Consider the following 57,671-nt stretch of genomic DNA (forward strand, 5'->3'; position numbering starts at 1 on the left):
AAGTGGACGGGGTATCAACTTCTGGCGTTGATTTTTGGCACGCTGTTGAGTTCTCAAGGAACGGACGCTTCCTTTGTACTCACCCTCGCGGGCTTTCCTCCGGGCTTTCGTTCTGTTCTTGCGTTTCCGACTCTATCAGACTCTTTCGTGTCCGACTTCCTCGGCGCTTTCCAGGTTTTCGCTTTCGCGCTTTCCCTTTCCGGCGATTCCGACTCTACCAGAAGTTCTCCACCGGATTTCCCGGCTTCGGATTCCTGAATGAGGAGTCGGTTGTACCCCACTGGAATTCAATTCCTTTTGGGGGTGAGAGAGAGTTTAAACCATCGCTGCCGAACTTGTCCAGTTCGAGGCAACCGTTCGAATCTACCTCCCCGCGCGCTCCGTGTCAACGGTCTTCGCGGGACGACGAGGAGACTAGCAGCTCAACAGGCTTGTACGCACATCAGGCCGCGGTCGGGAGCGTCGCCGTCTGGTCGGCCTCCTCCACGTCGCCCACGTCGCCGGCGCGCGCGGCCCTGCCGCCCAGGATGAAGACGTAGAGCAGGAAGGCGACCTCGGCTGCGACGCCGATCGTGATGCGGGCCCAGGTGGGGAGGCCCGACGGGGTCACGAAGCCCTCGATCAGGCCCGAGATGAAGAGGACCACCGCGAGGCCGATGGCCATGCCGAGGGCGGTGCGGCCCTGTTCCGCCAGGGCCGCGCGGCGGGTGCGGGGGCCCGGGTCGATGACCGTCCAGCCCAGGCGCAGCCCCATGCCCGCAGCCACGAAGACCGCCGTCAGTTCGAGCAGGCCGTGCGGAAGGATCAGGCCCAGGAAGACGTCGAGGCGGCCGGCGGAGGCCATCAGGCCGAGGCCGACGCCGAGGTTGGCCATGTTCAGGAAGAGGATCCAGAGCACCGGTAGCCCCAGGAACGCGCCCAGGACCAGGCAGATCGCCGCCGCCTGGGCGTTGTTCGTCCAGACCTGGGCGGCGAAGGAGCCCGCGGGGTGGCTGGAGTAGTACGTCTCGTACTGGCCGCCCGGCTGCGTGAGCGCCTTCAGGTCATCGGGGGCCGCGATGGCGCTCTGGACCTCCGGGTGCGTGGCTATCCACCAGCCGATGAGTACGCCGAGCGCCGTGGAGAGCAGGGCCGTCGGTATCCACCAGCGGCGGCTGCGGTAGACCGCGGCGGGGAAGCCCGCCGTGAAGAAGAGGGCGGCGTCGCGCCAGCCGGCCCGGCGGGTGCCCGTCACCGTGGCGCGGGCGCGGGCGACCAGCTGGGTCAGCCGGCCGGTGAGCATCGGGTCCGGGGCGCTGGACTGGATCTGGGAGAGGTGGGTGGAGGTGCGCTGGTAGAGCGCGACGAGTTCGTCGGCCTCGTCGCCGGTGAGCTTGCGGCCGCGGCCCAGGAGCTGCTCCAGGCGTTCCCACTCGGCACGGTGTGCGGTCACGAAGACGTCGAGATCCATCCGGTTTGCCGCTCCCCTGTCCCAGGTCCCCTGGCCACTGCCTATTCCTAGTGTGGTCAGCTTGGCAGACTGGAGGCCGTAGGGGCGGGGGCAGGTCACATGAGAGGTGCTGTGGTGAGCGATCTGGTGACGGGGGACGCGGTCGTCCTGGGGCTCAGGCCCGCGCGGCTGCCGAGCCGCGGGCTGGCGATCCTCCTGGACCTGGCCGTGTACGTCACCGGATACGTGCTCATCTCGGTCGGGCTGACCATGGCCACCGCCTCGCTGGACGACGCCGCCCAGGCGGCCGTCGCGGTGGCGAGCTTCCTGCTGTTCCTGGTGGGCGTCCCGATCGCGGTGGAGACCCTGTCCCACGGGCGTTCGCTCGGCAAGCTCGCCTGCGGGCTGCGGGTCGTACGGGACGACGGCGGGCCGATCCGGTTCCGGCACGCTCTGGTGCGCGGGGCCCTGGGGGTCGTGGAGCTGATCCTGACCTTCGGGTCGATCGCGTGCATCGCCTCACTGGCGTCGGCGCGGGGGCGGCGGCTCGGGGACGTGTTCGCGGGGACCCTGGTGGTCCGGGAGCGGGTGCCGGGGACCCGGGTGATGCCGGTGCCTCCGCCGCCTCCGTGGCTGGCGGGGCGGTTCACCGGGCTGGACCTGTCGGCGGTGCCGGACGGGCTGTGGCTGGCGATACGCCAGTACCTGACGCGGATGAACCAGCTGGATCCGCAGGTGGGCGCCGCGATGGCCGTGCGGCTCGCGGACGATCTGGTGGCGCGTACGGGGGCGCCGCCGCCGGCCGGGGTGCCGGCCGCCGCGTTCCTGATGGCCGTGGTGCACGAGCGGCAGTCGCGGGACGCCGCCCGGGCGTTCCGGCCGTCCGCCGTCGGTCCTGGCTCCGGGTTCGCACCCGCGCCGGTACCGGAGCCGGTTCCGGTCGTGGCACCGGTCCCCTACGTGGCTCCCGCACCCGTGGCACCCGTGGCGCCCGCGGCGCCCGCGGAGGCTCCGCGCGCCGGCGGGTTCGCGCCGCCCGCCTGAAGGATCACTGCTCCTCGAAGACCGAGGGCGGTGTCTCCAGGTGTTCGAGTTCGATGCCGGGGGCCGAGAGCACCACGTCCCCGGCGATGTGGATCGTGTGCACCTCGCCCGTGTCCAGGGCGCTTACCTGGTACTCGTCCACCAGCAGCGGGCCGCTGTCCGTGGGGTGTTCCCGGCGGGCGACGAGGGCCCAGGCCTGGTCGACCGTACGGGGTGCCAGGACCGGATCGGTGAGGGCCAGGAGCCGGACGCGGGTGGCGGGGGCGCCGGGGGTCAGGCGGAGCAGGCGGGTCGTGGCGACGAGGAAGGCCGGGGAGGTGCCGGTGAAGCCGGGGGCGGCGATGTTGCCCTCGGTGGCCTCGGTTCCGGTGGGATCGGTGCGGACCCAGGTGACGCCGTCGATGGCGGCGCCGCGCACCTGCCAGCTCGCGGCGTTGAGCTCCATGCGGATGGGGCGGCCGAGCTCGTCGATCGCCAGGTCCACGGAGCCGCGGTGGTCGCCGTCCGGGCCGGTGAGCTGGGAGACGTAGCGCCAGCCGGAGGGCCCGGGGGCGCAGTGGAAGTGCTCCTCGCCGAGCGGGGTGTGGTCGTGCGGGTCGTGGAGCGAGTAGCGGCCGCGGGGCATGGTGCGCACTCTTCTCGGGGTCGAGGGACAAGGGGCAGGCCCCCGGCACGGGTGCCGGGGGCCTGCTTCAGGTACGTCCGCGGTCGATCAGTTGGTGATCAGTAGCGGTAGTGGTCCGGCTTGTACGGGCCCTCGACCTGGACGCCGATGTACGCGGCCTGCTCCGGGCGCAGGGTGGTGAGGCGGACACCGAGGGCGTCGAGGTGGAGGCGGGCGACCTTCTCGTCGAGGTGCTTCGGGAGCACGTAGACCTCGGTCGGGTACTCCTCCGGCTTGGTGAAGAGCTCGATCTGGGCCAGGGTCTGGTCCGCGAAGGAGTTCGACATCACGAAGGACGGGTGGCCGGTCGCGTTGCCGAGGTTCAGCAGGCGGCCCTCGGAGAGGACGATCAGGACCTTGCCGTCGGGGAACGTCCAGGTGTGGACCTGGGGCTTGACCTCGTCCTTGACGATGCCGTCGACCTTCGCGAGGCCGGCCATGTCGATCTCGTTGTCGAAGTGGCCGATGTTGCCCACGATGGCCTGGTGCTTCATCTTGGCCATGTCGGAGGCCATGATGATGTCCTTGTTGCCCGTGGTCGTGATGAAGATGTCGGCCGTCTCGACGACGTCGTCGAGGGTGGCGACCTGGTATCCGTCCATCGCCGCCTGCAGCGCGCAGATCGGGTCGATCTCGGTGACGATGACGCGGGCGCCCTGGCCGCGGAGGGACTCGGCGCAGCCCTTGCCGACGTCGCCGTAGCCGAAGACGACCGCGACCTTGCCGCCGATGAGGACGTCGGTGGCGCGGTTGATGCCGTCGATCAGGGAGTGGCGGCAGCCGTACTTGTTGTCGAACTTCGACTTGGTGACGGCGTCGTTCACGTTGATCGCCGGGAACAGCAGGGTGCCCTCGGACATCATCTCGTAGAGGCGGTGGACACCGGTGGTGGTCTCCTCCGTCACGCCGCGGATCTCGGAGGCGAGCTGGGTCCACTTCTGGGGGGACTCGCCGAGGGTGCGGTTGAGCAGGGTGAGGATGTGGGCGTACTCCTCGGAGTCCGCCGTCGACGGGTCCGGGGCCGATCCGGCCTTCTCGAACTCGACGCCCTTGTGGACGAGGAGGGTGGCGTCACCACCGTCGTCGAGGATCATGTTCGGGCCGCCGGTGGGGGTGTTCGGCCAGGTCAGCGCCTGCTCCGTGCACCACCAGTACTCCTCCAGCGTCTCGCCCTTCCAGGCGAAGACGGGGACGCCCTGCGGGTTCTCCGGGGTGCCGTTCGGGCCGACCGCGATGGCGGCGGCCGCGTGGTCCTGGGTGGAGAAGATGTTGCAGGAGGCCCAGCGGACGTCGGCGCCGAGGGCGACGAGGGTCTCGATGAGTACGGCGGTCTGCACGGTCATGTGCAGCGAGCCGGTGATGCGGGCGCCGGCCAGGGGCTGCGCCTCCGCGTACTCGGCGCGGATCGACATCAGACCCGGCATCTCGTGCTCGGCCAGGGTGATCTCCTTGCGGCCGAACGCGGCAAGGGAGAGGTCTGCGACCTTGAAGTCCATGGGTGCTGCTCCTCATGGTTCGAGAGGGTGGGTACGGCTGGGCCGTGCGCCGTCCTGGGGACGGGACACCGAGCACAGTCCGTCGGGGGTCCTCTCTCCCCTCGGCCGGTCGCAGGGACCGCCCGACCCGCCATCAGCAGCGACGCCTGACACTGGGCACGAATCTACACCGGTCGGCGCAGCGAGCCCCAGTCGGACGAGGAAGAAGCCGGGCGGGGATTCACGGGCACCGGCTTCGGCGAACGGTCGGGGGCCGCTCCTGACGGGGCGTCGACCTGGGGGTACCGGGGAAGATCCGGTGAGCGGGACCCAGCAGTGGCGCGGTTTCGGCCAGACCGTAGTCTTCCGGCCGTTCGCACTGGTGGGAGGGGTTTCGGAGTCATGAAGAACAGACCTGGGCGCAAACGGGGCATATGGGCGATCACCCTTCTGATCCTGGGCGTCGCGCTGAACGGCATCGCGCTCGCGCTCATGGTGAGTCAGTTCAAGGTGCACAGCTATGAAGGCGCCGCCATGCTGCCCACGCTGCCCCACGGGGACCTGGTCATGGTGAAGAGGCATCCGTCCGAGGTGCACCGCGGCGACGTCGTCACCTACGACCCCGTCGGGTGGGAGGGGCCGGGGCCGAACCTCGGGCGCGTGGTGGCGGTGGGGGGCGACCACATCGCCTACGCGAAGGGGGACCGCACCCTGACCCTGAACGGGCGGCCGCTCGAAGAGCCCTACGTACTGGACGACGCTCCCGGGGCTCCGGATCTTGCCTTCGCCGTCTCGGTGCCACAGGGCCGGGTCTTCATCCTGGGTGACAACCGCGGCAACTCCGCGGACTCCCGCTACTACTCGGAGCTCCAGCAGGGCACGCTGCCGGTGTCGGCCGTGACCGGGCTCCGGATCGCCGAGGAGGACAGCGTGCTCATGGGGGTCCTCGGCCTGGTGTCGAGCGTCGGAACGCTGGCCCTGCCCGTGGGGATCGGGCTGGGCATCGCCGCACTGGTGGCGCGGAGGAAGAAGCAGCCGGTACCGGCGGGGCCCGTCTGGGGCGCCGTGCACGTCGACGAGCCGTAGGCGACGACAACTCGAAGGCCCCCGCGGGCTGCTGCTCGCGGGGGCCTTCGGGCGTTCATGGCTCTTGGCCGCTCGTCTACTTGGCGGCTTCGGGGCGGTAGATGTCGGGTTCCAGGTAGATCACCCGGGCGATCGGGACCGCCGCGCGGATGCGGGCCTCGGCGGCGTTGATCGCGTCGGCCACCTCGGTCGCGGTGTCGTTGCCCTCGACCGCGATCTTGGCGGCGACCAGCAGCTCCTCCGGGCCCAGGTGCAGGGTGCGCATGTGGATCACGCGGGTGACGACGTCCCCGTCGACCACCGCGGCCTTGATCTTCTCGACTTCCTCGACGCCGGCGGCCTCGCCGAGCAGCAGGGACTTGGTCTCCGCGGCCAGGACGATCGCGATGACGATGAGCAGGATGCCGATGCACAGGGTGCCGATGCCGTCCCAGACCCCGTTGCCGGTCAGCAGGGCGAGGCCGACACCGCCGAGGGCCAGCACCAGGCCGACGAGCGCGCCGAAGTCCTCCAGCAGGACGACGGGGAGCTCGGGGGCCTTGGCCCGCCTGATGAACTGGGTCCAGGTCTGCTCGCCCCGGATCTCGTTCGACTCCTTGATCGCGGTGCGGAAGGAGAAGGACTCCGCGATGATCGCGAAGAGGAGGACACCGACGGGCCAGTACCAGTGCGTGATCTCGTGCGGGTCGTGGATCTTCTCGTAGCCCTCGTAGATGGCGAACATGCCACCGACGGTGAAGAGCACGATGGAGACCAGGAAGGCGTAGATGTAGCGCTCGCGCCCGTACCCGAAGGGGTGTTGCGGCGTCGCCTCGCGCTGTGCCTTCTTGCCGCCGAGGAGCAGCAGTCCCTGGTTCCCGGAGTCGGCCAGTGAGTGGACGCTTTCCGCGAGCATCGACGAGGAGCCGCTGAAGAGGAATGCCACGAATTTGGCTACAGCGATGGCGAGGTTGGCGGCGAGTGCCGCCACGATCGCCTTGGTACCGCCCGACGCGCTCATGGGTGCAGGGTGTCCTTCCTAGCCACTGACTACCGGCCGCACATTGTTGCAGCCGGTGGGAGGGACGCGACGTCAGACCACCACGGTGGCACGGAAGATCGTCCCGCTTCCGGACAGTTCGACCTTTTCGCCCGCCGGTACGAAGACCGACTCGCCGGGGGCCAGGGCCAGTTCGCCGGCCCGCGGGGAGCCGGCCGTGCAGAGCAGGATCTGCGGGGTGTCGTGCGGGAGTACGCGGGGGGCGCCGCCGGGCGCGAGGAGGAAGCGGGAGAGCCGGAACTCGTCGATGGGGGTCTCGTAGACCTCCTCGGCGTCGCCCTCGGGGCGCAGCAGGTTCGGGTCGCCGGGCTCGAACTTCGCGATCTTCAGCAGCTCGGGCACGTCCACGTGCTTGGGGGTGAGCCCGGCACGCAGCACGTTGTCCGAGTTGGCCAGCAACTCGACGCCGAGGCCGTCGATGTAGGCGTGCGGGACGCCGGCGCCGAGGAACATCGCCTCGCCGGGCTGGAGTCGGACGTGGTTGAGCAGCATCGCCGCGATGACGCCCGGGTCGCCGGGGAAGTGGTGGACGAGCGTGGCGTACGGGGTGTAGCGGCCGCCGATGCGCGTGACGGCGACGGCCACCTCGTGCACGGTGTGGGCCATCTCGACGCGGTCCGCGGTCAGTACGGCCGTCAGCATCTCGCGCAGGGCGGCCTCTTCGGGGTGCGCGCGCAGCAGGTCGACGTACGGCTTGAGGCTGTCCACGTCCAGGCCGGCGAGGAGGTCCGCGGCCTCCTGCGGCGGACGGAAGCCGCACAGCCCGTCGAACGCGGTGAGCGCGCAGATCATTTCGGGCTTGTGGTTGGGGTCCTTGTAGTTGCGGTGGTCCGCGTCGATCGGGACCCCGCGGCGCTCCTCGTCCTCGAAGCCCGCCCGGGCCTGGTGCAGGTCGGGGTGGACCTGGAGGGAGAGCGGGGCGCCGGCGGCGAGGATCTTGAACATGAAGGGCAGCCGGGGGCCGAACCTGGCGACGGTGGCGGCGCCCAGCTCGCCTTCGGGATCGGCGGCGATGACGTCCGAGAGCAGCCGCTCGCCCGCTCCCCGGTCGATGCGGGAGGGGGCGCCCGGGTGGGCTCCCATCCACATCTCGGCCTGGGGCTCACCGGTGGGTTCGACACCGAGGAGCGTGGGAAGGGCCGTGGTGGATCCCCAGGCGTAGGGGCGGATCGTGTTCGTCAGGCGGTCCATCGTCGTCTTCCTGGATAGAGCTGGGTACTTCAGTGCCTCAGCTGTGTCCGCCGGAAGCCAACGCCAGGTAGGCGGTGGCGAAATCCGTGACGGCGAGGAGTTCGGCGAGCTGCTCCAGTTCGGCGCCCTCCTCCGGTTCGAGCTCGCTGATCGCCGTGTCGTGGCTGAGGGCGAGCTCGCGTGCGGCGGGGGCGGCGGTGAGGCCACCGGCCGGCCGGTCGCGCAGCAGGACGACGCGGGCGCGAAGGGCCTGGGGCTCTTCGACCCGGTCACGGAAGAAGTCGTCGGGGTCGGCACCGGCGGCGAAGGATCCGGCGAGCAGGACGCCGTGGGCGGGCAGTGCCTCGGGAAGCACGGCGGCCAGGGCGGGGCGGCCGGCGAGCTCGGCGAGGGTGGCGGCGAACCGGCGGCCCGCGGGGGCGGCGCCGGTGCCCTCGCTCCAGATGAGCGGGAGGGAGTCGGCCAGCTCGGCGGCGAGGGTCTTGGCCGGGTTGGAGTAGGTGGCGATGGCGGGCCCGCAGCGTTCGGCCGTACGGTCGAGCCGGTCGGCGACGAGCTGCAGGGTGTCGGGGGCGGCGGTGATCAGGCCGACCTTGTCGAGGAGCAGCAGCAGCGGCGTCAGCAGGGCCCACAGGGCGCCGGGTCCGGCCGCGGCGGACTCGTCGTACTCCTGGTACGGGGCCTTGGCCATCGGTACGAGGAGCCCGTGCGCGCCGTCCACCGCCTCGCTCAGCGGTGAGCGCTCGGGGGCGACACCGACGACGGTGCAGCCGCGCCGGTACGCCTGCTCGGCGAGGACGGCGAGCCCGGGCTCGGTGCCGTCGGTGGTGGCGAGGAGCAGCAGGTCGACGGGTCCGGCCCAGCCGGGCAGGGACCAGCGCAGCGCGCCGGCCGCGTGGGCGACGCCGGTGGGATCCAGCCGGATGACGGGCGCGGAGGCTCCGGCGAGGGCGCCGAGCAGGTCGGCGACGCCGGTGGCGGCGGTGCCGGGCCCGGCGATCAGGACGGAGCGCGGACGGCCGTCGGGGCGCAGCTCGGCGAGACCGGCCTCGGTCGCGTGCCGGGCGGCGGTACGGACTCTGGCTCCGGCCTCGGCCGCGCCGCGGAGCAGGCCCCTGCGGTCGACGCGGGCGAGATCGTCCGGTGCGTCGAGGAGCGACTCGTCGAGCATGGCGGCCTCCGGCGGTGTTGACGGATCCAGGGTGGCGGAATCGGTCTCAGCGTCTGCGTGTGCCCTTGTTGCGGGGCGCGCGGCAGGGGGTCAGGCGGGGCGGCGGGCCTCGTCCACGAGGAGCACGGGGATGCCGTCACGGACCGGGTACGCGAGGCCGCAGTCCTGGCCGGTGCAGATCAGCTCGGGGGCCGTCTCGTCGGCCGACTTGTCCTCGAGGGGCGAGTGGCAGGCGGGGCAGGCGAGGATCTGCAGGAGGCCGGCTTCGAGCGGCATGGGGCGTTTCCCTTCGGGCATGTGGGTGGGGCGAGGTCAGCGTACCGCCGAGTTCGCGGCGGTGCGGTGTTGTGGGGGCGGGTTGGGCCCCGGGGGCTGCGCCCCCGGGGAACCCGGCTCCGCCGGGCACCGGGCTCCGCCCGGCCCTGCGCCTCGAACGCCGGCGGGGCTGGATCGGCGGAGCCCGGTTCTTGAGTGCCGCAGTGCCTCAGGCGCGGATGAGGGCCAGGGCCTCGTCGCGGATCCTGGCCAGGGTGGCCTCGTCACGGGCCTCCACGTTCAACCGCAGCAACGGTTCGGTGTTCGAGGCCCGGACGTTGAACCACCAGTCCTCACCCGTCACCGTCAGCCCGTCCAGCTCGTCCAGCGTGACCCCCTCACGGGCGCCGAAGGACTCCTTCACCGCCGCCAGACGGGCCGCCTGGTCACCGACCGTCGAGTTGATCTCCCCCGAACCCGCATAACGGTCGTACGAAGCCACCAGCCCCGACAACGGCCCGTCCTGACCACCCAGCGCCGCCAGCACGTGCAACGCCGCCAGCATGCCCGTGTCCGCGTTCCAGAAATCCTTGAAGTAGTAGTGCGCCGAGTGCTCACCACCGAAGATCGCACCCGTCTTCGCCATCTCCTCCTTGATGAAGGAATGACCCACCCGGGTCCGGACCGGCGTGCCACCGTTCTCCCGCACGACCTCCGGAACCGACCACGAGGTGATCAGATTGTGGATCACCGTGCCGGTGCCTCCATTGCGCGCCAGCTCACGCGCCGCGACCAGCGCCGTCACCGCCGACGGGGACACACCCATACCGCGCTCGTCCACGATGAAACAGCGGTCCGCGTCACCGTCGAACGCGATCCCCAGATCCGCACCCTCCGCCAGCACCCGCGCCTGCAGATCCACGATGTTCTTCGGATCCAGCGGATTCGCCTCGTGGTTCGGGAACGTCCCGTCCAGCTCGAAATACATCGGAACCAGGTCCAACGGCAGGCCCTCGAACACCGTCGGAACCGTGTGACCGCCCATCCCGTTGCCCGCGTCCACCACCACCTTCAGCGGACGGATCGACGCCAGGTCCACCAGACCCAACAGATGCGCCGCATAACCGGGAAGACTGTCCAGCTCCGTGACCGTCCCGGGAACCGTGCCCTCCGCGACCGGCGGCGCACCCTCGTCCGACCACTTCTCCACCAGAGCCCGGATCTGCGACAGACCCGTGTCCTGACCCACCGGAGCCGCACCCGCACGACACAACTTGATCCCGTTGTACCGCGCCGGATTGTGCGACGCCGTGAACATCGCACCCGGCAGACCCAGCGAACCCGACGCGTAATACAGCTGATCCGTCGAACACAGACCGATCAACGTCACATCCACACCCCGCGCCGCCGCACCCCGCGCGAACGCCCCCGACAGACCCGGCGACGACGGACGCATGTCATGACCGATCACGATCGCCGCAGCGCCCACGACCTCCACGAAAGCGGCACCGAACAGCCCGGCCAAGGACTCGTCCCACTCGTCCGGCACGACACCACGCACGTCATACGCCTTGACGATGTTCGAAAGATCTGCGGCCACTGCCTGCCCTCCTGAAGGTCCTGTGCGGTTCAGCAAAACCTACCCTGAACCAGGAGCAGCTCTTCAGACCGCCGGAGCGTCAGGAATCGGGCGATCTCAGGACGCGCAGGTGTCCACGACGGGTCTCGCCGGTGGACGGGCCGCCCTGGCCGTGGCCGCCGGCCTCGGCCGTGCGTCCCGGCGGGCGGGCGGCTTCGCGGACGGCGTTGGCGAGTGCTTCGAGGTCGTCGCCGCTGGGGCGGGACGGCCCGGAGCTGTCGGACAGGCGCACGACGTCCCAGCCCCGTGGGGCGGTCAGGCGCTCCGAGTGCTCGGCGCACAGGTCGTAGCAGTGGGGTTCGGCGTAGGTGGCGAGCGGGCCGAGAACTGCGGTCGAATCGGCGTAGACGTACGTCAGTGTCGCGACGGCAGGGCGGCCGCACGCGGTGCGCGAACAGCGACGTACAAGGCTCACGACGTTGGACGGTACCGCACTCTTGACCGGGCCGCGACGACTCCACCTCCGCTCACTCCCCCGTGTCGTGCTCGGAGCTACCCTGCGGGGGTGACCGACACCCCTCTTCCGCCCTGTCCCGCCGAGCCTCCCGCGGGGGCCCGGACCGAGCCCCGCCCGCGGCGGCGGGACCGGCACGGGCGCGGGATGCGCGGTCCGCTGGCGCCTCCTCAGGTGCCGTTGTCGGCAAGCCGGTCGGAGCTGTTCGGGGACCTCGTACGGGATTCCGTGGAGCGGCTGGAGCGGCGCTGGCCGCAGCTGGCCGAGGTGGAGTTCCTGATCGGTGACGTGCCCGGGCCGCCGGGCGGTCCGGACGGCGGCTGGAACGACGAGGCGGTGCCGCTGGGCGCGGTGTCGGAGTCGCGCGAGGGCCGGCCCGCCCGGATCGTGGTCTTCCGGCGGCCGGTGGAGATCCGGACCAAGACGCGGGACGAGAAGGCGATGCTGGTCCACGAGATCGTGGTGGAGCAGGTGGCGGAGCTGCTGGGGCTCTCGCCGGAGACGGTGGACCCCCGGTACGGCCAGGACTGAGAGCCGTCCTGCTGCCGCGTACCGGGGGTGCCCCGTCATCCGGTGGTCGATCCGGTCATCCGGTCATCCGGTCAGGACGGAGAGGTCCTGGGCGGCCTTGGGGACCGAGACCGTGGAGCGGTCGTCCGAGAGTCCCTGGACGGTGAACATCGCGATGCCCTCGTGCGGGAGGGACAGGGTGCGGGCCGCGTGGACCGGGCCGCCCGAGACGGTCTCGACGGTGAGGGCGTAGGAGCCCTTGCCGCCCGCCGGGGCGAGGGTGAGCGTCTGCGTGGTGCCCGCCTTGACGTCGACCTCCTTGGAGGCCGCCTCGCCGCCGCCGGTGCCCGGCGAGGCGGTGACCTTGACCTTCGCGTCGGCTCCCGGGGCGGTCAGGGCCAGCAGGGTGGCGTTCTCCTCGGGCCGGTTGTCGGCCACGGTGGCCCGTGCTCCGACCGGCCCGGTGGCGGGGATGAAGCCGATCTCCTGCTTGGCGCCGCTGCCGCGGACCACCCGTAGCGCCGCGACGACCGGGGCGGACTTCTTGGGGTCGGACGGGGTCAGCAGCAGCGAACCGGCCTCGCCGCGGGTCAGGTCCTTGAGGTCCGCGGCCGCCGTCATACCGGCCTTGACGTGCAGCTGCTCGTTGCCGGCCGGGCTGATCGAGCCGCCGGGTGCGGCCAGGCGCACCTTCAGGTCCGCGTCTTCCTCGCCCGGTACGAAGACGACCAGCTTCACGGAGGCGGCGTCCGCCGGGATGCCCGGCAGTACGAGCGAGCCCGCGGGGTCGGCGGAGGCCGGCAGCCAGTCGGCGCCCACCCCCTCCTCGCCGACCTGCACCGATGCGCCGACCCGGCCCGCGCGGGTGGTCACGTGGGCGGTGGCGTCGGCGAGCTGCGCGCCCGGGACCAGGGTGGACAGCAGGACGGTCTTGGTGGACTTGGGGTCGACCCGGATGCTCTCGCTGGTGCCGGCGTCGGGCTTGGCCGGTCCGTCCGGGCCGAAGACCTTGATGTCGACGATGGCCGCGGCGTCGTCGGGGTTGGTGAGGTGGACGTAGTCCTCGCGGCCCTTGGCCGTGCTCACCGCGGGGAACCAGAAGTCGGTGCCGGGTGCGGTGCAGCCGACGCCGAGCACGCCGCGGCTCCGGCCGACCGAGACCTTGGTGGTCAGCTGCGCGGTCCAGCCGGGGGCGAGGACCCCGTCGGCGCTGCCGGTGAGGGCGGGGGCGTCGGCGCCGCTCGCGGTGGCCCCGAGGGGCTTGCCGGGCTCCTTGGGTTCCAGCACCGGTTTGGCGTCCTTGGTCGCGCCGAGCAGCCGGGCCGAGCCCTTGCCCTCGCCGGCGGGCGCGCCGGGGGTGAAGGACGTGTACGTGGTCTCGGCGATGTCCGAGGAGCTGGGCCCCGGGCACACCAGCAGGGACCGTTCCACCGGCATCCGGGCGGCGGCCGCCTTGCCGTCGGCGGCCTTCCCGTCGGCGGCGGGTGCGGTGAGGGCGGCGACGCCGGTGAGGGCGGCCAGGGCCGCGGTCACCGCCGCCAGCGTCAGGGGTGCGCGCTGCTTCACTGCTGGGGGCTCCCGTCCGGACGCGGGTCGTGCGGTGCGTGGGGGTGGTGGGGGTCGTACGGCTGGTACGGCTCGTACGGGTAGGTGTACTGCTGCTGGTCCGGGTCCTGGACCGGCTGGTTCGGGGGCTGCTGCGGGTAGGGGTCCGCGTAGGCCTGACCGCCGTGCCCGCCCTGGCCGGCCTGACCGCCCTGCTGGTCGTACTGCGGGTACTGGTCGTAGGGGGTCTGCTGCTGCTCGTAGGCGTAGCCGCCCTGGTCGCCGTGCGCCTGGTACGCGTAGCCGTCGTCGCCGTACGCCGGCTGCGCCGGGATCTGCGCGTACGGGTCGGCGACCGCCGCGGTCTCCGCCGGTACGGGGGCCGATTCGGCCTCGGCGCGCAGCCGGCGGGCGCGGCGGCCCTCGCCGGCCTCGCCCGGGCCGGGCCGGTCGGGGAGCGCGGCCTCCTCCTCCGGCAGGTCGTCGTCGAGCTCCGCACGGCGGCCGGGCAGGGCCATCACCACCAGGACCAGGGCGAGGAGGCCCTGGACCCAGTACCAGGCGGTCCGCAGCAGGGAGTCCTCGTGGACGAGGTCGAGGCGGCCGCCGTCGGCGGGCAGTTCGAAGCCCTGCGCCCAGCCGTCGAGGGTCTTGGGCTTGAGGGGCTTGCCGTCGAGGGTGGCCTGCCAGCCTTCGTCGGCCCGGTCGGCGATGCGCAGGACGCGGCCGGCGTCACCGGCGGGGATCTTGCTGTGGACCTCGACGGGTCCGGCGGCGACCGGGATCGGGGCTTCGCCCTGCTTGCCGGAGACGACGACCGCGCGCGGCAGCCAGGGTTCGACGCCCCACAGGGCGGTGCCGTCCTGCTGGTGGCGCCGGCTGAGGCCCGGGGTGGCGTCGAGGACGCGACGGATCTCCTCGGGGCCGCCGGGGCGGAACATCACGAAGCGGATGGCGTAGGCGCTGAGCTGGCTGGACTGGTCGGCGCCGGAGCCGGCGACGAGGTTGGAGACGACCTTGTCGAGGCGGGTGTCGGCGCCGGTGCGCGCGGTGACCTCCGCGTCGCCGATGCGGCCGCCGGAGCCGCGGACGAGGCTGTAGGAGACGGTGGCGGGCGGGGCCAGGTCGAGGATCAGGGTGCGGGTCTGGTTGTCGTCGCCGCCCGCGTCCGCGACGAAGGCCGGGACCTGGACGGGGTCGCGGCGCTGCAGCGGGCCGTCGGCGCCGGCGAACATCCAGGTCGCGGCGGCGACCAGCGGGCCCACTGCGGCGGCCAGGGCGATGAGGGCCGCCAGCGGCTGGCGCCAGCCGAAGCTGCGGGCGGCGACGCGTTCCCTGGCTCCGTCGGCTCCGAGCGCGGCGGCGGCGAGCAGGGCGAGCCCGTAGACGAGGGTGGCGGGGCCGGCCCAGGCGGTGCGGTTGAGGACGACGGCGAGGAGCAGTCCGGCCAAGGCGGCGGCCCAGGCGGTGCGGACGGCGAAGGCGCGGTCGGCGCGCAGCAGGGCGGCCAGGGCGGCGAGGACGATGCCGACGAGCACCGGTCCGGCGCCGGTGCCGGGGCCGCCGGGGCTGATGGCGAGCAGGCCCAGGGCGTCGGCGGAGCCGGCTCCGAAGGGCAGTCCGGCCTCCTGCAGGAGGCGGCCGGGGTGGGTGAACAGGCCCAGTGACCAGGGGGCGAGCACGACGAGCGGGACGGCGAGGGTGGCGAGCAGCCGCAGGCCGTACGCCTTCCAGTGGGCGCGGCGCAGGACCAGGGCGGCGGTCCCGAGGACGGCGGCCAGCGGCCATACGACGGGGGTGAAGGCGGTGGTGAAGGTGAGCAGCAGCGTGTACGTCCACACCGCGCGCCGGCCGCCCCGCCGGTCGGTGGCTTCCGCACCGTCGGCGAGGTCGAAGGCGGCGACGCCGGCGCGGGCGAGGAGGGGGAGCGCCACGGCGAGGACGGCGGTGCCGAGGCGGCCGCCGGCGAGGGCTCCGGTCACGGCCGGCAGGAAGGCGTAGGCGATGGCCGCCCAGGCGCGCAGCAGCCGGGATTCGACGAGCGGCCGGGAGGCGAAGTAGGCGGTGAGGCCGGCGAGCGGGACGGATCCGGCGAGCAGCAGGGTCAGGGCGGCCTGGGTGGAGCCGAACAGCAGGGTGGCGAGGGTGCCGAGGACGGCCAGGTAGGGCGGCGCGGACGCGGTGGAGCCGGTGCCGACGGCGTGCCAGCCGTCGGTGTAGGCGCCCCAGAGTTCGGAGCCGCTGCCGGGGGCGGGCAGCAGGGCGCCGCCCATGAGGGAGTCGCCGCCGATCAGGGCGCGGCAGGCGGCGAGGGAGACGACGGCCAGGAGGCCGAGGAGCAGGGGGGCGGGGTTGCGGGCGAGCCGCTTGAGGCGGGCGAAGCGCTCGGTCTCCACCAGGTAGTCGCCGTCCTCGCGGGGGGCGTCGAGGACGCTGCCCCCGCCGTGGCGGCCCGCGGGGGCGGCGGCGGCGTCGCGGTCGCTGCCGAAGTAGCCGGCGAGCTGTTCCGCGTTGGCCCGCAGGGAGGCTCCCGGCGGGGGGAAGAGCGGGCGCAGTTCGGCGGCGGGGACGGCGGGGCGGCGGCGGGCCTTGCGGGCGGCGAGGAGCCGGCCGGGGCGGAGCAGGGTGGCGAGCAGGCCGGTGAGTTCGTCGACGGCCTGGCCGGGGGCCTTGCCGATGAGGTAGGCGAGGGTGCGCAGCACGGTGCCGAGCAGGACGCGCAGCAGGACGTACGGGAGGGCGCGGCCGGAGCTGTTGGCGAGGATCGTGTAGACGGCGCCGGCCTTGTCGACGCGGTGCGGGCCGGCCGTGGTGCGTCCGGCGCAGTCGACGGTGCGGCGTTCGCGGGCGGCGGCCTCGGCGTGCCGCAGGACGGCGTCGGGGGCGACGAGGACGGTGTGGCCGGCGCTCTGGGCGCGCCAGCACAGGTCGACGTCGTCGCGCATCAGGGGCAGGCGCCGGTCGAAGCCGCCGAGCTCGTCGTAGACGTCGCGGCGGACCAGCATGCCGGCGGTGGAGACGGACAGGACGGGGCGGACCTGGTCGTGCTGGCCCTGGTCCTGTTCGCGGCGGTCGAGGCCGGTCCAGCGGCGGCCGCTGCGGGCGATGGTGACGCCGGCTTCGAGGAGCTGCTTCTTGTCGTACCAGCCGCGCAGCTTGGGGCCGATGACGGCGGCGTCGGGGTTGTCCTCGGCGACGCGGAGCAGTTCGGTCAGGGCGTCGGGTTCGGGTGCGCTGTCGTCGTGCAGGAGCCAGAGCCACTGGACGGGTTCGCCGTGGGGGAGGTCGGGCAGGTCGTACGTGTCGTCGCGCCAGGTGCGGCTGACGGGGTCCCAGCCGCTGGGGCGCTTGAGGTACGGGAGGTCCTCGGGGGTCGGGGTGCCCGCGGAGCGTGCGGATTCGTCGACCGCGGTGCCGAAGCCGGTGCGGCGGGCGAGGTGCAGGACGCGGTCGTCGCCGAGGGCTTCGGTGAGCAGGCGCGCGGAGTCGTCGGAGCTGCCGGTGTCGGCGGCGATGTGGTTCTGCGCGGGGCGTTCCTGGCCGAGGAGGCCGGCGAGTGTCCGGGGCAGCCAGCGGGCGCCGTCATGGGCGACGAGGACCGCGGTGACGACGTGCCGGGGGAACTCGGGTGTGGCTGGGGCCTGGTAGGAGGCCGTCGACTGGCTGTGCAGGGACATCGCGGTACGGGCCCTCCGGCCGGGGGTCCGGGGGTGGTGTGCCCTCGGAGGCTGCTGGACAGCGCCCCACCCTAACGGCTGTCACGACAGCGGTCCGCCTCCTGCGGGGAAGGTGCAGGAGGCGGACCGTGTGCCGTGCTGTGTGTCGCGCTCGTCGTCCCGTTCGGCGCGCTGTCCGCCATGCGTCGAAGTGCGCTCTGTGGTGCGTGCTGCGGTGCGGGTCGTGGTGCGTGTCGTGGTGCGTTCGCTATGTCGTGCGTGGTGCGGTGGGTGCCTGACCGGTGGTGCGTCGGCCGTTTCAGACCGCTGCCTTTTTCAGGCGGCGGCGTTCCCGCTCGGACAGACCGCCCCAGATGCCGAATCGCTCGTCGTTGGCGAGGGCGTACTCAAGGCATTCGGAGCGGACCTCGCAGGCGAGGCAGACCTTCTTGGCCTCGCGGGTGGAGCCGCCCTTCTCGGGAAAGAAGGACTCGGGGTCGGTCTGGGCGCACAGAGCGCGCTCCTGCCACCCGAGCTCTTCGTCCGCCTCCTCGACCAGCAGTTCCTGAAACAGCTCGGTCATGTGCGCCCCTCGCTCTGTCTGTGCGTCCCCGTGACGATGTCGTCACTGATTGCTACGTAACGACACGAGTGAAATTACAAGTGCGTGGCTCCGGGGCAGTCAAGCCGAGATCTGCTATTGGGCCCCTTATTCACTCTGCGGAACCAAGCCTATGCAGAAAGTGTTCATATCGCCAAAAATCGTGACACATGCCACCGGCACCACAGGATGCCCGCCTTTACCCGTATTCCACGTGCCACCTCCGGGCGGGGTTGCGGTCCGGCCGGAGAAGCGGCGCAGATCACATTCAGGTCACGGAAGTCGGGATCGTGTTTGAGCGCCGACACAGCGCCACATCCCCTGTCGCACACTGCACAAACCTTTCTCCGGGCACGGTAACCGGATGAGGTGAAACTTTTACCCCAAAGCGGACATTGGGTTGACAGTCAGACCCCCGAGCCGTTCTCCTTGTTTGCATGTCAGCGCCCGCAGCCACCACCCGGACCCCCATTCGTGGGTTCCTGTGCGCTGCCCAGGTTCGCTGTTGCTGTTGCAGCTGTTGATGCCCGCGGAGCCCCGGCTCCCCAGAGCTCCGGCCCGTCCCCGCAGCAACCGCCAGCACCACTGACATACGTCGAGGTACCCCCCACGATGAACAGCACGAACAGCGCCACCCCCACCTCCCCCGTCGCCTCCGCCACGGTCGAGAGCGACCTCCAGATCGCCGGCGACATCCTCGCCGTCCAGCACCTCCTCCAGCCCGCCCGTGAACACCCGGCCACCGTCGCCGAGTTCGCCGGGCTCGCCCGCTCCATCGCCGAGGACCGCGCCTCCTGGGAGCACCTCGTCGAGTACGACGCCACCACCCGCTGGTACCACCGGCTGCGCACCGGCCCCGGCTACGAGGTCTGGCTGCTCAGCTGGGTCCCCGGCCAGGGCAGCGGCCTCCACGACCACGGCGCCTCCTCCGGCGTCATGACCGTCCTGGAGGGCGAGCTCACCGAGCACACCCCCCGCGGCCGCAGCACCCACCGCCCGGGCACCCAGCGCGTCCTCGCCCCCGGCTACGCCCACGAGGTCGTCAACGACACCCTCGACGGCGCGGTCAGCCTGCACGTCTACTTCCCCGGCCTGACCGAGATGCCGATGCACAGCTGCACCCCGGCCGAATCCGCGTCCGTACCGGCCTGACCTCCACCCCCCGACGGCAGTGCGGCTGACAGACTGTCTGCATGCGCATTGTTGTTCTGGCCGGCGGTATAGGCGGCGCCCGGTTCCTGTCCGGACTCAAGTCGGCGGTGCCCGACGCGGACATCACGGTCATCGGCAACACCGGTGACGACATTCACCTCTTCGGCCTCAAGGTCTGCCCCGACCTGGACACGGTGATGTACACCCTCGGCGGTGGCATCAACGAGGACCAGGGCTGGGGCCGCACCGACGAGTCCTTCACCGTCAAGGAGGAACTCGCGGCGTACGGGGTCGGCCCCACCTGGTTCGGCCTCGGCGACCGCGACTTCGCCACCCACATCGTGCGTACGCAGATGCTCGGCGCGGGCTACCCGCTGAGCGCCGTCACCGAGGCCCTCTGCGACCGCTGGCAGCCCGGCGTACGGCTGCTGCCCATGTCCGACGACCGGGTCGAGACCCACGTCGCGATCACCGAGGCCGGCACCGGGGAACGCCGCGTCATCCACTTCCAGGAGTACTGGGTCCGGCTGCGCGCCTCGGTGGCCGCGGAGGCCGTCGTACCCGTGGGGGCCGAACAGGCCAAGCCCGCGCCCGGTGTGCTGGAGGCCATCGCCGCCGCCGACGTGATCATCTTCCCGCCGTCGAACCCCGTGGTCTCGGTCGGCACGATCCTCGCCGTCCCCGGCATCCGGGAGGCCGTGGCCTCCGCCGCGGCGCCCGTCGTGGGCCTCTCCCCCATCGTCGGCGGCGCGCCCGTGCGCGGGATGGCCGACAAGGTGCTCGCCGCGGTGGGCGTCGAGTCCACCGCCGCCGCGGTCGCCCTGCACTACGGGACCGGGCTGCTGGACGGCTGGCTCGTGGACACCTCGGACGCGGACGCCGTCGCCGAGGTCGAAGCCGCCGGGATCACCTGCCGCGCGGTGCCGCTGATGATGACCGACGTGGAGGCCACCGCGGAGATGGCCCGCGCCGCGCTGGAGCTGGCGGAGGCCTCCCGGTGACGCCGGCGCCCGCGTACGAGGTGCGGGCCGTCGACGGGATCCCGGAGGTCAGGCCGGGCGACGACCTGGCGAAACTGATCACGACGGCCGCCCCCGACCTGCGGGACGGGGACGTCCTGCTGGTCACCTCGAAGATCGTCTCCAAGGCCGAGGGCCGGATCGTGGAGGCCGACTCGCGCGAGGCGGCGATCGACGCCGAGACCGTACGGGTGGTCGCGCGCCGGGGTCCGCTGCGGATCGTCGAGAACCGGCAGGGCCTGGTGATGGCCGCGGCGGGTGTGGACGCCTCCAACACCGCCCCCGGCACGGTGCTGCTGCTGCCCGAGGACCCGGACGGCTCGGCCGCCGCGATCCGCGCCGGCGTGCGCGACGTCCTGTCCGTGGACGTGGGCGTGGTCGTGACGGACACCTTCGGGCGGCCGTGGCGCACCGGACTGACGGACGTGGCGATCGGCTCGGCCGGTGTGCGGGTCCTGGACGACCTGCGCGGCGGCACGGACGCGCACGGCAATCCGCTGAGCTCGACGGTGGTGGCGACCGCGGACGAGCTGGCCGCCGCCGGTGACCTGGTGAAGGGCAAGGCGGCCGGGCTGCCGGTGGCCGTCGTACGCGGGCTGGGCCACGTACTGGGCGAGGGTTCCTCGGCCCGGGACCTGGTGCGCTCGCCGGCCGACGACATGTTCCGGTTGGGGACGTCGGAAGCGGTACGGGAAGCCGTGACGCAGCGCCGCACCGTACGGGCCTTCACGGCGGAGCCGGTGGACCCGGGCGCGGTGCGGCGGGCGGTGGCGGCGGCCGTGACGGCCCCGGCCCCGCACCACACGACGCCGTGGCGGTTCGTGCTGCTGGAGTCCGAGGCCTCCCGGGTGCGGCTGCTGGACGCGATGCGGGACGCGTGGATCGCGGACCTGCGGGCGGACGGCAAGTCCGAGGAGTCCGTGGCGAAGCGGGTGCGGCGCGGGGACGTGCTGCGGGCCGCCCCGTACCTCGTGGTGCCGTGTCTGGTGACGGACGGCGCGCACCACTACGGGCACGCCCGGCGGGACACGGCGGAGCGGGAGATGTTCGTGGTCGCCATGGGCGCGGGCGTGCAGAACCTGCTGGTCGCGCTGGCCGGGGAGCGGCTGGGGTCGGCGTGGGTTTCCTCGACGATGTTCTGCCGGGACGTGGTGCGGGAGGTGCTGGAGCTGCCGCAGGACTGGGATCCGATGGGAACGGTGGCGGTGGGGCACCCGGCGGCGGTCCCGGCGGAGCGGCCGGGGCGGTCCGCGGCGGACTTCATCCAGGTGCGGTGACGCCTGCGGCGTGCCCGGCGGATCGGCGGGCCGCCCGCGCCCTGCCGGGCGCCCGGGTCCGGCGGGGCGGGGGCGCCTGACGGCAGGGCCGAGGGGAAGCGTCGCAAGGCGGACGGGGGAGTCCGTGCGGAGCATCGACGACCGAGGACGACGCGGCGAAGCGCGGTGCCAGGGCCCGCGGGCCCTGGTGACCGGCGGGCCGCCTAGAAGCGGCCGATGTCGCCGCGCGGCATGCGGGGCGTGCGGCGGGGCGGCGTGTGGCCCGCGAGGAGGACGAGGCGGGCCGCGCGGTGGCGCTGGCCCGCGTACGGGGCGAGGAGCTCCAGCATGGCGGCGTCGTCGGTGTCGCGGTCGCCCGCGAGGGCGTATCCGATGATGCCGGGCAGGTGGAGGTCGCCGGTGGTGATCGCGTCGGGGTGGCCGTTGCTGCGCTGGAGGGTCTCGGCGGAGGTCCACGGGCCGATGCCGGGAACGGCCTCCAGCCTTCGCACGGCCTCGGGCAGGTCCATCGCGGCCGCCTCCTCCAGGCGGTTCGCCAAGCGGGCCGCCCGCACGATCGTGGCGGAGCGCTTGGCGTCGACCCCGGCCTTGTGCCAGTCCCAGGACGGGATCATGGCCCAGGTGCGCGGCGCGGGCACGACGTACAGGTCCGGGCCGGCCGGGCCCGGGGCGGGCTCGCCGTACTGCCGGACCAGGCGGCGCCAGGCGCGGTAGGCCTCGTCGGCGGTGACCTTCTGCTCCAGGACCGTCGGGATCAGGGATTCGAGGACCAGGCCGGTACGGGTGAGGCGCAGGCCGGGACGGCGGCGGTGGCTGGCGTGCACGAGGCGGTGGCGGGGCACGAAGGCGGCGGGGTCGTCGGCCGCGCCGAGGAGCGCGGGCAGCTGTTCGAGGAACCAGTCGGCGCCGGGGCCCCAGGCCTCGGCGTGCACCAGCTCGCCCGCACGGGACACGCGGAGGGTGGCCGGGCCCTGCGGGGTGCGGCCGGTGCGCCAGACCGAGCCGTCGGGGGTGGTGCGGAAGGTGGGGTCGGCGGGGCCGCGTCTGAGGGGGCCGAGGGTGAGGCCGAGGTCGACGGGCCCGGCGGGGGTCCAGCTGCGCTCCCGGGCCCCCGAGCCGGCGGCGGCGCCCCGGCCGGCGGGTACGTCGGTGCGGCCGCCGCGGACCGCGGCGCGGGTGAGGGGATCGAAGCGGCCGGCCATGCCACCGAGCGTAGCGCTGCCCGGCCGCGTCCCCCTGGGGCTCCGCCCCGGACCCCGCGCCGAGCGCCGTAGGGGGTGGGGGCGGGGCCCGGCGACGGCGCCGCACCCGCGAACCCGGCGGACGGCCTACGGCCGGCCCTGGAGTTTCGCCGAGGCCGTGCGGGTGGCGCCCAGTTTGGCGTAGAGCTTCGCGCCCGGGCACTGGGTGGCGAAGCCGTCCCGGTGGCCGGAGATGACGTTCATCTTCACGCTCTTGCCCTTGGGGTAGCGGTTGCCTCCGCCCGACGTCAGGGTGGTCTTCGCGCGCGGGTCCCGGCCGAAGAGGCCGAGCTTCCAGGCCGTGAGGCGGGCGACCGAGTCGACCACCACCGCGGGCGGGGCCGAGGAGGTGAAGGTGCCCAGCACTGCGACGCCCATGCTGTTGGTGTTGAAGCCCATGGTGTGCGCGCCGAGGACCGCCTTGGAGACGCCGCCCGCGCGGCCCTCGTAGACCGTGCCGCACTTGTCGACGGCGAAGTTGTAGCCGAGGTCCCGCCAGCCGTTGCTGATCACGTGGTAGCGGTACAGGCTGCGCAGGACGGCGGGGGCGTCCTTGCAGGCGTAGTTGTTGCCGGAGGCGGTGTGGTGGACGAAGGCCGCCTTGACCGTGCTCGTGTAGACGAAGCCCGACTCGCGCAGGCCCTCGTCCGCGCCCCAGCCCTTGCGGGTGACGATCCGCGGGCGCGGGCCGATGTACGGGGCGGCCGCCGCGGTCAGTTCGCCGTCGCTCGCGAAGATCGCGTCGGCGGTGGAGTCGGCCTTGTCGAGTGCGGTGATCTCGTTCGCGCCGAGCGAGGCGTGCGGGACGTTCGCGGCGGAGGACTCCGCCGTCTCCATCGTCATGGCGGGCACCGCCACCTCGCCCTTGCCGTCGCCGTCGGGGCCGGTGTTCTTGCCGTCGGAGCCCGTGGCGGGGGGTTCCGCGCCCGGGTCGACGAGCTCGATCCGCATGCCCGTGGGCAGCCGGGAGGGCGCGCGGGTGGCCGGGGCCCCGGATTCGGCCTGGACGCGGACCTCCACGGCGTCGGACTCGCCCACCCACAGCGGGGCGGTGGCGCCGCGGATCGGGCGGGAGCCGCGTTCCGCGGCGTCGGGGTCGGCGGCGTGCTCGCTGTTGTGGGTCTCGACGTCCTGCCAGTCCGACCAGGTGGCGGTCCGGGTGGAGCGGGTGCGCACCTGGACCCGGCCGTGCAGTTCGGTGGCCGCGTCGTCCCAGACCACGCCGACCAGCGAGAACGTCTTGACCTCGCGTGCGGTCAGGCCCTGCGTCTCGGGGCGGCCCGGGGAGGCGCTCATTCCGGGGACTCCGGGCGCCCGCGTCGCCGAGGGTCCCAGCGGGACGAGCGGCAGCGATTGGGTGGACCCGGCGGGGGTTACGGGGGCGGTCTCGGCCAGGGCGGGGGTGGCGAGCGCGAGGGGCAGGGCCAGTGCGGCGGCCGTCGCGACGCCGATCGAGGAAGCAAGGAATCCACGCATGAAAAGGATGGTGAGCACGTGGATCGCCGGGCGCCATCCGAGATCTGACGCTCCGTCCGACACGCCGCGCGTACCCCTCCCCCGTACGGAGGAGCCGACGGCCCCCGTACGGGGGACGGGCCCGCGTACGCTGTGCCGGGTGAACGCCACTGACCGCACCCCTGCCGACCTGCTGCGATCCGCGCTCGCCGCCGATCCGGGCCGCCCGCTCGTCACCTTCTACGACGATGCCACCGGCGAGCGCGTCGAATTGTCCGTCGCGACCTTCGCCAATTGGGTGGCCAAGACCGCCAATCTGCTCCAGGGCGACCTGGGCGCCGAGCCCGGGGACCGGCTCGCGCTGCTGCTCCCCGCCCACTGGCAGAGCGCGGTGTGGCTGCTCGCCTGTGCCTCCGTCGGGGTCGTCGCCGAGGTCGGCGGGGATCCGGCCGGTGCGGATCTCGTCGTCAGCGGGCCGGACACCCTGGAGCGGGCCCTGGCGTGCGGCGGTGAGCGGGTGGCGCTCGCGCTGCGGCCGCTGGGCGGACGGTTCCCGCAGCCGCCGGCCGGGTTCGCCGACTACGCCGTGGAGGTGCCGGGGCAGGGCGACCGCTTCGCGCCCTTCGTGCCGGTGGATCCCGAGGGCCCGGCGCTGGTCGTCGGCGGCGAGGAGCTCACGCACACGGCGCTGGTGGCCCGCGCCCGCGAGGACGCGGCGAAGCTCGGCCTCGGAGAGGGCTCGCGGGTGCTGACCGGGCTCGGCTACGACACCTGGGAGGGGCTCTCGGCCGGGCTGTACGCCGCGCTGGCCGCGGGCGGGTCCGTGGTGCTGTGCCGGAACCTGGACCGGCTCCCGGCGGACGGGCTGGCGCAGCGCAGCGAGAGCGAGCGCGTCACCCACACCGTCTGATCGCCGCCCGGAGGCCTGTCGCTCACACTGGTGAAAGGCAGGTACGGGCGATTTGTCACCCGGACGGCCCTAGACAGGCCCCCGCCCCCGGGCCGCTCCGGCGCCCCGGGGGCAGCATCGGCAGTGGCCGTGCTCACCCGTACGGCCGACGGCCCGCAGTCGTAGCGGCGAGGGGACGGACGCCAGTGACGGACAGCGCAGGCATACCGGGCGGCACCGATGCGGCCGGGGGCACGGGGCGGCCCCCGCGCAGCCCCGGGCGCCGGCGCCGGCTGCTGCGCTGGATCGGCCTCGGGGCGGTCTTCCTGGTCCTGGCGGGTACGGCCACCGGCTGGTGGCTCTACAACAAGCTCGACGGGAACATCACCGAGGACACCTCGGCCGCGGCCGAGCTGCGGCGCTACGAGCGCGACCGCCCGGCGCACCGGTCCACCGGGTCCCAGAACATCCTGCTGATCGGCTCGGACTCGCGCTCCGGCAGGAACAACGCCGGGTACGGGCGGGACAAGGGCTCCGAGCGCTCGGACACCACGATCCTGCTGCACCTGCCGCAGGACCGCAGGAGCGCGACCGCGGTGTCGATACCCCGGGACCTGATGGCGGACATCCCCTCCTGCCTGCAGGTGGACGGGAGCCGCACCGCCGCGCGGTTCGCCCAGTTCAACTGGGCGTTCCAGTGGGGCGGGGCCGCCTGCACGATCCGTACGGTGGAGAAGCTGACCGGGATCCGCGTCGACCACCACATGGTGATCGACTTCGGCGGGTTCAAGAAGATGGTCGACGCCATCGGCGGGGTGGAGGTCTGCCTCAAGGAGCCGGTGAACGACTCCGAGGCCAAGCTGCGGCTGAAGGCCGGGCGCCAGACCCTGCGGGGCGAGCAGGCGCTGGGATACGTCCGCGCCCGCCACAGCCTGGGCAACGGCAGTGACACCGAACGGATGGACCGGCAGCAGCAGTTCCTCGGTTCGCTCGTCAAGAAGGTGCAGAGCAACGGGGTGCTGCTGAATCCGGCGCGGCTGTACCCGCTGCTGGACGCGGCGACCTCCTCGGTGACCACGGACCCGGGACTGGCCTCGCTGCGCGGCCTGTACGAACTCGTGCGGAGCATGCGGGACATACCGACCGATCAGGTCAAGTTCCTGACGGTGCCGCGCAGGCCGTACGCGCCCGACCCGAACCGGGACGAGCTGGTCGAGCCCGACGCGGCGCGGCTGTTCGAGCAGCTGCGGATGGACAAGCCGGTCACGGTGGCCCCGCCGGAGCCCACCCCGACCGCGCGTCCGACCGAGGCCGCGGGGTCGGGCACGGAGGCCGGTTCGGACACGGACTCCTCCGACGAGGGAACCGTCACACCTCAGGTACCCGTCCCTACTTTTACGGGAACCACTGCAGGTAACGCCGACTGCCGGTAAAGCAATCCAAAAAGCCGGTGACCGAACCGAGCAGGATGGGCGATTCACCCCGTTATAAGGGGAGTGGAATTTGTCACCAGCATGGTTTGCCGCCGAACAGGGCGGATAGGGTGAGCGATCCGGTGCCCGGCCGGATCAGAGACGGGCACCAGCAGCCGGATCGTTGACCGTGCGCCTGGGGGAGGCGCGTCGCGAGGCACCGACGGAGGATTCGAGCAACCGTGGATGCGCAAAGCCGTGGGCGGGCGGACGAGATCGACCCCGCAGACCAGTGGGTACTCAATCCCCGCACCGGCAACTACGAACTGCGACTGGCCGACTCCGCCGCGCAAGCGCGGCCGAAGGTCACCGCACCCCGCAGATCACCGTCTGCTCCTTCAGCCCCCACCGCTCCCTCCCCCGGTGTGCCGAAGCCGCGCCGTGGCGACCCGCCTCCCGGCGGTCGGCGCGGCGGCCGCTCCCGCAAGGGCGCGGGCGGCGGCGGTGGACGCCGCAAGAAGGCGCTGGCCGTCACCGGCGGGGTCGTGGCGTTCCTGCTGGTCGGCGGCGCCGTGGCGGGGTACCTCTACTACGACCACCTGAACGGCAACCTCAGCGTCACCGACGTGGCGGGCGCGGGCACGGGCGGTTTCAAGAAGGACCAGGCCATCAACATCCTGGTCATCGGAACCGACAAGCGCACCGGCGCGGGCAACGAGAACTACGGGGACAAGGACAGCGTCGGCCACGCCGACACCACGATCCTGTTCCACGTCTCGAAGGACCGGACCAACGCGACCGCGCTGTCCATCCCCCGCGACCTGATCACCAACATCCCGGCCTGCCCGACGAAACAGCCGGACGGATCGACGAAGACGATCGCCCCCTCCAAGGGCACCCGCTTCAACACCAGCCTGGGCCAGGAGGGTCGCGACGCGGGCTGCACGATGCGAACGGTCAAGGAACTCACCGGCATCGAGGTCGACCACTTCATGATGGCCGACTTCAACGCCGTCAAGACGCTGAGCACGGCGGTCGGCGGCGTGCCGGTGTGCCTGGACAAGGCCGTCAACGACGAAGAGGGCTCCCACCTCAAGCTGGACGCCGGCGAACACCGGCTGGAGGGCGAACAGGCCCTCGCCTTCGTCCGCACCCGGCACGGCTTCGGCAACAACAGCGACCTCGACCGGATCAGGATCCAGCAGCAGTTCCTGGGTTCGATGATGCGTGAGATGAAGTCGAAGGAGACGCTGACCAGTCCCAAGAAGTTCCTCTCCCTCGCGGAGGCCGCCACCAAGTCGCTGGGCGTGGACTCGGGTATCGGGTCCATCGGCAAACTCACCGATCTGGCGGGCGAGTTGAAGGGCATCGACACGAAGAACATCACCTTCACCACCCTCCCGGTGCTCGACAACCCGGCTGAACCGGAAGGCAAGAAGGCGACCGTCGTCGTCGATCACGCCCTGGCCGATCCGCTGCTGCAGATGATCCGGGGGGACGTCTCGCTCACGGAGGTCGAGAAGAAGGAACAGGCCGCCAAGGAGGCGGCCGACGCGGACGCGAAGGCCAAGCAGGACGCGCTGCTCCAGGGCACCCGCGCGGCCGCGGCGGACGTACGGGTGAGCATCTACAACGGCGGCGGCCCGAAGGGCTCCGCCTCCACCACGCTGAACTGGCTGCAGAACAGCAAGGGCGTGCAGAGGTCCAGCAACGTCGGCAACGCACCCGCGAAGGTCGGCGCCACCCAGCTGGAGTACGCACCCAACCAGGCCGACCAGGCCCGGGCACTGGCGGACATCATGGGCCTGCCCGCGACCGCGCTGAAGGTGGGGACGGCGGACGCTCCGGCGAAGACCCCGATGAAGCTGACGCTGGGTCCGGACTTCCAGCAGCCGGGCGCCCCGCTGGCGGCCCCGGTGCCCCAGCAGCTGCCCGAAGACGTGCAGCGGGCGCAGGCCGACAAGGCGATCTGCGCCAAGTAACAGGACTCGGCCGGTGACACCGGCACTCTGTTGACCAAGAAGGATCTTGAGGGGGACGTGTGAGGCACAGCAGCGTGCGAGGAGAGGGGGCGAACGCCCAGGCCACCGGGGAGATATCCGGCGGCGGGGCGGACGCGTCCGGCACGGTGCCCCCACAGCGGGGCGGCTCCAGGGCGGGTCGCCAGGCGGTCGGCGCCGTCCCCGCCCGCAGGCAGGGCCGGCGGCGCGTGCTGCGCTGGACGGCCTCCGTACTGTCCCTGCTGATACTCGGTACGGCGGGCGCCGGATACCTGTACTACCGCCATCTGAACGGCAGCATCCATACGGACCAGCTGAACCTCGGTGAGACCAAGCTGGGCGGTTCCAAGCCCAACGCCTTCGGGCAGACCCCGCTGAACATCCTGCTGATCGGCTCCGACGCGCGCGACGACGAGGCCAACCAGTCCCTCGGCGGGGCCACGGACACCTTCGGCGGCCCGCCGCTGGCGGACGTGCAGATGCTGCTGCACCTGTCCGCGGACCGCAGCAACATGTCGGTGGTCTCGATGCCGCGCGACACGATCCTGATGATGCCCAAGTGCACCGAACCGGGCGGCAAGGTGCACCCCGCCAGCAAGGGCCTCGTGCAGACCAACGAGTCCCTGCAGCGCGGCGGTCCGGGCTGCACGGTGGCCACCTGGCAGGAGCTGACCAAGATCCCCATCGATCACTTCATGATGATCGACTTCAAGGGTGTGGTCTCGATGGCGGACGCCATCGGCGGTGTCCCGGTCTGCGTCGAGGAGAACGTCCACTCCCGCACCCGTGACGGCAAGGGCTCCGGTCTGAAGCTGCCCAAGGGCACGAGCGTCATCCAGGGCGAGCAGGCCCTGCAGTGGATGCGCACCCGCTACGGCTTCGAGGACGGCACGGACATCGGCCGCACCCACGCCCAGCACCAGTACATGACATCGATGGCCCGCGAGTTCCGCAAGAACGCCAAGCTCACCAACCCGGTGAAGCTCAACAGCCTGGCGCAGGCGGCGATCGACGCCATGGTCGTGGACACCGGCCTGAACAAGATCGACAAGCTGTACGACCTGAGCATGGAGCTCAAGAAGGTGCCCCCGGGCCGGATCACCATGACCACCATGCCGTGGGTGTACAGCACCAAGCCCGGCATGGACGGCCGGGTCGAGCCCATGGCCGACGAGGCCGAGGCCGTGTTCCGGATGATCCGCGAGGACATCGCCCTCGACGGCAAGGGCTCCGGTACCCCGGCGGAGGGTGCCTCGCCGTCCCCGGGCGCCTCCGCGTCCGCGGGCACGCCGACGCCGGCCGCCCCGACCACGGCAGCGAGCACGGCCCCGGCCGCGGCTCCCGCCAAGATCGCGGTCAGCGTCCGCAACGCCACGAGCGGCAAGGCGGGCGCCGAGGCCCGGGTCAAGAACCGGGCGACCGAGGTGGCCTCGCTGCTGACCGGCAAGGGCTTCACCAAGGCCGCCTCCGACACCCAGACCGGCGCCGAGGACACCACCGTCGTCCGCTACGCCACGGACGCCCAGGCGGCCGACGCGGGCGTCGTGGCCACCGCCCTGGGCCTGCCCGCCTCCTCGGTGCAGAAGTCCGAGGAGGTCTCCGGGATCACCCTGTTCGTCGGGAAGGACTGGCGGACCGGCAACGCGCCGACCCCGCCGCCGCCCGCCCCGACCGTGGCCCCGACCTCGGCCCACGCGCTCAACGGCGACAACGAGGGCGCCTGCATGGCGGTCCAGCCCGGCTTCACCTGGTAGCGCGCACACGAAAAGGGGCCCGGCCCGGCGGCTGCGACGGTTCGCAGCCTCCGGGCCGGGCCCTTCGTACGTCTCAGACCTGCGAGGGGTCCCGCTGCACGGCCGGACGGCGGCTGGCGATGACCTTGTCCGCCAGGGCCCGCGGGCTGGTCAGGAAGCCGAAGCCCCAGGACAGGTGCATGGTCGCCAGGGCGACGGGGATCTGCGCCCTGGCCTTGATCCCGAGCCCCTTGCCCGCCGGTACGGAACCGGCGGTGATCGCCGCGAGATAGCCGGCCGGAAGGACGAAGCCCAGAGGGGTGACGGTCGCGCCCACGACCACGCTCGCGGCGAGCGCGCAGACGAGGGTCGGCGGGGCCAGGTAGCGCAGGTTGATCGAGCCCGAGTGGTAGCGGGCCACCACGTGCCGCCAGCGCCCGTAGTCCTTGTACTGCTTGGCCAGGGCCCGTACGGAGCGCCGTGGACGGTACTGGACCATCAGCTCCGGCGAGAACCAGATCAGGCCGCCGGCTTCGCGGATGCGGAAGTTCAGCTCCCAGTCCTGGGCGCGGATGAACTCCTCGTTGTAGCCGCCCTGCTGCTCCAGCGCCTCACGGCGGAAGACTCCGAGGTAGACGGTCTCGGCCGGTCCCGCCTGGCCGCCGGTGTGGAACGGCGCGTTGCCGACACCGATCTTCGAGGTCATCGCCGCGGCGACCGCCTCTTCCCAGGCGTTCTCGCCCTCGGCGTGCATGATGCCGCCGACGTTCTGGGCGCCGGTCTCCTCCAGGAGGCGGACGGCGGTGGCGATGTAGTTCGGCGAGAGCATGCCGTGGCCGTCGACGCGCACCACGATCGGATGGCGCGAGGCCTTGATGGCGGCGTTGAGCGCCGCCGGGGTCCGACCGGTGGGGTTCGGGACGGTGTGGACCCGGGGATCCTCGGCGACCAGTTCGGCGGCGATCTCGTCGGTGCGGTCCGTGGACGGCCCGAGTGCGATCACCACCTCCATCTCGCCCGCGTACTCCTGTTCCAGGATGTGGCGGACGGAATCGCGGAGGTAGTGCTCCTCGTTGAGCACCGGCATGATCACCGAGACTGCGGGCTGCTGGGCGGGCATGTGGTCCTTCAAGGTCGGGTATCGGTGTCACGTTACCGCGTACGGGGGAACCGGGTGCGCGCCGAGCGATCGGTAAGGACAGCTGCTGATCGTATGGGCCTACTGTTCTGCCGAATCGGCCGATCCGGTCAGTGCCCCGGCCGGTCTCCCTGCTGCCCCCGCGGAGGTGTCCACCGTGCCCCAGCCGCACCGTCCCGCCCGTCCTGACGGGCCGCCCCGGCCGCAGCGCGCCCGGCGCGGCGAAGGCGGTCGCGCCCGGCACCGGGAAGGACGGCCCCGGTGGGGCGTACGGCTCGCGGCCGGGGTGTCGGTGGCGGTGCTCGGCTCCGGGGCGATCGGGCACGCCGTGATGACCGGTCTGGACACCGGGATCGAGCGGGTGGACCCGTTCAAGGACATGAAGAACCGGCCGCAGGCCGGACACGGCCTCAATTTCCTGCTGGTGGGCACCGACGGGCGGGAGAAGGTCTCCCCGGAGGAGAAGCGCGAGTACCGCCTGGGCGGCGCGCCGTGCCACTGCACGGACACGATCATGCTGGTGCACCTGTCGGCCGACAAGGAGCGGGCCAGTGTGATCAGCCTGCCCCGCGACAGTTACGCCGAGGTGCCCGCGCACCGGGACCTCGTCACCGGCAAGGCGCACAAGGCCCACCCGGTACGGCTGAACGCGGCGTACGCGGAGGGCGGGCCCAACCTGACCGTGCGGACCGTGGAGAACATGACCCGGGTGAAGATCGACCACTACCTGGAGGTCGACTTCACCAGCTTCATGAAGACGGTCGACGCGATGGGCGGCGTGGAGATCTGCACGGCCAAGACCATGCGGGACCGCAACACCGGGCTCGACCTGCTGCCGGGCAGCCACCGCCTCAGCGGCGGGCAGGCCCTGCAGTACGTGCGCTCGCGCCATGTCGACGGGGCCTCCGACCTCGGCCGGATGCAGCGCCAGCAGCGGTTCGTCGCCGCCCTGATCAAGCAGGCGACCGGGGGCGGGGTGCTGCTGAACCCGGTGAAGTTCAAGGAGGTCAGCTCCACGCTCCTCGGCTCCGTCCGGGCCGACAAGGACTTCGGCTCGGAGCAGATGCTGGCCCTCGGGCAGGCGATGCGGGACTTCGCCCCGTCCTCCTCGGAATTCGCCTCGGTGCCCATCGGCAGCCCCTCGTTCCCCGTCAAGGGCATCGGGTCCACCGTGAAGTGGGACGAGCCGAAGGCGGCCAAGCTGTTCGAGGCGCTGCGCGAGGACCGGCCGCTGTCCCCGGCCCGGCCGGGGAGGACCGGCGGCGGCCCGCAGGCGGCCGTGCCGGTGGACGTGCCCCCGCGCGAGGTCCGCGTCCAGGTGGAGAACGGCACCCGGATCGACGGAATGGGCGGCCGGGTGGACGCCGCGCTGCGCGCCACCGGATTCGACACCACCGGGGCCCCGGGCAACGGGGCCGGCCGCGAGGTCAAGCGCACGGTGATCACGTACGACCCGCGCTGGGACCGCTCCGCCCGCTCGGTGGCGACCGCGCTGCCGGGCAGCGAGCTGCGGGCCGTGGCGGGCCAGGGCCGCACGGTGGTGGTGATCGCGGGCGCGGACTACCGCAAGGTGGTGCCGGTGCGGGCCGAGGACCCCTACCAGGGCGCCTTCGGGGTGGTCACCGGCGACCAGGTGGTGTGCGGGGACGCACCCTAGGTCCTGTCGTCAAAGCGGCGTCGGTAAGGCCCGCGGCGTCCGGTGCCATGGGGCCTCCCCAGGCCCGCCAGGGCCGAGGGGAAGCATCGCAAGGCGGAGGGGCGCCCGTGTACTGGACGTACTCGGGCGCCCCGACAACGCGGCGAGGTGCGGTGCCGGGCGTCGCGGGCCAGGCGCCACTTTGACGACAGGACCAAGGCCGGAAGGCGGGGCGTCAGTCGTCGAAGCCCTGGGCCGCCCGCTCCTCGCGCAGCGCCATGATCGCCTGGCGGCGGGCGAGCCGGTGGGTGCGGCGGATCTGGGCTTCCTGGTAGCGCCGCTCGTCCTGTTCCGTCTCCGGGAGGACGGGCGGGACCTCGCGGGGCTTGCCGTCGGCGTCGACCGCGGCGAAGACGAGGTAGGCGGTGCCGACCTGGGTGGCGGGGGTGGACTCGTTCCACCGCTCCGCGAGGACGCGTACGCCGATCTCCATGGAGGAGCGGCCGGTCCAGTTGCACTGGGCCTTCACGTGGACGAGGTCGCCCACGCGCACGGGCGCGAGGAAGGCCATCTCGTCCATGGAGGCGGTGACCGCCGGGCCGCCGGAGTGGCGGCCGGCCACGGCGCCCGCCGCGTCGTCCACCAGCTTCATGATCACGCCGCCGTGCACCGTGCCGAGGAGGTTGGTGTCGTTGGCGGTCATGATGTGGCTGAGAGTCGTCCGGGAGGCTGCGGTGGGCTTCCCGGGCAGCTCGCCCGGTATCTGTGTCATACGGACACCTTAGGGGGTGTCGTGCCGGTCGGGCCGGACACCGCGAGCCCGGCCCGACCGGCACGACACCCCCGAGATGGCTCATGGAGGCATCAGCTCTGCAACAGCAGCGGAACGGAATGCGGACCGGGCTGTCGGAGCACGCACCCGGGCGGGCATTCTTGGGCGCATGAATGACTGGCCAGAAGGTCGTGACGACGCGTACGGGCGCGGCAGCGCGCAGCCGCAGCCCGAGGGTGTGCAGCGGATGCGGCACATCCAGCGGCAGCCGCAGGCGCAGCAGCCGCCTCGGCCCGCGCAGCCCCCGCGCCCGCAGCGACCGGCGGGCCCGCCGCCCGCGTACGGCGTACCCCCGCAGCAGGCGGGCGGCCACGACACCTACGGCGGTTACGACAGCGGCTACAACACCGGCCAGGTCTACGGGGCTCCGCAGGGCGGCGCTCCGGGCGGGCCGGGAGGCCCCGGCGGGCCGTCCGGGCCCGGCCGTCCCGGGCGGGCGCCCGGTCCCGCGCCGGACTGGCGCAAGCGGATCAAGGTCGGCTCGATCGTGCTGGTCTCCGCGCTGCTGGTGACCTCGGTCGCCACGTATTTCTGGGCCGACTCCAAGGTGCGCCGCGAGGTGGACCTCTCCAAGGTCATCGAGCGTCCGAAGGAGGGCGACTGCACGACGTACCTGATCGTGGGCTCCGACAGCCGCGAGGGGATGTCCGCCGAGGAGAAGAAGAAGCTGCACACCGGCTCGGCCGAGGGCAAGCGGACCGACTCGATGATGATCCTGGCGAAGTGCTCCAGCGGGAACACCATGATCTCGCTGCCCCGCGACTCGGACGTGGAGATCCCGTCCTTCGTGGGCTCGCAGTCGGGGAAGACGTTCCCCGCGCAGGGGCGCCGGGTCAAGCTCAACGCCGCGTACGCGGAGGACGGCCCCGAGCTGCTGGTGCGGACGGTGGAGCACAACACGGGCCTGCGCATCGACCACTACGCGGAGATCGGCTTCGCCGGCTTCGCGAACATCGTGGACGCGCTGGGCGGTGTGGAGCTGAACATCGAGGAGGGCTTCAAGGACGAGAAGTCGGGCGCCGACTTCAAGGCCGGAAAGCAGACCCTCAACGGCGAGCAGTCCCTGGCCTTCGTACGGACCCGGTACGCGTTCGCCGAGTCCGACCTGCAGCGGACGAAGAACCAGCAGAAGTTCCTGTCGGCGCTGGCCAGTCAGGCCGCGACGCCGTCGACGATCCTCAACCCGTTCTCGCTCTACCCGATGCTGGGCGCGGGCCTGGACACCCTCATCGTGGACAAGGACATGGGCCTGTACGACATGGGCCAGATGTTCTTCGCGATGAAGGGCGTCAACGGCGGTGACGGGGTGTCGATGAACATGCCGATCTCCGGCCAGCGCGGCGGCAACCTCGTCTGGGACAAGGCGAAGGTGCAGCAGCTGGTGAAGCAGATCCAGAACGACGAGAAGGTCACCGTCCGCGGCAACTGACGGCGGTGACGGGGTGCGGCCGGACCGGCCGCACCCCCTCCCGGAACGGGATCGGGCGAACGGGCGTCAGGCGTCCGGGGAGAAGCGGATGGCGGCGTCGGGCAACCGCGCCTCGCACCAGACGCGGGCGCCGGCGCGCAGTTCGTTGTCGGCTCCCACCTCGGCGCCGTCGCCGACGACCGTGCCGTCGAGGACGGTCCGCGCGCCGACCGCGGCGCGGGCGCCGATCAGGCTGGCGTTCACCTGGGCGTCGGGGCCGATGACGGCGTCGTCGAGGACGATGGAGCCCTGGACTACCGCTCCGGCCCCGATCCGGGCGCCCGCACCCACGACGGTGCCCCCGGACAGCTTGGCCCCGGCCGCCACTTCGGCGCCGGGCAGGACCAGGGACTCGCCGCGGCGTCCGGGGACGGCCGGGGAGGAGACCACGCCGCGTACGAGGTCGGCGGAGGCCTGGATGATCGACTCTGGCTTGCCGAGGTCCATCCAGTACGTGTTCTCGGTGACTCCGTGCAGCTTGGCCCCGGCGGCGAGCAGGCCGGGGAAGGTCTCGCGCTCGACGGAGACCGGGCGGCCGGCCGGGATGGAGTCGATCACGCTGCGGCGGAAGACGTAGCAGCCGGCGTTGATCTGGTCGGTGATGATCTCCTCGGGGGTCTGCGGCTTCTCGGTGAAGGCCAGCACCCGCCCGTCGGAGTCGGTGGGGACCAGACCGAAGGCGCGCGGGTCCTCGACCCGGACCAGGTGCAGGGAGACGTCGGCGTCGGCCGCCTCGTGCGACTCGACCAGCCCGGCGATGTCCAGGCCGGTGAGGATGTCGCCGTTGAAGACGAGGACGGAGGAGTCCGGGCCGCCGGTCAGGCGCGCTCCGGCGTTGCGGATGGCGCCGCCGGTGCCCAGCGGCTCGTCCTCGACCACGTATTCGAGGCTGATGCCGAAGTCGGATCCGTCGCCGAAGTAGGGCTCGAAGACCTCGGCGAGGTAGCAGGTGGCCATCACGATGTGGGTGACACCGGCGGCGGCTGCCCTGGCTATCTGGTGGGCGAGGAACGGGACACCGGCCGTGGGGACCATCGGCTTGGGCGTGTTCACCGTCACGGGGCGCAAGCGCGTCCCTTGTCCGCCGACCAGCAGGATCGCTTCCGTCATTGCGTTCTCCCCAACCGATTCCGGCGTACGAAGGTCCAAATTTAGCCCATGCGGGTGCCCCCCATGGGCGCGCGGCTCGATGTGCGCGTCCGCCTGCGCCGCAGGCCAGGGCCTCAGGCGGCGAACGGGTTCGCGTGGCCGGGCAACTGCTGCCCGGGGCGCAGGAACCGCTGCCTGCCCCGCTCGTCGCGCACCGCGATGAGCCCGGCTTCCGTCAGGCGCCGGGCCAGCTTCTCCCGGTGGATCCGCCCCGCCTTCAGCGCCACGGCCAGGATCAGCACGAGGCTCACGCCGGAGGCCACCGCCTCGACCAGCGGACCGGTGGCGAGCAGCAAACCGGTCACGAGCACGCAGGCGAGGTAGCACCACACCTTCTGGCCCCGGCTGGTTACGTAGCGGGCCGAGAGGTCGAAGGCGATGAGGTCCTTCAGCACGGCCACGGCACCGGCCGCCTCGGGGACGGGCTTCAGCGACCCCGGCGCCAGCCCCGGCACCGTCCCGCCGATCCCCGCCCTCGGATGGGCGGTGAGGGTGGCCGCCTCGCGGGAGCGCGCCTCGGGGCTCGGGTCCCGGTACATCCGCAGGAGGATTTGCGAGTCCTTGTACCCGGTCGCGTGCGCCTCGCCGTACACGTAGCCGTACTGCTCCGCCGCGTACACGAGGGCGGCCGCCTTCGGGCGGGAGCCCTGGGGGCCGATCTCGATGACGTCCTGCTGACGGGCGATCTGCCGGAGCATCCCCGATATCTGACGTTCCGCTGACAACACGTTGCGTTCCCCCCTGAGCCCCGCGCCCGGGGGCCGACCGGCGCACAGCCTAGGGTGCGCCGCCGGCCGCGGCGCACGTGGCCCCCGGCCGCACGCCGGGAGCCACGTGTTCCGCCGGGGTCGGGCCCCTGGGTCGTGTCCGCAAAGTAGCGCCGGCCGCCCGGAGGGCGGGCCCCGCGGCGTCTGGTGCCGTGCATCGCAAGGCGGAGGGCCGCTCGTGTACTGGACGTACTCGGGCGGCCCGACAACGCGGCGAGGTGCGGTGCCAGGCGTCGCGGGGCAGGCGGGACTTTGCGGACACGGCCTACGGGAGGTTGCGGGCCATGACGATCCGCTGGACCTGGTTGGTGCCCTCGTAGATCTGCGTGATCTTGGCGTCGCGCATCATGCGCTCCACCGGGTAGTCACGGGTGTAGCCGTAGCCGCCGAGGAGCTGGACGGCGTCCGTGGTGACCTCCATGGCCACGTCGGAGGCGAAGCACTTGGCCGCGGCACCGAAGAAGGTCAGGTCCTCCTTCTCACCTCCGGCGGCGACGCGCTCGGACTTCGCGGCGGCCGAGTAGGTCAGCTGGCGGGCGGCCTCGATCTTCATGGCCATGTCCGCGAGCATGAACTGCACGCCCTGGAAGTCGCCGATCGGCTTGCCGAACTGCTTGCGCTCCTGGACGTAGCCCTTGGCGTAGTCCAGGGCGCCCTGGGCGATGCCGAGCGCCTGGGCCGCGATGGTGATGCGGGTGTGGTCCAGGGTCTTCATCGCGGTGGCGAAGCCGGTGCCCTCGGCGCCGATCATGCGGTCGGCCGGGATCCGGACGTTGTCGAGGTAGACCTCGCGCGTCGGGGAGCCCTTGATGCCGAGCTTCTTCTCCGGGGCGCCGAAGGACACGCCCTCGTCGCCCTTCTCCACGACGAAGGCGCTGATGCCCTTGGAGCGCTTCTCCGGGTCGGTGACGGCCATGACCGTGTAGTACTCGGAGACGCCCGCGTTGGTGATCCAGCGCTTGACGCCGTTGAGCACCCAGAAGTCCCCGTCGCGCACGGCGCGGGTCTTCATGCCGGCGGCGTCGGAGCCCGCGTCCGGCTCGGAGAGCGCGTACGAGAACATCGCGTCGCCCTTGGCCAGCGGGCCGAGGTACTTGGCCTTGAGCTCCTCGGAACCGGAGAGGATCACCGGGAGCGAGCCGAGCTTGTTCACGGCCGGGATGAGGGAGGAGGAGGCGCAGACACGGGCCACCTCCTCGATCACGATCACGGTCGCAAGGGCGTCGGCGCCCGCGCCGCCGTAGGTCTCGGGCACGTGGACGGCGTGCAGGTCGCTGGAGACCAGTGCGTCCAGGGCCTCCTGCGGGAAGCGGGATTCCTCGTCGACCGCGGCGGCGAACGGCAGGATCTTCGCCTCGGCGAGCGAGCGGACCGACTCGCGGAGCATGTCGTGCTCCTCGGCCGGGCGGTACAGGTCGAAGTCGGCAGAACCCGCCAAGATCTCTCACTCCCCAGGGTGATGCGTGATGCTAACTACCGTTAAGTAACCCAAGCCTAGTGGTCCGGTCACGGATGGCGATATGGACGGACCACGTGAGATGGGTGACAGCGGAGGTCTCCTGGGGAACGTCCCCGCTGGTGGACCCGACTATGCTCAGTGGCCGCAAACGGCCCCGCACCTCTGGAGCACCCATGGCCCCCCTCAGGATCACTGTGATCGGCACCGGATACCTCGGTGCGACCCACGCCGCCGCGATGGCGGAGCTGGGATTCGAGGTGCTGGGGCTGGACGTGGTGCCCGAGAAGATCGAGATGCTGGCCTCGGGCCGGGTCCCGATGTACGAGCCCGGGCTGGAGGAACTGCTGGCCAAGCACGTGGCCGGGCTGCCGGGCTCGACCGGCCGGCTGCGCTTCACGACCTCCTACGAGGAGGTCGGCGCCTTCGGCGACGTCCACTTCGTCTGCGTGAACACCCCGCAGAAGCACGGCGAGTACGCCTGCGACATGTCCTACGTGGACTCCGCGATGGCCTCGCTGGCCCCGCACCTGACGCGGCCGGTCCTGGTGGTCGGCAAGTCCACGGTGCCGGTGGGCTCGGCGGAGCGGCTCGCGGTGAAGCTCGCGGAGCTGGCCCCGGCGGGCGCGGACGTGGAGCTGGCCTGGAACCCGGAGTTCCTGCGGGAGGGCTTCGCGGTGGAGGACACCCTGCACCCCGACCGGATCGTGATCGGCGTCCAGGGCGAGCGCGCCGAGAAGCTGCTGCGGGAGGTGTACGAGACGCCGATGTCGGAGGGCACCCCGCTGGTGATCACCGACTTCCCGACCGCGGAGCTGGTGAAGACCGCCGCGAACTCCTTCCTCGCGACGAAGATCTCCTTCATCAACGCGATGGCGGAGGTGTGCGAGGCCGGCGGCGGCGACGTGGTCAAGCTGGCCGAGGCCATCGGCTACGACGAGCGGATCGGCGCGAAGTACCTGCGCGCCGGGATCGGCTTCGGCGGCGGCTGCCTGCCCAAGGACATCCGGGCCTTCATGGCGCGCGCCGGCGAGCTGGGCGCCGACCAGGCGCTGACCTTCCTGCGCGAGGTCGACTCCATCAACATGCGGCGCCGCGGGCACATGGTCGAGCTGGCCCGGGACGCCGTGGGCGGTTCGTTCCTCGGCAAGCGGGTCGCCGTGCTCGGAGCCACCTTCAAGCCGGACTCCGACGACGTACGGGACTCCCCCGCGCTGAACGTGGCCGGGCAGATCCACCTCCAGGGCGGCCAGGTCACCGTCTACGACCCCAAGGGCATGGACAACGCCCGCCGCGTCTTCCCGACCCTCGGCTACGCGGACTCCGCGCTGGCGGCGGCCCGGGGCGCGGAGGTCGTCCTGCACCTCACCGAGTGGCGCGAGTTCCGTGACCTCGACCCGGCGGAGCTGGCCGGTGTGGTGACCGACCGGCTCGTCCTGGACGGCCGCAACGCGCTGGACCCGGTGCGGTGGCGGGCCGCGGGCTGGACCTACCGGGCGATGGGCCGCCCGCGCGCGTAGCCCTCGGGCCGGAGTGGGGTGCGGATCCGGGGTGCCGGCGCGGTGCCGTTGCCGGAGCGCTGCCCCGGACCCCGCGCCTCGAACTCCCCCAGCTACCGCTGGGAGGTACCCCCGAGACGGCCTAGCGGCGGTGGTGGGCCGCGCGGGCGGTGAACTCCGCGTCGCGCAGGACACGCTGGGCGTTGCCCCAGGTCAGCAGGGCCACCTCGGACTCCGGCCAGCCGCGCTCCAGGAGTTCCGCGATCAGCCGCGGATAGCCCGAGGGGTCGGTCAGGCCCGTCGGACGGGGGTGGCCCGGTCCGGTGCCGAAGGTGGCGCCGAGTCCGACGCCGTGCGGGCCCGCGATGGCCCGTACGTGGTCCAGGTGGTCCGCCACCGCGTGCAGGGAGTCCCCGGTGCGCGCGGTGTCGAAGGTGACCATCGCCAGGCCGTTCGCCTCCCGCAGCGCGGCCAGGACCTCGTCGGTCACGTTCCCCGGGTGCGGGTTCAGCGAGGCCGCCCCCGTGTTCGAGACGATCACCGGTGCCTTGGAGGCCCCGGCGAGCCGGCAGGCGACCGCCTGCGTGCAGCCCGTGAGGTCCAGCAGGATCGCCAGCCGGTTCGCCTCGCGGACCACCTCGTGGCCGAAGGCCGTCAGCTCGTCCCGCGCCCAGGGCGCTCCCGCGGGCGCGAGGATCCGTACGCCCAGCGCGTGGAAGGCGCGCAGCGCGCCCAGGGAGCCGGTCAGGGTGCGGCCGGGCACCGGTCCCAGGAACGAGGCGATGCGGCCCCGGTTGCGGGCGTCCGCCAGGTCGCCGGCGCCGAGGGCCAGGCAGAGGCTGTCGGGGTAGCTGCGCATCAGGGTCAGCGCCGTGTCGATCTGGTCCAGCGTGTCGGAGAGGACCTGGTCGCCGGGGGTGTCCTCGCCCGCCCGCGCCGACGGCCCCAGCAGGGACCAGAACTGGGCCCCCACTCCCCCGGCGCGCAGTCTCGGGATGTCGGTGTCCACGCCCGTGTCCGAGGTTTCGATGTCGTGGTACGGGCTCTGGTGCAGGGTCCGGACCAGGGTGTTGCACCCGTCGGCCACGGGATGGACGGCCAGCAGCGCGACGGCCCGGTCGAGGGCGCCCGCCGCCACCGCTACCGCGGGTGCGGGGAGGTCTTCGGCTCCGATGCCCACGGAGTGGGGTTCATCCTGCAGGTCGGCCATGGCGTTCGCTCCGGTCTCGGCGGCAGCAGGGAAGAGGTGCTGCCACCGTGACACGCGGGACGGCAGAGCCGCCCGGCGGACGCAGCGTTCGAGTGAACCCGCAGGTCACACCTCGTCACCACGCCCGCCGGGCACCGCGTCCGCTACCGGATCACCGCGTTCGACGGGCCCCGGGAGGCCGACAGGTCGCGGGCCACGGACTCCGCGTCGCGCAGCACCCGTACCGCGTTGGTCCAGGTCAGCTTCGCCAGGTCGGCCTTGGACCAGCCGCGCGTGAGCAGCTCGGCGACGAGGTTCGGGTAGCCCGCCACGTCGTCCAGGCCGGAGGGGGTGAAGGCCGTGCCGTCGTAGTCCCCGCCGATGCCGATGTGGTCGATGCCGGCCACCTCGCGCATGTGGTCCAGGTGGTCGGCCACCGTCGCGGCCGTGGCCACCGGGCGCGGGCGCGCCTCCTCGAAGGCCCGGTGCAGGGCCATCGCCTCGGGGGTGGTGTCCAGGTGGTGGAGACCGTGCACCCGCAGGTTCTCGTCCGCGGCCAGGGTCCACTCGACGGCCGCCGGGAGGATGAACTTCGGTACGAAGGTGGCCATCGCCACCCCGCCGTTGCCCGGCAGCGTCGCCAGTACGTCGTCGGGGATGTTGCGCGGGTGGTCGCAGACGGCCCGCGCCGAGGAGTGCGAGAACACCACCGGTGCGGCCGAGACCGCGATCGCGTCCCGCATCGTCGTCGCCGCGACGTGCGAGAGGTCCACCAGCATGCCGACACGGTTCATCTCGCGGACGACCTCGCGGCCGAAGTCGGTCAGACCGCCGTGCCGGGGCTCGTCGGTCGCCGAGTCCGCCCAGTCGATCGTGTCGTTGTGCGTGAGCGTCATGTACCGCACGCCCAGCTGGTGCAGGGCGCGCAGGGTGGCCAGCGAGTTGTTGATGGAGTGGCCGCCCTCGGCACCCATCAGCGAGGCGATCCGGCCGTCGGCGCGGGCGGCCTCCATGTCGTCCGCCGTCAGCGCCCGCACCAGGTCGCCGGGATAACGGTCGATCAGCTGGGCGACGACGTCGATCTGCTCCAGGGTGGCGCTGACCGCCTCGTCACCGGCGTAGTCGGAACGCACGTAGACGGACCAGAACTGCGCGCCGACCCCGCCGGCGCGCAGCCGGGGGATGTCGGTGTGCAGGTGGGCGGACTGGTCGCCCGCGATGTCCCGTCGCGCCAGGTCGTACCGCACCTGCTCGCGCAGCGCCCAGGGCAGGTCGTTGTGGCCGTCCACGACGGGATGTTCGGCCAGCAGCTCGCGCGCCTCGTCCAGACGCTGCGCCGCGCTCACTTCCCGAACCCGAAGGACTCCGCGTTCGCGACCTTCGTGCGCAGCCGCTTGCCCTTCTCGGTGGCCTGGTCGTTGAGCTCCTGCTGGAAGTCGCGCATCCGGGCCAGCAGCTCCGTGTCGTGGGCGGCCAGCATCCGTACGGCCAGCAGGCCCGCGTTGCGCGCCCCGGCGACCGAGACGGTGGCGACGGGAACCCCGGCCGGCATCTGGACGATCGACAGCAGCGAGTCCATGCCGTCGAGGTACTTCAGCGGCACCGGCACACCGATGACCGGCAGCGGGGTGACCGAGGCGAGCATGCCGGGCAGGTGGGCGGCGCCGCCCGCGCCCGCGATGATCGCCTTCAGCCCGCGGTCGGCGGCCCGCTCCCCGTACTCGACCATCTCGCGCGGCATCCGGTGGGCGGACACGACGTCGACCTCGTAGGGGATCTCGAACTCGTCGAGGGCCTGGGCGGCCGCCTCCATGACGGGCCAGTCCGAGTCGGATCCCATGACGATGCCGATGACGGGGGCTGCGGTGGTGCTCATGCGGTGACCGTTCCTCTGAGGTAGTCGGCAGCGTGGCGTGCGCGCTCCAGCACATCGTCCAGATCGTCGCCGTAGGTGTTGACGTGGCCGACCTTGCGACCGTGTTTCACGTCCTTGCCGTACATGTGGATCTTGAGCTGGGGGTCGTGGGCCATACAGTGCAGATAGGCCGCGTACATGTCGGGGTAGTCCCCGCCCAGCACGTTCGCCATGACCGTCCACGTGGCGCGGGGACGCGGGTCGCCCAGCGGCAGGTCCAGGACCGCGCGCACGTGGTTGGCGAACTGGGAGGTCACGGCCCCGTCCTGGGTCCAGTGACCGCTGTTGTGCGGGCGCATCGCCAGTTCGTTGACCAGGATCCGGCCGTCGGTGGTCTCGAACAGCTCCACGGCCAGGTGGCCGGTCACGCCGAGTTCCTTGGCGATGCGCAGGGCCAGGGCCTGGGCCTCTCCCGCCAGGGCCTCCGAGAGGTCCGGGGCCGGGGCGATCACCGTGTCGCAGACCCCGTCCACCTGGCGGGACTCGACGACGGGGTAGGCCACTGCCTGGCCGTGCGGGGAGCGGACGATGTTCGCCGCGAGCTCGCGGACGAAATCGACCTTCTCCTCCGCGAGGACCGGGACGCCCGCCTTGAAGGGGGCCGCCGCGTCCTCGGGGGTGCGGACGAACCACACGCCCTTGCCGTCGTACCCGCCCCGCACGGTCTTGAGGATGACGGGGAACCCGCCCACCTCTTCGGCGAAGGCGGCCACGTCGTCCGGATCGCTCACGATCCGGTGGCGGGGGCTGGGCGCGCCGATCTCGTCGAGCTTGGCGCGCATCACCCCCTTGTCCTGGGCATGCACCAAAGCGTCGGGCCCCGGGCGGACGGGGATGCCGTCCGCTTCCAGGGCCCGGAGGTGCTCCGTGGGTACATGCTCGTGGTCGAAGGTGATCACGTCACAGCCGCGCGCGAAGGCACGCAACGTCTCCAGGTCGCGATAGTCGCCGATGACGACATCGCTCACGACCTGGGCCGCCGAGTCCTGCGGAGTGTCACTGAGGAGCTTGAATCTGATGCCGAGGGGGATGCCCGCCTCGTGGGTCATGCGGGCGAGCTGGCCGCCGCCGACCATACCGACTACCGGGAACGTCACTCCTCCAGGGTATCCGCCGGTATTCGGCCATCAGGACCCGCATGGATACGGCCCCGGCCCGATCCGCCCGTGTGCCGTGTGTCGCAGGGTGCCGGAAGGCACAGACGCAACACAGGGGGGAGACTTAGCATGGGTGGGTTGACGGAGAACACCGGACGCCCCGTAAGCGGGCGGTGACCGACAGGACTGACCTACTGATGAGCACGCCTGGCGGATCTGTCGTCGAACGTGTACGCGGCCTCGTACGAGAGGTGGCCAAGTTCGGGGCGGTCGGCGGTCTGGGTGTCCTGGTCAACCTGGGTGTCTTCAACCTGATCCGCAACACCACCGATCTGCAGGTGGTGCGCGCGAGCGTGATAGCCACCGTCGTGGCCATCGCCACGAACTACATCGGCTTCCGCTACTTCGCCTACCGGGACCGCGCCAAGAGCGGCCGCACCCGCGAGCTGGTCCTGTTCGCCGCGTTCAGCGGCATCGGCCTGGTCATCGAGAGCGGTGTGCTCTACGCCGCCACCTACGGGTTCGGCTGGGACGGCCCGCTCGCCAGCAACGTGTTCAAGTTCATCGGCATCGGGACCGCCACCGTGTTCCGCTTCTGGTCGTACCGGACCTGGGTCTTCAAGGCCCTGCCCGTGCCGGCGGAGCCGGCCGAGCCGATGCCGGAGCCGGCGCCCCTGCCGAAGCCGGACCGCAGGCCGGAGCCGATCCCCGAGCCGGCGCCCGCGAACAACTAGTACGGACGTCCTAGCGGACCGTGGCCGGCGGTTCGGCCCGTTCCGGGGCCGTCCGGCTGAGGAACAGGGCGAACACCGGCGGCTGCGTCTGGAGCAGCTCCAGGCGTCCGCCGTCCGCCTCCGCGAGGTCCCGGGCCACCGCGAGGCCGATCCCGGTGGAGTTGCGGCCGCTGATGGCCCGCTCGAAGATCCGGTTGCCGAGGTCCGGCGGGACGCCCGGTCCCTCGTCCGTGACCTCCAGCACCGCCTGGTTGCCGATCACCCGGGTGCGCAGCGCGACCGTGCCGCCGCCGTGCATCAGGGCGTTCTCCACCAGGGTGGCCAGCACCTGCGAGACCGCGCCCGGGGTGCCGACGGCCCGCACGCCCTGCCGTCCGGAGCGCACGATGGCCCGGCCCGCGCTGCGGTAGGCCGGCCGCCACTCCTCGACCTGCTGCTTGACGACCTCGTCCAGGTCGAAGGGGACCGCCGAGCCCGTCCGCGGGTCCCGCGAGTTCGTGAGCAGCCGCTGCACCACGTCCGTGAGCCGCTCCACCTGGGTCAGGGCGATCGTCGCCTCCTCCCGGACGGTCGCCAGGTCGTCGGTGACCGTGATCTCCTCCAGCCGCATGGAGAGCGCGGTGAGCGGGGTGCGCAGCTGGTGGGAGGCGTCCGCGGCCAGGCGCCGCTCGGCCGTCAGCATCCGGCCGATCCGCTCGGCGCTGGAGTCCAGCACGTCCGCGACCCGGTCCAGCTCGGGGACCCCGTAGCGTTTGTGCCGGGGCCGCGGGTCGCCCGATCCGAGCCGCTCCGCCGTCTCGGCCAGGTCGGTGAGCGGGGAGGCCAGCCGGTTGGCCTGCCGTACGGCGAGCAGGACGGCCGCCACGACGGCCAGCAGGGCCACCGCGCCGACCACGGCCAGGGTCCGCCCGACCTCGCGGGTCACGGTGGAGCGGGACTCCTCGACGACCACGACCTCGCCCTGCTCCCCGCGGGCGGTGCCGCGGATCACGCTGTCGGGGATCGGGGCGCCCACGTCCACGGCCGGCTGGCCGGGGACGGTGATCCGCGCGTGGTGGCCGACGTCCAGCTGTTCGCCGAGGGCCACGGGGTCGATCGGCTTCTTCTCCAGGACGTTCGCCTCGACGATGCCCACGAGCCGCAGCGCCTCGGACTCGATGCGGTCCTGGGCGCTGCTGGTGATGGTCCGGGTCTCCACGATGACGAGGGAGACCCCGAAGACGGCGATCACGACGAGCACCACGGCGAGCGTGGAGTTGATGAGGCGGCGGCGCATGCCCTAGAGCATGCCCCAGGTGGAGCCGCAGGAGGCGGTCAGCTCTTCTCGAAGCGGAAACCGACGCCGCGCACGGTGGCGATGTAGCGGGGGTTGGCGGCGTCGTCGCCCAGCTTCTTGCGCAGCCAGGAGATGTGCATGTCGAGGGTCTTGGTGGAGGACCACCACGTGGTGTCCCAGACCTCGCGCATGAGCTGGTCGCGGGTGACGACCCGGCCCGCGTCGCGGACCAGGACCCGCAGCAGGTCGAACTCCTTGGCCGTGAGCTGGAGCTCCTCCTCCCCCATCCAGGCCCGGTGCGATTCGACGTCGATCCGCACGCCGTGGGTGGCGGGGGGCTGGAGGGCCTCGGTGGCGCCGCGCCGGAGCAGGGCCCGGACCCGGGCGAGCAGTTCGGCCAGCCGGAAGGGTTTGGTCACGTAGTCGTCGGCGCCGGCGTCCAGGCCGACGACCGTGTCGACCTCGTCGGCCCGGGCGGTGAGGACCAGGATCGGGAAGCCGTGCCCCTCGGCGCGCAGCCGGCGGGCGACCTCCAGGCCGTCCATGCCCGGCAGTCCCAGGTCGAGGACGACGAGGTCGACGCCGCCCTGCAGTCCCGCGTCCAGGGCGGTGGGGCCGTCCTCCCGGACCTCGACCTCGTACCCCTCCCGGCGCAGGGCACGGGCCAGGGGTTCCGAGATGGATGCGTCGTCCTCGGCGAGCAGTACACGCGTCATGTGGGTGATGGTAGTCCGCGGCGGCTGAAACCAGAGGCCTGCGGGAAGACCCCTCTCTATCTGGGCTTATGAACTACTAAGCGCCTTCGAATATGGTCGAACGGTTCCCGGCGCGCCTTGTGATCCATCTCTCAAGTCCTTTCATATGCCGCAGTGTCGTGTCGTATGGTGGCGAGACGCCTGATGCAATACCTCAAGGACCTTTGTGCCGAAAAGCAGCGCGAAGGTCTCTATTTCTGTCCTGAACCGGACGGACGGTCCTCTCAAGGGCCGGCCCGGCCCGTCTTGACGACAGTGAATGACCTGTTGGCCGGGCCCCTCGCGTGATGACTGCGCGGGAGGGCGTGGATCCCGGTTACGGATGTCCTTCCGCCCCCATCCCCGTGGGGCGGCCCCCCGAGGCGTGGGGTGGGAGGTCCGTCCGCCGGTGCCGGCCACCCCCCACCGGGCGCGGATGAGCTCACGAAGCCGATGCGTCCCGAGCAAGCAAGGATCGACCATGGCTTCCAGCCTGACGAGGGACTCGGCGGACCAGTCCACCGAGAAGACCTTCTTCGGACACCCCCGTGGCCTGGCCACTCTGTTCATGACCGAGATGTGGGAGCGTTTCTCCTACTACGGCATGCGTGCACTCCTGGTGTACTACCTGGTCTCGGGCGGCGCCGACGCCGCCACGGGCAGCCAGGGTGGCGGTCTGGCCATGACCGCGGCCACCACCACGGCCATCTACTCCGTGTACGTCTCCATGGTCTACCTGATGGCCATGCCGGGCGGCTGGTTCGGTGACCGTGTCTGGGGCGCCCGCAAGACGGTCGCCATCGCCGGCTTCGTGATCATGGCCGGTCACCTCTCCCTGGCCGCACCCGGCCAGGCGATGTTCTTCGTCGGCCTGATCCTCGTCGCGGCGGGCTCCGGTCTGCTGAAGGCCAACATCTCCACGATGGTCGGTCACCTGTACAACGGCCCGGAAGACCCGCGCCGTGACGGTGGCTTCACGCTCTTCTACATCGGCATCAACCTCGGTGCCTTCGTCGCCCCGCTCGTCGTCGGCACGGTCGGCAAGGAGCACAACTGGCACCTGGGCTTCGCCCTCGCCGCCGCCGGCATGGGCCTGGGTCTGGCCCAGTTCCTGCTCGGCACCAAGCACCTGAGCCCGAAGAGCAGCATCGTTCCGAACCCGCTCTCGGCGGAGGAGCGCAAGGCCGTCCTGACCAAGGTCGTCCTCGCGGTCGTGGGCATCGCCGCCTTCTACGGCGCGGTCGTCGCCCTCGGCGCGTACACGCTGAACTGGGCCCTGGTCCCGCTGACCCTCGCCGGTCTGTTCATCCCGATCGCCGTCCTGACCCGCATCAAGCGCGACAAGGACCTCTCGGGCGCCGAGCAGTCGAAGATGACCGCGTACATCTGGTTCTTCATCGCCGCGGCCGTCTTCTGGATGATCTACGACCAGGGTGGCTCCACGCTGTCCCTGTTCGCGGACGACAAGACCGCCGACACCGTCTTCGGCCTCGGCTTCTCGGCCACCTGGTACCAGTCGCTGAACCCGCTGTTCGTGATGGCGCTGGCCCCGGTCTTCGCCTGGCTGTGGGTGTGGCTGGCGCGCAAGAACCAGGAGCCGAACACCATCGTGAAGTTCGCGATGGGCCTGGTCCTGATCGGTGCCTCGTTCTTCGTCTTCATCGTCCCGATGAACATGGCGGGCGGCGACGTCAAGGTCTCCCCGATGTGGCTGGTCTCGATCTACATGATCCAGACCATCGGCGAGCTGTGCGTCTCCCCGGTCGGCCTCTCCGTCACCACGAAGATGGCCCCGCAGAAGTATGCCTCCCAGATGATGGGTGTCTGGTTCCTCGCGGTCACCGCCGGTGACTGCATCACCAGCCTCCTCTCCATCGGCGGTGTGGACCTGAACGGTCTCGGCGTGATCGCCCTGCAGGCGGCAGCCGCCGTCGTGGCCGGCTTCGCGATCTACGCATACCGCAAGAAGGTCCAGGCGCTCATGGGCGACGTGCACTGACGCACCCCCTCTGACGCACGCGGCGGCCCGGCACACCGGAAGGTGTGCCGGGCCGCTTCGCGTGTCAGCGGGTGCCGCGCAGGCGGCGCCACGGGGTGAAGGTGAACACCGCGCCGCCGAGCAGGATCACCGTGCCGGCGACCAGGGCCAGGGCCGTGATGCCGCCCTCGCCCTCCGCGCCGGTCTCGGCGAGGCCGCCCGAGGTGCCGCTGCCGGAGGCCGTGGCGGAACCGGAGCCGCCCGGCTGCGCGGCGGTGTCCAGCTCCAGCGAGACCCCGCTGCTCGTCGCCTTGCAGGGGACGTTGATCGGGGTGGCGCCGGGGGCCATCGTGACGTCGATCGTCAGCTGGTCCGGGCTGAGCGTCACCTTGCCGCTCTTGCCGGGCTTGTAGGTGCCGGTCATGTCGCTGAGGCTGACCGGGGCCTTGTCCGGGATGGGCTCCGCGTTGGCCGGGCCGGAGACCTTGACCGTGCCGCTGTCCGCCCCGCCGAGCTTCACGTCCATCGAGGGCTTGAGCGCTCCCGCGGGCAGGGCCATGGGCGCCGCCATCGCACCCTTGGCGGTCTTGACCGTCAGGTCGTAGCTGCCGCCGTTCTTCTTCGCGTTGATCGTGACCGGGGTCTTGATGCCGCCCGGGACGACCGGCCCGCAGTCGAAGGCCACCTCGACCGCCTTGCCCGGGAAGTCGGTCTGGCCTCCCCCGCCGCCGGAGGCGGAGCCGCCCGAGGCCGATCCGCCCGAGGTGGTCGTGGAACCGCCGGTGGTCGTGGAGCCGCCCGTTGTCGTGGAGCCGCCCGTGGTGGCGCCACCGGTGGTGGTGCCACCGGTCGTCGTACCGCCGCTGGAGCCGGCCGCCACGTCGATGGTGGCCCCGACGCCCACGGCGCCGGTCGGCGCGCACTTGGTGACGAAGGTGCCGAAGGAGAAGGTGACGGCCACGTCGTACTTGCCGGGGGTCAGCGTGATCTTCCCGGCCTTGGTGAGCTTCAGCTTGCCCTTCATCACGGACATCACCATGGGCGCCTTCTTCGGGATCGGCGGGTTCTTCTTCTCCCCGACGACCTTCAGCTCACCGCCACCGCCGCCCACGGTGATCCAGCCGGTGGGCTGGACCGCGTCCTGCGGGATGTCCATCAGGTCCGTGTTGTTCGAGGCCGGCTTCACCGTCTCCCAGGACACGTCGACCTCGTCGCCGACCTTCGCCGAGGCGGGAGCGGTGACCTTGGCGGTGGTCTCCCCCTCCACCGGGCTGCCGCCCCCGGCCGGGGGCACGCACTTGACGTTGAACTTGGTCTCCGCGGCCTGGGCGGGAGTGGCTCCGATGGCGATACCGGCGCCGCCGAGCAGCAGCGCGATCACGGCCGCGCTCACCCTCCGTTGGGTTTTCACGAATGTCCCTTCGTCGTCGAACGGTTCTCAGACGGTGCGGACGCCTGTGGTGCTGTGCCCGGCGCGCTGTCCGGGGTGAACCACGGCAGGACCGCCGTGGTGGTCTGGGGGGACTGCTCCGGGCGGTCGGGGCCCGGGGCCGGCTCAGGGGGCCGCCGGGCCGGGATCCTCGGCAGCCGGGCCGTCACGGCGGAGGCCGCGGCCGCGGGACCCGTACCGCGGTGGCGGCCGGGTGCGGGCGCGGCGCGCGGCCGCACCCGGTCGACGACCGCCATGCCGATGCGGAAGACCGCGGCCGGGATCACCAGCAGGAGCAGGCCCCAGAAGAGCAGCACCCCGTACGGGCGGTCCACGCCCCAGGGCTGCGTGGCCACCACGGTCTCCCCGTACTTGAGGGAGATCGTGTAGTCGCCGTGGGCGCCGGCGGCGAGGCCCACGTCGAGCGCGATCTCCGCCTTGCCGCCGGGCGGGATGGTGCCCTTCCAGCGGGCCTCCTCCCACAGCGGGGCGAACACCCCGTGCGCGGTGCCGAGCTGGAAGACCGGGTCCTTGACCGGGACGGCGCCGAGATTGCCGACGGTGACCTTGAACTTCCGGGTGGGCGGGGCGCCGAACCAGGTCAGCACCCCGTCCTCGCCCTCCAGCCGGACCCCGGTGAGCATCGCGAGGCGGGCCGTGCCGGATTCGGCGGGCAGCTCGGCGACCGGGTGGTCGGTGATCTTCAGCGGGGTCGCGACGGTGGACTGGTCGCCGTTGACGGAGGTGACGTTGACGATGCAGGGGCACGGCTTGGGCGGTGCCACCACGGGCAGCTGGGCGGTGAACCGGCCGTCGTCGGCGACCGAGACGGCGGCGCCGTCGGCGTTGGCGCAGCTGTTGGTGCCGCCGATCATGTTCTGGCCGCAGACCAGCAGCATCACCAGGGTCTTGGCCGGCCAGCCGGTACCGGTGACGGTGATCTTGGTGCCCTTGGCGGCCTCCTGGAGCGAGAGCGTCACGGCCGGCTTGCCCTCGGCGGCCGCGGCCGGGCCCGTGGGGAACAGGGCGAGGGCGCACACCGCCAGCAGCGCTCCGACTCTTCTCACCTGGCGGCTCCCGTCAGTTCGTGGTGCGGTGCTGGGGTCGTCGGTCCGGCCGCGGGCGGCGCGTCCGGCGCCGGGCCCGGTCCCGGCAGGGGCCGCCGGCGGCGTACGAGGTACAGCGCGGCGGCGGTGGCCGCGCCGAGGCCGAGCAGGCCGGCCCCGGTCCGGCCGGCCGGGCCGCCGGGGACGAGCCAGCGCGAGCCGGTGGCCACCGCGCGGGCGCCGCCGGGGGCGGTCACGGTGAGGGTGACGCGGACCCGGTCGAGGGCCGGGGCGCCGGGCCAGGGCTCGGTGAGCTCCACCCGCTGGCCGGGGAGCAGTTCCACCGGCAGGGTGCGGCCGCGGGGCGGGTCGGACGCCTCGCCGAGGAGGGCCTCGGCGCGGATCCGCAGCTCCGGGGCGAGGGCCACGTTCCCGCGGTTGACGAGGGTGTAGGCGATGACGGCGGCCCGGCCCCGGCCGCGTACGGCGACGTCCTCGACCGTGAGGGCGGCCAGGGTCGGGCCGCCGACCCGCAGGTGGACCCGTACCCCGACCTCGTGGCCGCCCTCGGTGGCGATCACGGCGGCGGGGTGGTCGCCGGGCGGGGACGCGGGCGGCACGGTGAGGGTGAAGGGGACCACGGCGCGGGTGCGGGGCGGGACCTTCACCGTGGTGGCGGCCCCGAAGCTGATCCAGGAACCGGCTCCGGTGGCCCCGGTGCCGGGCGCCGCCGGACGGACCGCGAAGGCTCCGTCGGCCGTGTTGTAGGCGTCGGCCCCGCGCAGTGTGACGGTGCGCTCCCGGTCGGTGGTGTTGGCCAGGGCGAGGCGGTCCTCCAGCACGGTGCCGGCGGCACCGGCCAGGTAGAAGTACGGGCGGACGGCGGCCGCCGCTCCGGGGGCGGGCTCGGCGGTCCAGCCCGGCTCGTCGGCGGCCGCGGCGCGCGCGGGAGCCGCGTACAGCGTGACGGCGGCGAGCAGGAGGACGGCGGCGGCGCGCCTCAGGGTGTGGAGCACGTGCATGACCGGGGTGCTCCGTTCAGGACCGGGCCCGCCGGCCGCGCCGGGTCAGCCAGAGCACGCCGACGGCGCCGGAGAGCAGCACGGTGCCGCCGAGGGTGCCGAGGGCCAGGGCGGAGTCGGCGGGCCCGGTCTGCGGGAGGGTGTCGCCGGTGGTGTCGGCGCCGGACTGCGCGGTCCCACCGGTCCCACCTCCGGGTGCCGTGACGTCCAGTTCCAGCGAGGGCTTGGGGCTGTTGCCGGGGGTGCAGGTCGTCGTCGTGCCCATCGCCATGATGGTGAGCACCCCGGCGGTGAAGGTGACCTTGCCGCTCTTCTTGGGCGTGTAGGTGCCCGAGAGGTCGGTGATCTTGATGGGTGTGTCCGGGGGCACGGCCTCGGGGTTGGACGGACCCGAGACCGGTACGGACGCCTTCTCCGCGCCGTCGACGAGGATGACGGCGCTGGGGCTCATCGCCCCCTTGCCCAGTTCGATCGGGCTGGACGAGACCCCCTTCTGGAAGGTCATCGTCAGCTTGTACCCGTCGCCCTGCTTGACGGCCTTGATGTCGATGGGCGACACCGCCGACTTGTCCCCGATCGGGGTCTTGCAGTCGTAGGCGACGTCGACGACGGCGGCATGGGCCGCGGGGGCGGTGAACAGCACCGCCGATCCGGCCAGCGCGGAGGCCAGCGCGAGCGCGGTGGAGCGTTTGCGGTCGGACACCTTCGTCTTCCCCTCGGGCCACAGAAAACTGACGACACATCAGATCGGTGGCTCAAGGTAAGCCCGGGGGCTTACGGAGGGAAGACAAAGGACAACCCGGGATTGACCGTTCGTCAGTGCACGCGGCGGCCCCGCTGCCAGACGCCGGAAACGAGCGGTACGCCGGGCCGGTAGGCGAGGTGGACATGGCTCGGGGCGTCCAGCAGGGCCAGGTCGGCGCGGGCCCCCGGCGTCACGCGGCCGATGTCCTCGCGGCGCAGGGCGCGGGCGCCGCCGGCGGTGGCCGACCAGAGGGCCTCGTCGGGGGTCATCCGCATGTCGCGGACGGCGAGCGCGATGCAGAACGGCATCGAGCTCGTGTAGGAGGAGCCGGGGTTGCAGTCCGTGGACAGGGCGACGGTGGCGCCCGCGTCGATCAGGCGCCGGGCGTCGGGCCACTGGGCGCGCGTGGAGAACTCGGCGCCGGGCAGCAGGGTGGCGACGGTGGTGCCGGCCGCCTGCGCGAGGGCGTCCACGTCGGCGTCGGTGAGGTGGGTGCAGTGGTCGGCGGAGGCCGCTTCGAGCTCGACGGCGAGCTGGACGCCGGGCCCGTAGGAGAGCTGGTTGGCGTGCACGCGGGGGATCAGCCCGGCGGCGGCACCGGCGGTGAGGATCGCGCGGGCCTGGTCGCCGTCGAAGGCGCCCTTCTCACAGAAGACGTCCACCCAGCGGGCGTACGGGGCGCAGGCCGCCAGCATCTCACCGGTGACGAGGTCGACGTAGGCCGCCGGGTCCTCGGCGTAGTCGGGGGAGACGATGTGCGCGCCGAGGTAGGTGACCTCCTCGGTGTGCGCGGCGGCGATGCGCAGCGCGCGGGCCTCGTCGGCGACGGTGAGGCCGTAGCCCGACTTGGTCTCGAAGGTGGTGGTGCCCTGGCGGCGGGCCTCGTCGAGGTGGCGCACCAGGCCCGCCTCCAGCTCCGCGTCGGAGGCGGCGCGGGTGGCGGCGACGGTGGTGCGGATGCCGCCGGCGGAGTAGGCGCGGCCCGACATCCGGGCGTTGAACTCCTGGGTGCGGTCGCCGGCGAAGACGAGGTGGGAGTGCGAGTCGACGAAGCCGGGGATGACGGCCCGGCCCTGCGCGTCGAAGCTCTCGTCCGCGGCCGGCGCGTTGGCGGCGGGGCCGACCCAGGCGATGGTCTCGCCGTCGATGACGACGGCCGCGTTCTCGATCAGACCGAGGGGGCTGCCATCGCCGAGGGCGGGGTCATTGGTGACGAGGCTGCCGATGTTGGTGATGGCAGTGGTGGTCATGGGGGTTCCTCTCAGAGGGTTCGTTCCCCCACCCCGCCCTTTCGCCGTTTCCTGGGGCTCCGCCCCAGACCCCGGTCCTCAATCGCCGGACGGGCTGAAAGATCCAGCCCGTCCGGCGATTGAGGACCGGGTCCGGGCAGAGCCCGGTTTCGGGAAGGGGCGGGGTGGGGGAAAGGCCCGCCGCAGGCGCCGCGGTCAGGCGCGCAGGGCTGCGATGGACTCGGACAGGGCCGTCGGGACGTCCCCGACCAGGGTGTGGTGGCCGTCGCGGACGATGTGGCGGCCGCCGACCACCGTGTGGCGGACGTCGGCGGCGGTGGCGGCGAACACCGCCGTCTCGGCGCCGAGGCGCGCCGGCGGGCCCGCCGTGCGTACGGAGTCCAGCGCGATCGTGGTGAAGTCCGCGAGCGCGCCCGCCTCCAGGCGGCCCGCGTCCGGCAGTCCGAGGGCGGCGTGGCCGTCCTCGGTGGCGGCCGCGAGCAGGGCGTTCGCCGTCCAGTGGCCCCGGGTGCGGCTGCGCAGGCGCTCGTTGAGCTCCATCGCGCGGGCCTCTTCGAGCAGGTCGATCACGGCGTGGCTGTCGCTGCCCAGGGACAGCGGGCTGCCCGCGTGCTGGAGCCGGGTCGCCGGGCCGATGCCGTCCGCGAGGTCGCGTTCGGTGGTGGGGCACATGCACGTACCCGTGGTGGTCCCGCCCAGGAGGGCGATGTCCGTGTCGGTGAGGTGCGTGTTGTGGACGCCGGTCGTGCGCGGGCCGAGCACGCCGTGGTCGGCCAGCAGCTGGGTCGGCGTGCGTCCGTGGGCGGCCTGGCAGGCGTCGTTCTCCGCGGTCTGCTCCGAGAGGTGGACGTGCAGGGGCGCCCGGCGCTCCTCGGCCCAGCCCGCGACGGTGGCCAGTTCGGCGGCGGGTACCGCGCGGACCGAGTGGATCGCCGCGCCGATCAGGGCGTGCTCGCGGGGCTTGAGGGCGCTCGCGCGCTCGGCCCAGGCCTCGGCGGTGCCGTCGGAGAAGCGCAGCTGGTGGGTGTTGGGTGCCTCGCCGAAACCCGAGGACAGGTAGGCGGTGTCCAGGAGCGTGATCCGGATGCCGGCCGCGGCGGCGGCCTCGATCAGGGCCTCGCCCATCGCGTTCGGGTCGGCGTAGGCGGTGCCGCCGGGCGCGTGGTGGACGTAGTGGAACTCGCCGACGTTGGTGATGCCGGCCAGCGCCATCTCGGCGTAGACGGCGCGGGCGAGCGCGAAGTAGCTGTCGGGGGTGAGGTTCTGGGCGACCTTGTACATGAGGTCGCGCCAGGTCCAGAAGGTGCCGGAGCCGACCTGGACCGTGCCGCGCAGGGCCCGGTGGAAGGCGTGGCTGTGCGCGTTGGCCAGCCCGGGGAGGGTCAGGCCGCGCAGCACCTCGGCGCCGGGCGGCGGGGCGGCCACGCCGGTGCGCAGGGCGGCGATCCGCCCCTCGGCGTTCACCTCCAGGGCCACGCCCGGCTCGACATGAGTGCCGAGCCAGGCGTGCTCCAGCCAGTACGTCGTCAACGACATGCCAGGCCTTCCAGTACGTCGGCGAGGGCGAGGACGCCGGCCACGCAGTCGTCCTCGGCGGCGAACTCCCGCGGGGAGTGGGAGACGCCGGTCGGGTTCCGCACGAACAGCATGGCGGTCGGGACGGCCGCCGAGAGGATCCCGGCGTCGTGTCCCGCTCCGGTCCCGAGAACGGGGACCGAACCGCCCAGGATCCGGTTCATCTCGTCGCGCAGGGCGTGCTCGAACTCGACGACCGGGGTGAAGGACTCCCGGACGATGCCGAGGTCGATGCCGTCCTGGTCGGCGCGCTCGCGGGCGGCCTTCTCGATGGCCGTGACGACCGTGTCGAGGGTGGCCTGGTCGGCGGCCCGGGAGTCGAGCCAGCCGCGCACGAGCGAGGGGATGGCGTTGACCCCGTTGGGTTCGACCGAGATCTTCCCGAAGGTGGCGACGGCCCCGGCGAGGGCCGCCTCCGTACGGGCGGCCAGCACGGTCGCCGCGTAGGTGAGCATCGGGTCGCGGCGGTCGACCAGCCGGGTGGTGCCGGCGTGGTTGGCCTCGCCGCGGAAGTCGAACCGCCAGCGGCCGTGCGGCCAGATCGCGGAGGCGATGCCGACCCGGTCCCCGGACAGGTCCAGGGCGCGGCCCTGTTCCACGTGCAGCTCGACGAAGGCGCCGATGCGGCCGAGGCGTTCGGGGTCGGCCCCGATGGCCTCGGGGTCGTATCCGGCGGCCTCCATGGCCTGGGGCAGGGAGATGCCCTCGGCGTCGCGCAGCTCGTACGCCTTCTCCTTGGTCAGCTGCCCGGCGGCGAGCCGGGAGCCGACGCAGGCGAGCCCGAAGCGGGCGCCTTCCTCGTCACCGAAGTTGGTGATGGCCAGCGGCCTGGAGAACTCCGCGCCCCGGCTGCGGAGCTCGTCCAGGGCCGCGAAGGAGGACACCACGCCGAGGGGGCCGTCGAAGGCCCCGCCGTCGGGGACGGAGTCCAGGTGCGAGCCGGTGACCACGGCGTCCCCCGCGAGGGGGTCGCCGAGCCAGGCCCACTGGTTGCCGTTGCGGTCGGTCTCGTACGTCAGCCCGCGCGCCTCGGCCTGCTCCTGGAACCAGGTCCGGCAGTCGGCGTCGGCCCCGCTCCAGGCGTACCGGCGGTACCCGCCGGTGCCGGCGTCGCGGCCGATGGGCGCGAGCTCGGCCCACATGTCGTGGAAGGTCACGCGTCGTCGCCCTCGCGCATGGGGACGCGGACGCCGCGCTCGTCGGCGACCGACTCGGCGATGTCGTAGCCGGCGTCGACGTGGCGGATGACGCCCATGCCCGGGTCGTTGGTGAGGACGCGGCGGATCTTCTCGCCGGCCAGCGCGGTGCCGTCGGCGACCGTGACCTGGCCCGCGTGGATGGAGCGGCCCATGCCGACGCCGCCGCCGTGGTGGATGGAGACCCAGGAGGCGCCGGAGGCCACGTTGACCATGGCGTTGAGCAGCGGCCAGTCGGCGATCGCGTCGGAGCCGTCCAGCATGGCCTCGGTCTCGCGGTACGGGGAGGCCACCGAGCCGCAGTCGAGGTGGTCGCGGCCGATGACGAGCGGCGCGGCGAGGGTGCCGTCGGCGACCATCTCGTTGAAGCGCTCGCCGGCCTTGTCGCGCTCGCCGTAGCCGAGCCAGCAGATGCGCGCGGGCAGGCCCTGGAAGTGGACGCGCTCGCCGGCCATCTTGATCCAGCGGTGCAGGGACTCGTTCTCCGGGAAGAGCTCCAGCATCGCCTTGTCGGTCTTGTGGATGTCCGAGGCCTCGCCGGACAGGGCGGCCCAGCGGAAGGGGCCCTTGCCCTCGCAGAACAGCGGGCGGATGTAGGCGGGG

The 57,671-nt window shown here is 72.3% G+C and carries 48 protein-coding genes (1 of these 48 cut by a window edge); 15 read left to right on the forward strand and 33 right to left on the reverse strand.

Going from position 1 to position 57,671, the window contains the following annotated elements; all coding sequences use genetic code 11:
• Positions 1-442 precede the first annotated feature (442 nt).
• Positions 443-1,450: a stage II sporulation protein M gene (locus JYK04_RS17885; RefSeq protein WP_189748553.1), complete on the reverse strand. Its 1,008-nt coding sequence runs from the start codon at positions 1,448-1,450 to the stop codon at positions 443-445.
• A gap of 114 nt (positions 1,451-1,564) precedes the next feature.
• Here JYK04_RS17885 and JYK04_RS17890 point away from each other — a divergent pair, with 114 nt between their 5' ends.
• On the forward strand, positions 1,565-2,473 hold the full coding sequence (locus JYK04_RS17890; RefSeq protein ID WP_189748550.1) for an RDD family protein: 909 nt from the start codon (positions 1,565-1,567) through the stop codon (positions 2,471-2,473).
• A 4-nt stretch (positions 2,474-2,477) separates the two neighbouring features.
• Here the strand turns inward: JYK04_RS17890 and JYK04_RS17895 are convergent, their stop codons facing one another.
• Together JYK04_RS17895 and ahcY are read right to left on the reverse strand one after the other, a co-directional pair.
• Entirely contained in the window at positions 2,478-3,098 is a 621-nt protein-coding gene (locus JYK04_RS17895) for a hypothetical protein (RefSeq protein WP_189748555.1), read from the reverse strand.
• Positions 3,099-3,196: 98 nt separating this feature from the next.
• Entirely contained in the window at positions 3,197-4,633 is a 1,437-nt protein-coding gene (gene ahcY, locus JYK04_RS17900) for an adenosylhomocysteinase (protein WP_189748547.1), read from the reverse strand.
• Between the two features lie 381 nt (positions 4,634-5,014).
• Here ahcY and lepB point away from each other — a divergent pair, with 381 nt between their 5' ends.
• Entirely contained in the window at positions 5,015-5,698 is a 684-nt protein-coding gene (gene lepB, locus JYK04_RS17905; RefSeq protein WP_189748544.1) for a signal peptidase I, read from the forward strand.
• A gap of 76 nt (positions 5,699-5,774) precedes the next feature.
• Here lepB and JYK04_RS17910 read toward each other — a convergent pair whose 3' ends face one another.
• From JYK04_RS17910 to JYK04_RS17935, 6 genes are all read right to left on the reverse strand, one after another.
• Entirely contained in the window at positions 5,775-6,698 is a 924-nt protein-coding gene (locus tag JYK04_RS17910; RefSeq protein WP_189748541.1) for a cation diffusion facilitator family transporter, read from the reverse strand.
• A 72-nt stretch (positions 6,699-6,770) separates the two neighbouring features.
• Complete coding sequence (manA, locus tag JYK04_RS17915) at positions 6,771-7,928, reverse strand: mannose-6-phosphate isomerase, class I (RefSeq protein WP_189748538.1); 1,158 nt, start codon at positions 7,926-7,928, stop codon at positions 6,771-6,773.
• Positions 7,929-7,965: 37 nt separating this feature from the next.
• Positions 7,966-9,099 (reverse strand): SIS domain-containing protein, encoded by a 1,134-nt coding sequence (locus tag JYK04_RS17920; protein ID WP_189748535.1) that lies wholly within the window; start codon positions 9,097-9,099, stop codon positions 7,966-7,968.
• A gap of 90 nt (positions 9,100-9,189) precedes the next feature.
• Positions 9,190-9,375, reverse strand: a complete 186-nt coding sequence (locus tag JYK04_RS17925; RefSeq protein WP_030015246.1) for a Trm112 family protein — start codon at positions 9,373-9,375, stop codon at positions 9,190-9,192.
• 208 nt (positions 9,376-9,583) lie between these two features.
• Positions 9,584-10,954, reverse strand: coding sequence for a phosphomannomutase/phosphoglucomutase (locus JYK04_RS17930; RefSeq protein ID WP_202186068.1), 1,371 nt, complete (start codon positions 10,952-10,954; stop codon positions 9,584-9,586).
• Positions 10,955-11,033: 79 nt separating this feature from the next.
• The gene (locus JYK04_RS17935; protein ID WP_189735614.1) at positions 11,034-11,408 is read right to left on the reverse strand and encodes a DUF3499 domain-containing protein; all 375 of its coding nucleotides are present in this window, start codon (positions 11,406-11,408) and stop codon (positions 11,034-11,036) included.
• Positions 11,409-11,498: 90 nt separating this feature from the next.
• Between JYK04_RS17935 and JYK04_RS17940 the strand changes: the two genes are divergently transcribed.
• A complete protein-coding gene (locus JYK04_RS17940) occupies positions 11,499-11,978 on the forward strand; it encodes a metallopeptidase family protein (protein WP_373297393.1) in 480 nt (159 codons plus the stop codon).
• Positions 11,979-12,041: 63 nt separating this feature from the next.
• Here the strand turns inward: JYK04_RS17940 and JYK04_RS17945 are convergent, their stop codons facing one another.
• The 3 genes from JYK04_RS17945 to JYK04_RS17955 form a co-directional block, all read right to left on the reverse strand.
• Positions 12,042-13,523 (reverse strand): DUF5719 family protein, encoded by a 1,482-nt coding sequence (locus tag JYK04_RS17945; RefSeq protein ID WP_189735612.1) that lies wholly within the window; start codon positions 13,521-13,523, stop codon positions 12,042-12,044.
• A complete protein-coding gene (locus tag JYK04_RS17950) occupies positions 13,520-17,179 on the reverse strand; it encodes a glycosyltransferase family 2 protein (protein ID WP_189735611.1) in 3,660 nt (1,219 codons plus the stop codon). The genes JYK04_RS17945 and JYK04_RS17950 overlap by 4 nt, the downstream gene beginning before the upstream one ends.
• Positions 17,180-17,477: 298 nt before the next feature.
• A complete protein-coding gene (locus JYK04_RS17955) occupies positions 17,478-17,741 on the reverse strand; it encodes a WhiB family transcriptional regulator (protein WP_003983763.1) in 264 nt (87 codons plus the stop codon).
• A 630-nt stretch (positions 17,742-18,371) separates the two neighbouring features.
• Between JYK04_RS17955 and JYK04_RS17960 the strand changes: the two genes are divergently transcribed.
• Genes JYK04_RS17960 through JYK04_RS17970 form a run of 3 tightly spaced genes read left to right on the forward strand, consistent with a single transcriptional unit; the run spans position 18,372 to position 21,207 of the window.
• The gene (locus JYK04_RS17960) at positions 18,372-18,911 is read left to right on the forward strand and encodes a cysteine dioxygenase (RefSeq protein ID WP_189735609.1); all 540 of its coding nucleotides are present in this window, start codon (positions 18,372-18,374) and stop codon (positions 18,909-18,911) included.
• Between the two features lie 41 nt (positions 18,912-18,952).
• Positions 18,953-19,912, forward strand: coding sequence for a 2-phospho-L-lactate transferase (gene cofD / locus JYK04_RS17965; protein ID WP_189735607.1), 960 nt, complete (start codon positions 18,953-18,955; stop codon positions 19,910-19,912).
• Positions 19,909-21,207: a coenzyme F420-0:L-glutamate ligase gene (locus JYK04_RS17970; RefSeq protein ID WP_189735605.1), complete on the forward strand. Its 1,299-nt coding sequence runs from the start codon at positions 19,909-19,911 to the stop codon at positions 21,205-21,207. The genes cofD and JYK04_RS17970 overlap by 4 nt, the downstream gene beginning before the upstream one ends.
• A 203-nt stretch (positions 21,208-21,410) precedes the next feature.
• Here JYK04_RS17970 and JYK04_RS17975 read toward each other — a convergent pair whose 3' ends face one another.
• Positions 21,411-22,409, reverse strand: a complete 999-nt coding sequence (locus JYK04_RS17975; RefSeq protein ID WP_189735603.1) for a DNA-3-methyladenine glycosylase family protein — start codon at positions 22,407-22,409, stop codon at positions 21,411-21,413.
• 126 nt (positions 22,410-22,535) lie between these two features.
• Positions 22,536-23,924: a peptidoglycan recognition protein family protein gene (locus JYK04_RS17980; protein ID WP_189735601.1), complete on the reverse strand. Its 1,389-nt coding sequence runs from the start codon at positions 23,922-23,924 to the stop codon at positions 22,536-22,538.
• A gap of 139 nt (positions 23,925-24,063) precedes the next feature.
• Here JYK04_RS17980 and JYK04_RS17985 point away from each other — a divergent pair, with 139 nt between their 5' ends.
• The 4 genes from JYK04_RS17985 (at position 24,064) to JYK04_RS18000 (ending at position 29,958) form a co-directional block, all read left to right on the forward strand.
• Positions 24,064-24,813 carry a TIGR03089 family protein gene (locus JYK04_RS17985; protein ID WP_189735599.1) on the forward strand — a complete coding sequence of 250 codons (750 nt, stop codon included), beginning with the start codon at positions 24,064-24,066 and terminating at the stop codon, positions 24,811-24,813.
• Positions 24,814-24,998: 185 nt separating this feature from the next.
• The gene (locus tag JYK04_RS17990; RefSeq protein WP_189735598.1) at positions 24,999-26,225 is read left to right on the forward strand and encodes an LCP family protein; all 1,227 of its coding nucleotides are present in this window, start codon (positions 24,999-25,001) and stop codon (positions 26,223-26,225) included.
• A 221-nt stretch (positions 26,226-26,446) separates the two neighbouring features.
• A complete protein-coding gene (locus tag JYK04_RS17995; protein WP_189735596.1) occupies positions 26,447-28,186 on the forward strand; it encodes an LCP family protein in 1,740 nt (579 codons plus the stop codon).
• A 59-nt stretch (positions 28,187-28,245) separates the two neighbouring features.
• Entirely contained in the window at positions 28,246-29,958 is a 1,713-nt protein-coding gene (locus JYK04_RS18000) for an LCP family protein (protein WP_229875110.1), read from the forward strand.
• A gap of 73 nt (positions 29,959-30,031) precedes the next feature.
• On the opposite strand, the gene JYK04_RS18005 is transcribed toward JYK04_RS18000, so the two are convergent.
• On the reverse strand, positions 30,032-31,057 hold the full coding sequence (locus JYK04_RS18005; RefSeq protein WP_189735595.1) for a glycosyltransferase family 2 protein: 1,026 nt from the start codon (positions 31,055-31,057) through the stop codon (positions 30,032-30,034).
• 175 nt (positions 31,058-31,232) lie between these two features.
• Between JYK04_RS18005 and JYK04_RS18010 the strand changes: the two genes are divergently transcribed.
• Positions 31,233-32,732: an LCP family protein gene (locus tag JYK04_RS18010; RefSeq protein ID WP_229875109.1), complete on the forward strand. Its 1,500-nt coding sequence runs from the start codon at positions 31,233-31,235 to the stop codon at positions 32,730-32,732.
• Between the two features lie 214 nt (positions 32,733-32,946).
• Here the strand turns inward: JYK04_RS18010 and JYK04_RS18015 are convergent, their stop codons facing one another.
• A complete protein-coding gene (locus tag JYK04_RS18015; protein ID WP_030014427.1) occupies positions 32,947-33,483 on the reverse strand; it encodes an acyl-CoA thioesterase in 537 nt (178 codons plus the stop codon).
• A gap of 169 nt (positions 33,484-33,652) precedes the next feature.
• Here JYK04_RS18015 and JYK04_RS18020 point away from each other — a divergent pair, with 169 nt between their 5' ends.
• Positions 33,653-34,972 (forward strand): LCP family protein, encoded by a 1,320-nt coding sequence (locus JYK04_RS18020; RefSeq protein WP_189735591.1) that lies wholly within the window; start codon positions 33,653-33,655, stop codon positions 34,970-34,972.
• A 66-nt stretch (positions 34,973-35,038) separates the two neighbouring features.
• Here JYK04_RS18020 and manB read toward each other — a convergent pair whose 3' ends face one another.
• The 3 genes from manB to JYK04_RS18035 all read right to left on the reverse strand — a co-directional run bounded on the left by manB (position 35,039) and on the right by JYK04_RS18035 (position 38,365).
• Positions 35,039-36,121: a mannose-1-phosphate guanylyltransferase gene (gene manB / locus JYK04_RS18025; RefSeq protein WP_189735589.1), complete on the reverse strand. Its 1,083-nt coding sequence runs from the start codon at positions 36,119-36,121 to the stop codon at positions 35,039-35,041.
• Between the two features lie 113 nt (positions 36,122-36,234).
• Positions 36,235-36,858 (reverse strand): hypothetical protein, encoded by a 624-nt coding sequence (locus JYK04_RS18030; protein ID WP_189735588.1) that lies wholly within the window; start codon positions 36,856-36,858, stop codon positions 36,235-36,237.
• Positions 36,859-37,192: 334 nt separating this feature from the next.
• Positions 37,193-38,365 (reverse strand): acyl-CoA dehydrogenase, encoded by a 1,173-nt coding sequence (locus JYK04_RS18035; protein WP_189735586.1) that lies wholly within the window; start codon positions 38,363-38,365, stop codon positions 37,193-37,195.
• A 194-nt stretch (positions 38,366-38,559) separates the two neighbouring features.
• On the opposite strand from JYK04_RS18035, the gene JYK04_RS18040 reads away from it, so the two are divergent.
• The gene (locus tag JYK04_RS18040) at positions 38,560-39,903 is read left to right on the forward strand and encodes a UDP-glucose dehydrogenase family protein (RefSeq protein WP_189735584.1); all 1,344 of its coding nucleotides are present in this window, start codon (positions 38,560-38,562) and stop codon (positions 39,901-39,903) included.
• Between the two features lie 121 nt (positions 39,904-40,024).
• On the opposite strand, the gene JYK04_RS18045 is transcribed toward JYK04_RS18040, so the two are convergent.
• The 4 genes from JYK04_RS18045 to JYK04_RS18060 form a co-directional block, all read right to left on the reverse strand.
• Entirely contained in the window at positions 40,025-41,092 is a 1,068-nt protein-coding gene (locus JYK04_RS18045) for a membrane dipeptidase (RefSeq protein ID WP_189735582.1), read from the reverse strand.
• A gap of 143 nt (positions 41,093-41,235) precedes the next feature.
• Positions 41,236-42,417, reverse strand: coding sequence for a dipeptidase (locus tag JYK04_RS18050; RefSeq protein ID WP_189735581.1), 1,182 nt, complete (start codon positions 42,415-42,417; stop codon positions 41,236-41,238).
• Entirely contained in the window at positions 42,414-42,947 is a 534-nt protein-coding gene (gene purE, locus JYK04_RS18055) for a 5-(carboxyamino)imidazole ribonucleotide mutase (protein WP_189735579.1), read from the reverse strand. Before purE ends, JYK04_RS18050 begins: the two co-directional genes overlap by 4 nt.
• A complete protein-coding gene (locus tag JYK04_RS18060) occupies positions 42,944-44,083 on the reverse strand; it encodes a 5-(carboxyamino)imidazole ribonucleotide synthase (RefSeq protein WP_189735577.1) in 1,140 nt (379 codons plus the stop codon). The genes purE and JYK04_RS18060 overlap by 4 nt, the downstream gene beginning before the upstream one ends.
• A gap of 197 nt (positions 44,084-44,280) precedes the next feature.
• Between JYK04_RS18060 and JYK04_RS18065 the strand changes: the two genes are divergently transcribed.
• Positions 44,281-44,817 (forward strand): GtrA family protein, encoded by a 537-nt coding sequence (locus tag JYK04_RS18065; RefSeq protein WP_189735575.1) that lies wholly within the window; start codon positions 44,281-44,283, stop codon positions 44,815-44,817.
• Between the two features lie 10 nt (positions 44,818-44,827).
• On the opposite strand, the gene JYK04_RS18070 is transcribed toward JYK04_RS18065, so the two are convergent.
• Together JYK04_RS18070 and JYK04_RS18075 are read right to left on the reverse strand one after the other, a co-directional pair.
• On the reverse strand, positions 44,828-46,093 hold the full coding sequence (locus JYK04_RS18070) for an ATP-binding protein (RefSeq protein WP_189735573.1): 1,266 nt from the start codon (positions 46,091-46,093) through the stop codon (positions 44,828-44,830).
• A 38-nt stretch (positions 46,094-46,131) separates the two neighbouring features.
• On the reverse strand, positions 46,132-46,809 hold the full coding sequence (locus tag JYK04_RS18075; protein ID WP_030724697.1) for a response regulator transcription factor: 678 nt from the start codon (positions 46,807-46,809) through the stop codon (positions 46,132-46,134).
• A gap of 499 nt (positions 46,810-47,308) precedes the next feature.
• Between JYK04_RS18075 and JYK04_RS18080 the strand changes: the two genes are divergently transcribed.
• The gene (locus tag JYK04_RS18080; RefSeq protein WP_189735571.1) at positions 47,309-48,826 is read left to right on the forward strand and encodes a peptide MFS transporter; all 1,518 of its coding nucleotides are present in this window, start codon (positions 47,309-47,311) and stop codon (positions 48,824-48,826) included.
• 64 nt (positions 48,827-48,890) lie between these two features.
• Here JYK04_RS18080 and JYK04_RS18085 read toward each other — a convergent pair whose 3' ends face one another.
• The 8 genes from JYK04_RS18085 to hutU form a co-directional block, all read right to left on the reverse strand.
• Positions 48,891-50,216, reverse strand: a complete 1,326-nt coding sequence (locus JYK04_RS18085; RefSeq protein WP_229875108.1) for a hypothetical protein — start codon at positions 50,214-50,216, stop codon at positions 48,891-48,893.
• Entirely contained in the window at positions 50,213-51,301 is a 1,089-nt protein-coding gene (locus JYK04_RS18090) for a hypothetical protein (RefSeq protein ID WP_189735567.1), read from the reverse strand. Before JYK04_RS18090 ends, JYK04_RS18085 begins: the two co-directional genes overlap by 4 nt.
• Positions 51,298-52,302: a COG1470 family protein gene (locus tag JYK04_RS18095; protein WP_189735565.1), complete on the reverse strand. Its 1,005-nt coding sequence runs from the start codon at positions 52,300-52,302 to the stop codon at positions 51,298-51,300. Before JYK04_RS18095 ends, JYK04_RS18090 begins: the two co-directional genes overlap by 4 nt.
• 16 nt (positions 52,303-52,318) lie before the next feature.
• Positions 52,319-53,005, reverse strand: a complete 687-nt coding sequence (locus JYK04_RS18100; protein WP_189735563.1) for an LPXTG cell wall anchor domain-containing protein — start codon at positions 53,003-53,005, stop codon at positions 52,319-52,321.
• A gap of 113 nt (positions 53,006-53,118) precedes the next feature.
• A complete protein-coding gene (gene hutI / locus JYK04_RS18105) occupies positions 53,119-54,297 on the reverse strand; it encodes an imidazolonepropionase (protein ID WP_189735560.1) in 1,179 nt (392 codons plus the stop codon).
• Between the two features lie 195 nt (positions 54,298-54,492).
• Entirely contained in the window at positions 54,493-55,833 is a 1,341-nt protein-coding gene (locus tag JYK04_RS18110; RefSeq protein ID WP_189735558.1) for a formimidoylglutamate deiminase, read from the reverse strand.
• The gene (locus tag JYK04_RS18115) at positions 55,824-57,014 is read right to left on the reverse strand and encodes an allantoate amidohydrolase (RefSeq protein WP_189735726.1); all 1,191 of its coding nucleotides are present in this window, start codon (positions 57,012-57,014) and stop codon (positions 55,824-55,826) included. Before JYK04_RS18115 ends, JYK04_RS18110 begins: the two co-directional genes overlap by 10 nt.
• Positions 57,015-57,025: 11 nt before the next feature.
• On the reverse strand, positions 57,026-57,671 hold the end of the coding sequence (gene hutU / locus JYK04_RS18120) for a urocanate hydratase (protein WP_189735556.1). Its footprint extends 1,019 nt past the window's final position; 646 of the gene's 1,665 nt are visible here — the last part of the coding sequence; the start codon falls outside the window, past its right edge; the stop codon is at positions 57,026-57,028.

The organism is Streptomyces nojiriensis (genome assembly GCF_017639205.1).
Classification (GTDB): Bacteria; Actinomycetota; Actinomycetes; order Streptomycetales; family Streptomycetaceae; genus Streptomyces; species Streptomyces nojiriensis.

Bases quoted from the DNA above. Each gene is read 5' to 3' on its own strand.
- JYK04_RS17885 (WP_189748553.1), bottom strand. From the start codon at position 1,450: ATGGATCTCGACGTCTTCGTGACCGCACACCGTGCCGAGTGGGAACGC.
- JYK04_RS17895 (WP_189748555.1), bottom strand. From the start codon at position 3,098: ATGCCCCGCGGCCGCTACTCGCTCCACGACCCGCACGACCACACCCCG.
- ahcY (WP_189748547.1), bottom strand. From the start codon at position 4,633: ATGGACTTCAAGGTCGCAGACCTCTCCCTTGCCGCGTTCGGCCGCAAG.
- lepB (WP_189748544.1), top strand. From the start codon at position 5,015: ATGAAGAACAGACCTGGGCGCAAACGGGGCATATGGGCGATCACCCTT.
- JYK04_RS17910 (WP_189748541.1), bottom strand. From the start codon at position 6,698: ATGAGCGCGTCGGGCGGTACCAAGGCGATCGTGGCGGCACTCGCCGCC.
- manA (WP_189748538.1), bottom strand. From the start codon at position 7,928: ATGGACCGCCTGACGAACACGATCCGCCCCTACGCCTGGGGATCCACC.
- JYK04_RS17920 (WP_189748535.1), bottom strand. From the start codon at position 9,099: ATGCTCGACGAGTCGCTCCTCGACGCACCGGACGATCTCGCCCGCGTC.
- JYK04_RS17925 (WP_030015246.1), bottom strand. From the start codon at position 9,375: ATGCCGCTCGAAGCCGGCCTCCTGCAGATCCTCGCCTGCCCCGCCTGC.
- JYK04_RS17950 (WP_189735611.1), bottom strand. From the start codon at position 17,179: ATGTCCCTGCACAGCCAGTCGACGGCCTCCTACCAGGCCCCAGCCACA.
- JYK04_RS17955 (WP_003983763.1), bottom strand. From the start codon at position 17,741: ATGACCGAGCTGTTTCAGGAACTGCTGGTCGAGGAGGCGGACGAAGAG.
- JYK04_RS17960 (WP_189735609.1), top strand. From the start codon at position 18,372: ATGAACAGCACGAACAGCGCCACCCCCACCTCCCCCGTCGCCTCCGCC.
- cofD (WP_189735607.1), top strand. From the start codon at position 18,953: ATGCGCATTGTTGTTCTGGCCGGCGGTATAGGCGGCGCCCGGTTCCTG.
- JYK04_RS17975 (WP_189735603.1), bottom strand. From the start codon at position 22,409: ATGGCCGGCCGCTTCGATCCCCTCACCCGCGCCGCGGTCCGCGGCGGC.
- JYK04_RS17980 (WP_189735601.1), bottom strand. From the start codon at position 23,924: ATGCGTGGATTCCTTGCTTCCTCGATCGGCGTCGCGACGGCCGCCGCA.
- JYK04_RS18005 (WP_189735595.1), bottom strand. From the start codon at position 31,057: ATGCCCGCCCAGCAGCCCGCAGTCTCGGTGATCATGCCGGTGCTCAAC.
- JYK04_RS18015 (WP_030014427.1), bottom strand. From the start codon at position 33,483: ATGACACAGATACCGGGCGAGCTGCCCGGGAAGCCCACCGCAGCCTCC.
- JYK04_RS18020 (WP_189735591.1), top strand. From the start codon at position 33,653: ATGAATGACTGGCCAGAAGGTCGTGACGACGCGTACGGGCGCGGCAGC.
- manB (WP_189735589.1), bottom strand. From the start codon at position 36,121: ATGACGGAAGCGATCCTGCTGGTCGGCGGACAAGGGACGCGCTTGCGC.
- JYK04_RS18030 (WP_189735588.1), bottom strand. From the start codon at position 36,858: ATGCTCCGGCAGATCGCCCGTCAGCAGGACGTCATCGAGATCGGCCCC.
- JYK04_RS18040 (WP_189735584.1), top strand. From the start codon at position 38,560: ATGGCCCCCCTCAGGATCACTGTGATCGGCACCGGATACCTCGGTGCG.
- JYK04_RS18045 (WP_189735582.1), bottom strand. From the start codon at position 41,092: ATGGCCGACCTGCAGGATGAACCCCACTCCGTGGGCATCGGAGCCGAA.
- purE (WP_189735579.1), bottom strand. From the start codon at position 42,947: ATGAGCACCACCGCAGCCCCCGTCATCGGCATCGTCATGGGATCCGAC.
- JYK04_RS18065 (WP_189735575.1), top strand. From the start codon at position 44,281: ATGAGCACGCCTGGCGGATCTGTCGTCGAACGTGTACGCGGCCTCGTA.
- JYK04_RS18070 (WP_189735573.1), bottom strand. From the start codon at position 46,093: ATGCGCCGCCGCCTCATCAACTCCACGCTCGCCGTGGTGCTCGTCGTG.
- JYK04_RS18075 (WP_030724697.1), bottom strand. From the start codon at position 46,809: ATGACGCGTGTACTGCTCGCCGAGGACGACGCATCCATCTCGGAACCC.
- JYK04_RS18080 (WP_189735571.1), top strand. From the start codon at position 47,309: ATGGCTTCCAGCCTGACGAGGGACTCGGCGGACCAGTCCACCGAGAAG.
- JYK04_RS18095 (WP_189735565.1), bottom strand. From the start codon at position 52,302: ATGCACGTGCTCCACACCCTGAGGCGCGCCGCCGCCGTCCTCCTGCTC.
- hutI (WP_189735560.1), bottom strand. From the start codon at position 54,297: ATGACCACCACTGCCATCACCAACATCGGCAGCCTCGTCACCAATGAC.
- JYK04_RS18110 (WP_189735558.1), bottom strand. From the start codon at position 55,833: ATGTCGTTGACGACGTACTGGCTGGAGCACGCCTGGCTCGGCACTCAT.
- JYK04_RS18115 (WP_189735726.1), bottom strand. From the start codon at position 57,014: ATGTGGGCCGAGCTCGCGCCCATCGGCCGCGACGCCGGCACCGGCGGG.